Source organism: Streptomyces sp. NPDC051173 (assembly GCF_040689515.1).
Classification (GTDB): Bacteria; Actinomycetota; Actinomycetes; order Streptomycetales; family Streptomycetaceae; genus Streptomyces.
In genome coordinates this window covers 56472-112382 of the sequence record NZ_JBFBBD010000001.1, presented here as the reverse complement: position 1 = coordinate 112382, position 55911 = coordinate 56472, and the positions used below count along the sequence as shown (strand labels likewise).

The window sequence follows — 55911 nt, the reverse complement described above, 5'->3', positions numbered from 1 at the left end:
CGGCGGAGTTCGGGGAGTCCCAGACCTCGAGCTTGTACTCCAGGTTCAGCGGGACGTCGCCGAACGCGCGGCCCTCGAGGCGGACGTAGGCCCACTTGCGGTCGTCCAGCCAGGCCACGTAGTCGGACGGGCCGATGTGGACGTTGTCCTCGCCCAGCTCGCGGTCGCGGATCTGGGAGGTGACGGCCTGCGTCTTGGAGATCTTCTTGGACTCCAGGCGCTCGCGCTCGAGCATGTTCTTGAAGTCCATGTTGCCGCCGACGTTCAGCTGCATCGTGCGGTCCAGGATGACGCCCCGGTCCTCGAAGAGCTTCGCCATCACGCGGTGCGTGATCGTGGCGCCGACCTGCGACTTGATGTCGTCACCGACGATCGGGACGCCCGCCTCGGTGAACTTATCCGCCCACTCCTTGGTGCCGGCGATGAAGACCGGCAGGGCGTTGACGAAGGCGACCTTGGCGTCGATGGCGCACTGCGCGTAGAATTTCGCGGCGACCTCGGAGCCCACCGGGAGGTAGCAGACGAGGACGTCGACCTGCTTGTCCTTGAGGGTCTGGACGATGTCGACCGGGGCCTCGGCGGACTCCTCGATGGTCTGGCGGTAGTACTTGCCCAGGCCGTCGTGGGTGTGGCCACGCTGGACGGCGATGCCGGTGGCCGGCACGTCGCAGATCTTGATGGTGTTGTTCTCGCTGGCGCCGATGGCGTCGGCGAGGTCGAGGCCGACCTTCTTCGCGTCGACGTCGAAAGCGGCCACGAACTCCACATCACGCACGTGGTAGTCGCCGAACTGCACGTGCATCAGACCCGGCACGCGGCCGTTCGGGTCGGCGTCCTTGTAGTACTCGACGCCCTGCACCAGCGAGGCGGCGCAGTTGCCCACGCCGACGATGGCTACGCGAACCGAACCCATTCCGGTTGCTCCCTGTTTGTACTCGACAAAGCCCTGCGGAGTGCAGAGCTCACTTGGCAGTGGGATCGGACGGATCGGTCCGGGAACTCCCCCGGTCCCGGTGCGTGCCGCCCGTATCTCCTGATGTGTCCTGCGGAGTGCCGCCCCGGCGCATGTCGCGCCCGGACCGCTCGCTCTCGATCAGCTCGTTCAGCCAGCGGACCTCGCGCTCCACCGACTCCATGCCGTGCCGCTGGAGCTCGAGGGTGTAGTCGTCCAGCCGCTCGCGGGTACGGGCCAGGGAGGCGCGCATCTTCTCCAGGCGCTCCTCCAGCCGGCTGCGGCGGCCTTCCAGCACCCGCATCCGTACGTCCCGCGAGGTCTGCCCGAAGAACGCGAAGCGGGCGGCGAAGTGCTCGTCCTCCCAGGCGTCCGGGCCGGTGTGGGCGAGCAGCTCCTCGAAGTGCTCCTTGCCCTCGGCCGTCAGCCGGTAGACGATCTTCGCCCGCCGCCCGGCGAGGGACGCCGCGCGGGCGTCCTCCGGGGCGCTGCCCGGTTCCTCGATCAACCAACCGTTGGCGACGAGAGTCTTCAGGCAGGGGTAGAGGCTGCCATAGCTGAACGCCCTGAACACCCCGAGTGAGGTGTTGAGGCGTTTCCGCAGTTCATAGCCGTGCATCGGGGACTCGCGGAGCAGGCCGAGGATGGCGAACTCGAGGATGCCGGAGCGTCTGCTCATATGTCGCCTCCTTGGTCCCTTAGGTCCCTTATGCCGAGCTGATGTATCGACTCGATACATCCAGACGATAGAACGAGCATCCTGATGCGACAAGAGGGGGCGCGGTGAACGAGGTCACATCACCGATTCGTGGGACACAACCTGCCTGAATTGGAGTGAACATCCGCAGTGGGAGCGATTTGACCGTGCGTAGTCTGTGCGCCATGCAGACCACCGGGAACCGAGTGACTTCGTCAGGCGTCCTCGTCCCGGATGCAGTGCGCCCGGTTGCGCAGGGGGGCTACCGGACAGCGCATCGGGGGGAAAGCAAGCCACCTGCCGCTTCCAGGCGATCGTGCCTGCCCGAGGAGTAGTCGTTCGATGAGCGAGCACCGCCGCAAGCCGCCGCAGCCTCAGGGCGGCGGACGAGCCGCGGCCAGGCGCGCGGCCCAGCCGACGTCCGGCCGCCGTGCCGCACCACCAAGCAGTTCCGCCGCGCCGGGTACCGGTCGCGGTGAAGGCTCCCAGTACGGCAGCCGTGCCGAGGCCCGCCGCGCGAACCAGCGCGGTGGCGGAGGCGGCGGTGGAGGCGGGGGCGGGGGCGGCGGGCGCAGACGCCCGGGAGCCCCGGGCCCCGCGGGCGGCGGCCGAGGCCGCAGGGACGGCGGCCGGCCGGGGAAGAAGCGCTTCATCGACTATCCCCGGGCGGGCAAGACGGGCGTGCGGCGCTGGCTGCCGTCCTGGAAGCTGGTCCTGGGCGCGTGCTTCACCTTCGTCGCGCTCATCCTCGGCACCGTGGGCATCGCGCTCGCGGTGGTGCAGGTGCCGAGCGAGCAGAAGGCGGCGGCCGTCCAGAAGAACGTCTATTACTGGGCGGACGGCAAGCAGATGGTCGTCGCGGGCGGTGGTGCCCTCAACCGCCAGATCGTGCCGATCTCCAAGATCCCCAAGTCCATGCAGGACGCGGTGATCTCCGCCGAGAACGCCAGTTTCCGCAAGGACTGGGGCGTCGACCCGATGGGCATCCTGCGCGCGGTCGTCAAGATGGCGCAGGGCGGTGAGGTCCAGAGTGGCTCCACGATCACCCAGCAGTTCGTGAAGAACACCTATCTCAGCCAGGAGCAGACGCTCAAGCGCAAGGCCACCGAGCTGCTGATCTCCATAAAGGTCGGAGCCACCAAGGACAAGGACTCGATCCTCGCGGGCTATCTCAACACCGCTTATTACGGGCGTGGTGCCTATGGCATCCAGGCCGCGGCGCGGGCGTATTTCGACACGGACTGCACCCAGCTCACGCCCAGCCAGAGCGCCTATCTCGCGGCGACGCTGAACGGCCCGAACCTCTACGACCCTTATGGCGGTCAAGGCCCGGCGGCGACGCCCGAGAAGAACCTCAAGAGGGCCTCGGACCGGTGGAAGTGGACCCTGGACCGTGAGGTCCAGGTCGGCCACATGGAGGCCGCCGAGCGCGATGACTGGGTGAAGAAGGGCTTCCCGAAGCCGCAGCCGCCCAAGCCCGCGACCAACCGGGCCGGCCAGATCGGCTATCTCACCGATCTCGCCGACAACTACATCGTCGCCCACTCCGGGATCAGCAAGAGCCAGCTGGACCGCGGTGGATATCAGATCCACACGACCTTCGACCGCGACAAGGTCGCCTATCTCTCCAAGGCCGTCGAGGACGTCCGCAAGGCCAATATCAAGCCCGATGTGCGGGACGTCGACAAATACGTCCAGTTCGGCGGGGCCTCCGTGGACCCGAAGACCGGCAAGATCGTCGCCATTTACGGTGGCGAGAACGCGCTGGAGCACTACACCAACAACGCCGACTACACCGGTGTGCAGGTCGGTTCGACCTTCAAGCCGTTCGTGCTCGCGGCCGCGATGACGCACGGCAAGCGGGACCCTTCGCTGGGCCCGACACAGGACGACAGTCAGCGCACTCTCGTCTCGCCGGAGAGCGTCTACAACGGCAACAACAAGCTGACGCTCAGGACGTACGACGGCAAGATCTGGCACGACGACACCGACGGCAGCGAATGGCACCAGCCGAACGACGGTGACGAGGACAAGGGACCCATCTCCCTCCGCACCGCCATGCAGTTCTCGGTGAACACGCCGTACATCCAGCTCGGTATGGACGTCGGCACCGACCTGGTCAAGGAAGCGGCCCTGAAGGCGGGCCTGGACAAGGACCAGCTCGCCTCGACGACCCCGACCTTCTCCCTGGGCACCTCGGCGCCGAGCGCCATCCGCCTCGCGGGCGCCTACGCGACCTTCGCGGCCAGTGGAAAGCAGATCGATCCGTATTCGGTCGAGAAGGTCGAGAAGGACGGAAAGCCGGTCTTCGCGCACGAGGTGTCCAGCAAGCTGGCCTTCGATCCGAATGTCGCCAACAACGTCACCGATGTGCTGAAGACCGTCGTCGAGGCGGGTACCGGTACGTCGGCGCAGCTCGGCGACCGTCCGGTGGCGGGCAAGACGGGTACGACCGACGGCAACCGCTCGGCGTGGTTCGCGGGTTACACCCCGCAGCTGTCCACCTCGATCGGTATGTACCGCGTCGACCCCAATGCCAAGAAGCAGGAATTTCTTTCCATGCGTGGCGTGGGCGGCAAGGAGACCATTCACGGTGCGTCGTTCCCGGCGGACATCTGGGCCGACTACATGGGCAAGGCGCTGAAGGGCCAGCCCGTCGAGCAGTTCGATCCGGCGAAGCCGATCGGTCAGAAGGTCTTCGGGGACGGTGCGATGCCCTCGCCCAGCGCGGTCCCGTCCACGACCCCCTCGGCGACCCCGTCGCAGACCCCGTCGGCGACCCCGTCGAAGCCCGCCTCGCCCAGCCCGTCGGCCAGCAAGCCCTGCTCGCCGTTCGACCGCCACTGCCCGCCCGGGGGCCACAACGGCGGGACCGACGGCGGTCCGGGTGGTGGACCGGGCGGCATCGGCGGGCCCGGTGGCTACCCCGGTGAGTCGCCGTCCGCGGAGCCCAGCTACGGGCGACCTGGTGGGCTGTTCGCCGGAATGCGTGGCTGACCAGCTCAAACACAAGGCCGAGAGACTCGGCTGAGCCATCCGACCCGAGGGCCGTCCCGCGTTCGCGTGAGGCGGCCCTCGAGGTTATCCACAGGCTCCGACGGCGACTGGCGCCGTACGGCAGGATGGTCACATGAGGAGCGAGCGGGACGATCAGCTTGTACGGCCCACTGTCGAGGACGAGGTGGCCGCAGCCGGCAGCGAGCTCATCGGCGGTCCGGTGGGGCGCCGGGCGCTGATCGGCGTGAGCTGGTGGACGCCTGTCCGGGTGATCGCGCTCGTGGCGATCGGGATGTTCGCCCTGGGTATGGTGCAGAAGATGCCGTGCTACAACTACGGCTGGTTCTTCGGCGCCACCACCCAGTACACCCACGCCTGTTACTCCGACATCCCGCACCTGTACAGCGGGCGCGGCTTCGACACCGGGCTGATCCCGTACTTCGACCGCATTCCCCAGGCCGTCTCCGGCGGGATGGACTATCTGGAATACCCGGTCCTCACCGGCCTGTTCATGCAGGTCGCCGCCTGGCTCACGCCCGGCGGCGGCACTCTCCAGCATCGCGAGCAGCTCAACTGGTTCGTCAACGCGGGCATGCTGATGGCCTGCACCGCGGTCATCGCGGTCTGCTCGGCGCGCACCCACCGGCGCAGGCCCTGGGACGCCCTGCTCATCGCCCTCGCACCCGCCTTCGCCCTGACGGCCACCGTCAACTGGGACCTTTTCGCGGTCGCGCTCACCGCGGCCGCCATGCTGATGTGGTCACGCGGCCGGACGGCTCTGGCGGGCGTGCTGATCGGGCTCGCGGCCGCCGCCAAGCTGTATCCCCTGCTGCTCCTGGGCCCGCTGTTCGTCCTGTGCTGGCGGGCGGGCCGGCTGCGGGCCTTCCGTACGGCGGCGCTGTCCGCGGCCGCGGCCTGGCTGGTGGTGAACCTGCCGGTCATGATCACGCACGACGGGAGCGGGTTCCACATCCGCGAGGGCTGGGCGAAGTTCTACACCTTCAGCCAGGAGCGCCCGATCGACTTCGGCTCGATCTGGCTCCTGATCTCCCAGCGCACGGGCGACCCGCTGAGCAACGCCAACACCTACGTGACGCTGCTGATGATCCTGGGCTCGCTGGGCGTCGGTGCCCTGGCGCTCTTCGCCCCCAGGCGCCCGCGCTTCGCGCAGCTGGCCTTCCTGCTGGTGGCGCTCTTCATCCTCACCAACAAGGTCTATTCGCCGCAGTACGTGCTGTGGCTCGTCCCGCTCGCGGTGCTGGCGCGCCCCAAGTGGCGCGACTTCCTCGTCTGGCAGGCGTGCGAGGTGCTCTACTTCCTCGGCATCTGGATGTATCTCGCCTACACGGGCAGCGGCGACAAGCACCAGGGGCTGCCCACCGAGGGCTATCAACTGGCCATCGCCGTCCACCTGCTGGGGACGCTGTATCTCTGCGCGATCGTCGTGCGCGACATCCTGCTGCCGGAGCGGGACGTCGTCCGCAGGGACGGCTCGGACGACCCCTCGGGCGGGGTGCTGGACGGGGCGCCCGACATATTCGTCCTCGGCTCCGCGCGCCGGTCCCGGCCCACGGAGCACGCCCACGGCACGTATGTCCAATGGGGGACGGAGAGCCGCCCGCGGTAGGGCGGCTCCGGGCCCCGTACCCAGGGGGTGGGTCAGTGGTCGAGAAGACGGTCGAACTGGGTGGTGGTGTTCCGCAGGTGGGCCACCAACTCGTCGCCCACCTGCGGCGGGGCGACGTCGCCCGGCACGAAGAGGATCGAGACCTGCATGTGCGGGGGCTCCGCGAACCAGCGCTGCTTGCCCGCCCAGACGAACGGCGAGAGGTTGCGGTTCATGGTCGCGAGGCCCGCGCGGGCGACGCCCTTGGCGCGCGGCATCATGCCGTGCAGCGCCTTCGGCGCCTCCAGGCCGACGCCGTGCGAGGTGCCGCCCGCCACCACCACGAGGTAGCCGTCGCCCGCGGTCTTCTGCTGGCGGTAGCCGAAGCGGTCGCCCTTGGCCACCGGCGTGACGTCCAGGACCGCGCCGCAGTACTGCGTGGCGTCGTGGTCGCCGAGCCACAGGCGGGTGCCGATGCGGGCGCGGAAGCGGGTCTGCGGGAACTGCTGCTGGAGCCGCCCGAGTTCATCGGCCTTCAGGTGGCTGACGAACATGGTGTGCAGCGGCAGCCGGGCGTTGCGCAGCCGCTCCATCCAGGCGCTGACCTCCTGGACCGCGTCGGAGCCGTCCGTGCGGTCCAGCGGGAGGTGGATCGCGAAGCCCTCCAGGCGCACGTCCTCGATGGCGGCGTGCAGCTTGGGGAGGTCCTCCTCGCTGATGCCGTGCCGCTTCATGCTGCTCATGACCTCGATGACGACCCGGGCGCCGACCAGGCCGCGCACCCCCTCGACCGAGGAGACGGACCGTATGGCCCGGTCGGGCAGCGGGACCGGCTCCTCACCCAGCCGGAAGGGGGTGAGCACCAGCAGGTCGCCGCTGAAGAAGTCCTTGATCCGGGCCGCTTCGTAGGTCGTGCCCACGGCGAGGATGTCCGAGCCGAAGCGCGTCGCCTCGTCGGACAGCCGCTCGTGGCCGAAGCCGTAGCCGTTGCCCTTGCAGACCGGGACGATGCCCGGGAACTGCTGGAGGATGGACTGCTGGTGTGCCCGCCAACGCGCGGTGTCGACGTAGAGCGTGAGCGCCATGGCCGGTCCCGGAGCCTTTCCCTGTGCCTGCTGGATGACGTGTTCGTGTGCCTGACGGCGGTACTGCGGGGTGGAACGGAGGGGTCAGCGGCGCGACATATACATGTCGAGGGCCTTGTGGAGCAGCTTGTTGAGCGGGAAGTCCCACTCGCCGAGGTACTCCGCGGCCTGGCCGCCGGTGCCCACCTTGAACTGGATGAGGCCGAAGAGGTGGTCGCTCTCGTCGAGGGAGTCGCCGATGCCGCGCAGGTCGTAGACGCTCGCCCCGAGGGCGTAGGCGTCGCGCAGCATGCGCCACTGCATCGCGTTCGACGGACGGACCTCGCGCTTGTGGTTGGCGGAGGCGCCGTAGGAGTACCAGACGTGTCCGCCGACGATCAGCATCGTGGCGGCGGCGACGGCCTCGCCCTCGTGCACCGCGAAGTACAGCCGCATGCGGTTGGGGTCCTCGGTGTTGAGGGCCGACCACATGCGCTGGAAGTAACTGAGCGGGCGCGGGCGGAACTTGTCGCGCTCGGCCGTGATCTCGTAGAGGTGCTGCCAGGTGGGCAGGTCCTCGTAGCCGCCCTGGACGACCTCGACGCCGGCCTTCTCGGCCTTCTTGATGTTGCGCCGCCACAGCTGGTTGAAGCCCTTGTGGACGTCCTCGAGGGAGCGGTTCGACAGCGGCACCTGGAAGACGTAGCGCGGCTGGACGTCACCGAAGCCGGCGCCGCCGTCCTCGCCCTGCTGCCAGCCCATACGGCGCAGCTGGTCGGCGACCTCGAAGGCGCGGGGCTCGATGTGGGTGGCCTCGACGTCCCGGAGCCGCTTGACGTCGGGGTCGGCGATGCCGGACTTGATGGCGTTCGAGTCCCAGCGCCGGATGACGACCGGCGGGCCCATCTTCACGGAGAAGGCGCCCTGCTGCTTGAGGTGGGCGAGCATCGGGCGCAGCCAGTCCTCGAGGTTCGGGGAGAACCAGTTGATGACCGGGCCCTCGGGGAGGTAGGCCAGATAGCGCTTGATCTTGGGGAGCTGGCGGTAGAGCACCAGGCCCGCGCCGACGAGCTGGCCGTTCTTGTCGAACCAGCCCAGATTCTCCGAGCGCCACTCGGCCTTCACATCGGCCCACGCCGGCACCTGCATGTGACTCGCCGCGGGCAGGCTCTGGATGTAAGCCAGATGCTGCTCTCGGCTGATTGTCCTCAGGGTCAGGCTCATGCGGGGCGCTCCTCGGCAGGTGTGTCCCCAGGGTCGGGGCTCCGGCTCTCGCGCCGAAGCCTACTGCGACCAAGGAGCGCCTCGTCTGGGCGTCCCCGCCGCTACCCGATCACACCCCCGAAGAGTCCGCCGTGCGCCATGCCCAGGAAGAAGCCCACGGCGGCGGCCCCGAGCCCGATGATCAGCAGGAAGCGCTCGCCGGTCGTCGCCGATATGAACTGGCCGTACGCCCCCGTGAGGATGCCCACGAGGCCGCTCCAGGAGCTGAGCAGGTGGAGGTTGGTGAATGCCGAGCTGATGAAGGCCAGGGCGCCGAGCGCGATGGTCACCGCGGCGAAGGTGTTCTCGAGCGGATGGGGCTTGCCGTCGCTGTTGAGAGCCGAGTTGATCAGCGCCCGGGGGCCGCGGGGCTGGCGAGCTGCCTGTGTCATGGGGCTACCTCCTGAAGGCAGGCGGCGCACTGTAGCGCCGGTCACACCCGATGCGTCCAGATTGCGGTGCGGGACCGCTCGATTTCAACCGGAAGCCCGAGTGCGGGTACTGTGTACGGTCTGCACCGGTGTCTGCCCAGACCCAGCTTCGGTCCCAGGGGCGACCCAGGGACTCTCCGCTGAATGTCAGTGTCGGCCGATACCGTTGCTTACGCATCACGACCCTCCTGCCACGGAACGACCGTGGCCGCTGAGTCCAAAGGAGGTGGGTTCCACATGCGTCACTACGAGGTGATGGTCATCCTCGACCCCGATCTCGAGGAGCGCGCTGTCTCCCCGCTGATCGAGAACTTCCTCTCCGTCGTCCGTGAGGGCAACGGAAAGGTCGAGAAGGTCGACACCTGGGGCCGTCGTCGTCTCTCGTACGAGATCAAGAAGAAGCCCGAGGGCATCTACTCGGTCATCGACCTGCAGGCCACGCCTGCGGTCGTCAAGGAGCTCGACCGCCAGATGAACCTGAACGAGTCGGTCCTCCGGACCAAGGTCCTCCGTCCCGAGACCCACTGAACCCCAGCGGTTCAGAGGTAATCGGGCTGCATCGCAACGAGTAGCAAGCAGCCAGCAGCACACCCGCCGAGAGGTTCATCCATGGCAGGCGAGACCGTCATCACGGTCGTCGGCAATCTCGTCGACGACCCCGAGCTGCGCTTCACCCCGTCCGGTGCGGCGGTCGCGAAGTTCCGCGTCGCGTCCACTCCCCGCACCTTCGACCGCCAGACCAACGAGTGGAAGGACGGCGAGAGCCTCTTCCTCACGTGCTCGGTGTGGCGGCAGGCGGCGGAGAACGTCGCCGAGTCGCTCCAGCGAGGCATGCGCGTCATCGTGCAGGGCCGGCTGAAGCAGCGGTCCTACGAGGACCGCGAGGGCGTCAAGCGCACGGTCTACGAGCTCGACGTCGAAGAGGTCGGCGCCAGCCTGAAGAACGCCACGGCGAAGGTCACCAAGACCTCGGGTCGCGGTGGCCAGGGTGGTGGCTTTGGTGGCGGCGGTGGCGGCCAGCAGGGCGGCGGCTGGGGCAACGGCCCCGGCGGCGGCCAGCAGCAGGGCGGCGGCGGGGCTCCCGCCGACGACCCGTGGGCGACCAGCGCTCCGTCCGGCGGCCAGCAGGGCGGCGGCGGAGGCGGCTGGGGCGGCGGCTCCGGCAACTCCGGCGGCGGCTACTCGGACGAGCCGCCCTTCTAGGCCCTTCGTGGGCCCGGGTCCTCGCGGACCCGAGGGCGAAGCACCACAACTTCTTGATCACACAGGAGAGAGACAATGGCGAAGCCGCCTCCGCGCAAGCCTAAGAAGAAGGTCTGCGCGTTCTGCAAGGACAAGACCGCTTACGTGGACTACAAGGACACGAACATGCTGCGGAAGTTCATTTCCGACCGCGGAAAGATCCGTGCCCGTCGCGTGACCGGCAACTGCACCCAGCACCAGCGCGACGTCGCCACGGCCGTGAAGAACAGCCGTGAGATGGCGCTGCTGCCCTACACGTCGTCCGCGCGATAAGGGAAGGGTGACCGAAAAATGAAGATCATCCTCACCCACGAGGTCTCCGGCCTCGGCACCGCCGGCGACGTCGTGGACGTCAAGGACGGCTATGCCCGCAACTACCTGGTCCCGCGCGGTTTCGCGATCCGTTGGACCAAGGGTGGCGAGCAGGACGTGGCGCAGATCCGTCGCGGTCGCAAGATCCGCGAGATCGCCACGATCGAGCAGGCCAACGAGGTCAAGGGTCAGCTCGAGGGCACCAAGGTGCGCCTGGCGACCCGTGCCGGCGACGCCGGCCGCCTGTTCGGCTCCGTGACCCCCGCCGACATCGCCGCGGCGATCGAGGCTTCCGGTGGTCCGAAGGTCGACAAGCGCCGTGTCGAGGTGGGCTCGCCCATCAAGACGCTGGGCTCGCACCAGATCTCCGTGCGTCTGCACGCCGACGTCGTTGCCAAGCTCGGCATCGAGGTCATCGCTGCCTGATCGCCTCGCGATCGGCAGTGTGAGAAGGGCCGCACCCCTCGGGGTGCGGCCCTTCCGCCGTTCCGGGGCCGGCCCGGGGACCGCCGTCAGGCCCGTACGGCCCCGGTGACGATCCAGCGGCCGGAGCGGGCGCGGAGCCACAGGCTCAGCATGCGCACGGCCATCATCAGCGTCATCGCCCACCACAGGGCCGTGAGGCCGCCGCCGAGGGTGGGCACGAGCAGCGCGACGGGTGCGAAGACCGCGAGGACGGCCAGCATCGCCCAGGCGAGGTACGGCCCGTCCCCGGCGCCCATCAGCACGCCGTCCAGGATGAAGACGACGCCCGAGACGGGCTGGCTGAGGGCGACGATCAGGAGCGTGGGCAGCAGGGCGTCCCGTACGGCGGCGTCGGAGGTGAACAGGGGGATGAAGAGCGGCCGCGCGGCCACCACGAGCACCCCCAGCACCACCCCTGACACGATCCCCCACTGCACCATGCGGCGGCAGGCCGCGCGGGCCCCGGCGGCGTCCCCGGCGCCGAGGTAGCGCCCGATGATCGCCTGACCGGCGATGGCGATGGCGTCCAGGGCGAAGGCGAGCAGGCTCCACAGGGTCAGCACGATCTGGTGGGCGGCTATGTCCGTGTCACCGAGCCGGGCCGCGACCGCCGTGGCGATCATGAGGACGGCGCGCAGCGAGAGCGTACGCACCAGGAGGGGCACCCCGGCCTGGGCGCATGCCCGGATGCCCGCGGCGTCGGGGCGGAGCGAGGCGCCGTGCCGCCGCGCGCCCCGGACGACGACGGCGAGATAGGCGGCGGCCATGCCGCACTGGGCGATGACCGTGCCCCAGGCGGAGCCCGCGATGCCGAGCCCGGCGCCGTAGACGAGGCCCAGATTGAGGGCGGCGTTGGCGGCGAAGCCGCCGATGGCGACGTACAGCGGCGTGCGGGTGTCCTGGAGGCCGCGGAGCACGCCCGTGGCGGCGAGCACGATGAGCATGGCGGGTATCCCGAGCGCGCTGATCCGCAGATACGTGGTCGCGTACGGGGCGGCGGTCGGTGAGGCGCCGAAAAGCTCGACGACCGGCCGCGCGGCGGGGAGGGTGACGGCTATGACGGCGACGCCGATGAGGAGGGCGAGCCAGATGCCGTCCATGCCCTGGCGGATCGCGGCCTGGAGGTCACCGGCGCCGACGCGGCGGGCGACGGCGGCGGTGGTGGCGTAGGCGAGGAAGACGAAGACGCTGACGGCGGTGGTGAGCAGGGCCGCCGCGACCCCGAGCCCGGCGAGCTGGGGGGTGCCGAGGTGGCCGACGATGGCGCTGTCGGCCATGAGGAAGAGGGGTTCCGCGACGAGTGCGCCGAAGGCGGGGACGGCCAGCGAGAGGATCTCGCGGTCGTGTCTGCGGGCGCTGTGCGGTCCTCGCGCGGTGGCCTTGGTCATACGCTCAACCTAATCTTCCACAGGTAATTACTGCAAGCGTCGAGAGACCCTTACATTCGGCCCGTCGTGGCGATCTTCTCTGTGCCGTTTGTCGCGATCTTGCGCCGAGCGGGAAAGTTTTTCTCCTCAACAGCCGGTGGATGGGGAAACCGCAGGTCAGATGGGTGAGGAGCGAGTGATTGTGTGTTTGTCCACAGCGCTTTCCCCCGTGCCGTACACAGGTTCCGCGGGGTTCTCCACAGGATGGGGCCCTTCATCCACATGCCCTGTGGATAACCAGATTGGCTGACGGTGCCCGCGGGCCTACCGTGGACCGGCGCCCGCCGCCTGTTCCGGCCTCGAAGACCTTACGAGATCGACACGAACTCGACGCACGCCGACCGGAGTCGGGCGGGGCTATTTGTCAGAGCCGTGCCGTAAGAAAGAACAGCACGGCGAGGTCCGCACCGCGGACGGGAGGAGGTGGCGGGGTGAGCATCCCCGAACCGCCCATGGACGACCCCTGGGCCGAGGCCGGCCCTGGCGACCGGCTCCCCGTCTCCCGCCCCCGCCGAGGCGACGGCCAGGCCCGCGGTGAGCGGCACGACCGCGGTGGCGACGACGGCGGCTCCTGGGACCGCGGCTCCTCCTCGCAGGGGGCGCAGGGCTTCGAGCGCGTCCCCCCGCAGGACCTCGACGCGGAGCAGTCCGTCCTCGGCGGCATGCTGCTCTCCAAGGACGCCATCGCCGACGTGGTCGAGGTGCTCAAGGGCATCGACTTCTACCGCCCGGCGCACGAGACGATCTTCCAGGCCGTTCTCGACCTCTACGCCAAGGGCGAGCCCGCCGACCCCATCACCGTGGCCGCGGAGCTCACCAAGCGCGGCGAGATCACCCGCGTCGGCGGCGCCGCGTATCTCCACACGCTGGTGCAGTCCGTCCCCACCGCGGCCAACGCGGAGTACTACGCCGAGATCGTCCACGAGCGCGCGGTACTGCGCCGGCTGGTCGAGGCGGGCACGCGCATCACGCAGATGGGATACGCGGCCGACGGCGACGTCGACGACATCGTCAACAACGCCCAGGCCGAGATCTACGCCGTCACCGAGCAGCGCACCAGCGAGGACTATCTCCCGCTCGGCGACATCATGGAGGGCGCGCTCGACGAGATCGAGGCCATCGGCTCGCGCAGCGGCCAGATGTCCGGGGTGCCCACCGGCTTCACCGACCTCGACGCGCTGACCAACGGCCTGCACCCCGGCCAGATGATCGTCATCGCCGCCCGTCCGGCCATGGGTAAGTCGACCCTCGCGCTGGACTTCGCCCGTGCCTGCTCGATCAAGCACAACATGCCGAGCGTGATCTTCTCGCTCGAAATGGGCCGCAACGAGATCGCGATGCGCCTGCTGTCCGCCGAGGCGCGGGTGGCGCTGCACCACATGCGCTCCGGCTCGATGACGGACGAGGACTGGACGCGCCTCGCCCGCCGGATGCCCGACGTCTCGGCCGCGCCGCTCTACATCGACGACTCGCCGAACCTGTCGATGATGGAGATCCGCGCCAAGTGCCGCCGCCTCAAGCAGCGCGCGGACATCAAGCTCGTGATCATCGACTATCTCCAGCTGATGCAGTCCGGCGGCGCCAAGCGCGCCGAGAGCCGCCAGCAGGAGGTCTCGGACATGTCCCGAAACCTCAAGCTGCTGGCCAAGGAGCTCGAACTGCCGGTCATCGCGCTGTCCCAGCTGAACCGTGGCCCCGAGCAGCGCACGGACAAGAAGCCGATGGTCTCCGACCTCCGTGAGTCCGGCTCCATCGAGCAGGACGCCGACATGGTCATCCTGCTCCACCGTGAGGACGCCTACGAGAAGGAGTCGCCCCGCGCGGGCGAGGCGGACATCATCGTCGGCAAGCACCGAAACGGCCCGACGGCCACGATCACGGTGGCCTTCCAGGGCCACTACTCCCGCTTTGTCGACATGGCTCAGACGTAGGCGTCACCGCCGCTCGTCGGATGTGGAAAACCCCGAACCCGCCCTCGCCGTCCCGGATCTGCACGCGGTGATGTGCCGTGCGGTGTGCACTGTTACCTGTACGCGGTGCTGAGCTGCACTGTTCGTGGGGAGTCGAACCCCAGCGTTGCTCTTCACGCGCCAGGAGTGGGCCGGAAAACCGCCGGTCCTCGGTGTGTGCACGCCTCCGGAGCGGTTACCTGCTCCACAACCTCCGAGCCTGCCGGACCTGTTCAGTCCAGCAGGTCGATCTCCCAGTTCGCGCGCTGGATCCGCACGTCGATCTCACGGATCTCCCGCGCGAGCACGTCCGTCCGGGCGCGCAGCTCGGCGACCGGGAGCGCGGAGAGCACCATCAGCTCGGAGCGCAGCTGGCGGCCGTAGCCCCGGTCGCCCGTGCCCGCCGCCGCGTCGGCCGCAGCGGTGAGCACCGAGTGGCGCAGCCGCAGCACGTCCCGGCGCGCGAGGGCGTCGGTGAGGGTACCGTCCTGGCCCATCCGTGCCGAGGAGTTGGTCCGGTTGATCCGGCGGATCAGCGTTTCGAGGGTGTCCAGCACCTCGTCGGTCTCGGCCAGCAGCTGGGCCGCGTCCTCCGCGGGCGTCTCGCCTTCCTGGTAGCGCGCGCTGCTGACGACGCGCGCTCGCAGCTGTTCCACGCGACGCGTCGCTTCCGCACGTTCCGCCAGTGCCTCAGCAAGCTTCACTGTCTCCACCTCCCGTCCGTCGTGATGTCGTTCGTCGTGAATGTCATTCGTCACGAATGTCGTTCGTTGCGAATCTCGCACAAGTATCGAATGCTAACGGGTTTACCCGCACCTGGATTTATTCGGATGAACCGTCGCACCAGGTGAGGTGGACTCATTCCGGTGCGATCCACGGGAGTTCGGAGGCGAGGTCCTGGCGGAGGCGCCGCAGGGGACGGGCGCCGACCAAGGAGCGCACCGGGGTTCCGGCGCGGAAGAGCAGGAGGGTCGGCATGGAGAGGACGCCGTACGCCGCCTGTGTCCGCGGGTTGTTGTCCACATCGAGTTGAACGATCTTGAGGCGGCCGGCCTCCTGCCGGGCCAGCTCGGCCAGCACGGGCGTGATCATGCGGCAGGGCGCGCACCAGGCAGCCGTGAAGTCGACGAGTACGGGCAGCTCCGAGGCGAGGACCTCGGTGGCGAAAGTGTCGTCGGTGACGGACGGGACCGACGTGGCGGCTGTGTGACCTGCGGTGGTCGTCATGGCGTGCTGAGTTCCTCTTCGGGGCCGGACGGGGTGAGGGCGCAGAGCGGGGGCGGGCCGCCGGGGACCTCCGCGGCGGCCTTGAGCGCGGCGGTCTCCCGTTCGGCGCGGGCGAGTTGGGCGCCGACCTCCGCGCGTACGCGCTGGAGGTGGCCGATGCAGTCGTCGAGCTCCGCCAGCTTGCGGCGGTAGACCTCCAGCGAGGCCGGGCAGGAGTCGCCCGCCGGATGGCCCGCGCGCAGGCAGTCCACGAACGGCCGGGTCTCCTCCAGCCCGAACCCGAAGTCCTGGAGGACGCGGATCTGCTGGAGGAGGCGCAGGTCGTCCTCGTCGTACGTGCGGTAGCCGTTGCCGGCGCGGCGGGCCGGCAGGAGGCCCAGCGACTCGTAGTGCCGAAGGGTGCGGGTGGTGGTGCCCGCCCGCTGGGCCAGTTCCCCGATACGCATGGACACGACCGTAGACGTTGACGTGGACGTCAAGGCCAGGGCCGGGGCGCGGTGCGGTTGGTTAGGGTGCGGACATGACCGCATCGTACGAAGTATCCATGGATGGCCCCCCGTTCACCGAGTTGCTCCCTGGTACCCAGCGGGCCCTTCTGCATCGCATCGCCACCGCGCAGTCGGAAGGCCGCACGCCCTCATTGGTGGGCGCGGTGATGCGAGAGGGGCGGATGGTGTGGTCAGCCGGCCGGGGCGAGGTCGCCGGGCGGACGCCCGGAGCCGATACGCAGTACCGCATCGGATCGATCACCAAGTGCCTGGTCGCGGTCCTGGTCCTGCGGCTCTGCGAGGAGGGGCTCCTGGATCTGGACGCCCCGCTCGCCGCCTATCTCGACACCCCGGAGGCCGGCGAGGCCACCGTCGCCCAGCTGCTCGCCCACACCTCGGGTCTTGCCGCCGAGGCGCGCGGCCCGTGGTGGGAGCGCACGGACGGCGCCCTGCGCCCCGAGCTCGCGGACATCTTCGGCGAGCGCCCCCAGCGGCACCCGGCCGGCCGGACGTACCACTACTCCAACCCCGGTTACGCGCTGCTCGGCGCGCTCGTGGAGCGGCTGCGCGGGGAGCCCTGGGGGGAGGTGCTGCGCCGGGAGGTGCTGATGCCGCTCGGCATGGACCGTACGACGCTCCTGCCGGAGGCGCCGCACGCGGAGGGCTGGGCCGTGCACCCGTGGGCGGACGCGCTGCTTCCGGAACCGGCTGTGGACACCGGGCGGATGGCGCCCGCGGGGCAGGTCTGGTCCACGGCGGCGGACTTGTGCAGATTCGCCGCGTTCCTGCTGGACGGTGACGAGCGCGTGCTCGGCCGGGAGGCGGTCGCGAGGATGCGGGTGCCGGAGTCGGGCCCGCAGGATCCGGGCTGGAAATTCGGCTATGGCCTCGGCGTGCAGCTCACCCGCCGGAACGGCCGCACGCTGATCGGTCACACGGGATCGCTGCCGGGCTTCGTGGCGATCCTGTGGGCGAGCCCGGACGAGGCACTGGCCGGGGTCGTCCTGGCGAACCGGACCTCCTGCCCGGGGGCAGACGCGACGGCCGCCGAGCTGGTGGAGACGGTCGCGCGCGACGAGCCGCGGATCCCCGGGACCTGGCGACCGCTCGGCGAGGTGGACAGCACGCTCCTGGAGCTGACCGGGCCCTGGTACTGGGGCGCCGCGCCCTTCGCCCTGCGCCTGCGCGCGGACCGGGGCCTGGAGCTGACCCCGCTCTCCGGCACGGGCCGCGCCTCGCGCTTCCGCGCGGAGGACGACGGCACCTGGACCGGCCTCGACGCGTACTACGCGGGGGAGACGCTGACGGTCGTGCGGACCGCGGAGGGCGCGGTGAGCCACCTCGACGTCGGCACCTTCGTGCTCACCCGCGAACCGTACGAGCAGGGTGACGCGGTGCCCGGCGGGGTCGGGAAGGCCGGCTGGCGGTAGGGTCCGCCGGGCACCGGCGCGTGCGAAGGTCCGGCGGACCGCACTGGGCAGGAGCGGCCCGCGCGGCGCGGACGTAGGGTCGGGGAGAGATTGGCGGGCGCCCGTACGCGGCGCGATACCACCCTGGAAGGCCACCGTGACTGCGAACACCGCACCGGTCCTGCTCGACCTCGCGCCGCTCGACGCGGCGCACTTCGCGCGCATCGAGGACAAGGTCGCCGCACTGATGCGCACGCGCGAGAGCGTCGTCGCGATGCAGGGCGAGGCGCTGCTGCCCCTGGAGGCGTGCATCCGCTCCGCCGTGCGCCCCGGCAGCACCGCGCTGAACATCATCACGGGCCCGTACGGGGAGACGTTCGGCGGCTGGCTGCGCTCCTGCGGCGCCGAGGTGGTCACGGTGGCGGCGCCGTTCAGCGGCGCGGCCGACGCGCGGCAGGTGGCCGAGGCGCTGCGCGCGCACCCGGAGATCGACTTCGTGAGCCTGGTGCACGCCGAGGCGGCGACCGGCAACACCAACCCGGTCGCGGAGATCGGGGCCGTCGTCCGGGAGCACGGCGCCTTGCTGATGCTGGACGCCGTGGCGTCCGTGGCCGCCGAGCCGCTCCTCACGGACGAGTGGGGCGTCGACCTGTGCGTCATCGGCGGGCAGAAGGCGATGGCGGGTCCGGCGGGTGTGTCGGCCGTGTCGGTCAGCGCCCGCGCGTGGGAGCGGATCGCGGCCAACGAGCAGGCCCCGCGCGGCTCGTACCTCTCCCTCCTGGACTGGAAGGAGCGCTGGATCGACGGGGGGCGTAAGGCGCTGCCGCACGCCCCCGCCCAGCTGGAGATGCTCGCCCTGGAGCAGGCGGTGGACCGGATCGAGGAGACCGGCCTGGACGCCGTGATCCTCCGCCACCGGGCCGCCGCCGCGGCCACCCGCGCGGGCGCGCGCGTGCTGGGCGCCCTCTCCCCGTACGTCACGCGGGACACGGACGCGGCGCCCGCGGCGACCACCCTGCGCGCCCCCGACGGCGTCGACGCCCGGGAGATCGTCGCGGCCGCCCTGGCCGCCGACCGCGCCGTGCCCGTGCAGGCGGCCGGCGGGGCGCTGGCCAAGGAGATGATCCGCGTGAACCACTACGGGCTCGCCGCGGACCGCGCCGTCGTCCTGGACTCCCTCTCGGCGCTCGGCGCCGCGCTGCGGGCGCTGGACGTCGAGGCCGGCGGTACGGACGAGGCCCGGGACGCCGCGGCAGTGGCCTGGGACGCGGTGACCGGGAGCTGACGCCCCCGCGGCTCTTCCTTCTCAAGGCAGCTCTCAAGGCAGCTCTCAAGGCAGCGTGAGCCGCTGTCGGTGCGTTATGCGCCGACAGCGGCTTTTTGTGTTATTTCGCCCCGTTATGTTCGCTGCCGTACCTCGCTCATCTGCCCGGATAGAATCGGAACGCCCAGCCCGTTTCGCCAGATCGCCCTCCGGAGGGTCCCCGCATGGTGCGCCGCAGGAACACGACGGCGTCGACGGCCGCTTCGGCGGCCCTCCGCGCGGACGCCCGGCGCAACAGGGCGCTCATCCTCGACGCGGCGCGATCGGCCTTCGAGGAACGGGGGTTGGGGGTGCCGCTGGGGGAGATCGCGCGCCGCGCGGGCGTCGGCACGGGAACGGTCCATCGCCATTTTCCTTCCAAGGAAGCGCTGTTCAGGGCGACGGTCGTGGACCGGATAAGGCTTTTCACGGACACCGCACGGGAGTTGGCGGACGCGGAGGAGCCGGGGACGGTGTTCTTCCGCTACCTGGCGGCGGTGGTGCGGCTCTCGGCGCGGAACAGAGCGCTCCTGGACGCGCTGGACGCGAGCGCCGAGGGCCTCTTCGAGCCGACCCCGGGGGTGGAGAGGGGCTTCCAGGAGGCCCTGGGGGTGCTGCTGACGCGTGCTCAAAAGGCGGGCGCGGTAAGGAAGGACGTCGAGGTCGAGGACGTCGTCACGCTGCTCTTCGGCTGTCTGTCCATGGAGCGGCGACGGGGTGCGGCGGGAGCGCAGGGGCGGATGACGGCGCTGATGTGCGACAGCCTCCGACCGAGTCGTCACGTTACGAAACTGCCCACGATCCCGGTTGCGCGTGACGAAACGGCCTGCGCGGAGTGCGGCGGGCCGGTGGCGGTGGCGCGTACGGGCCGGCGGGCGCGGTACTGCGGTGGGGCGTGTCGGCAGAGGGCACACCGGTCGCGTCAGCGGTAGGGCACGCGCCCGGCCCGTCCGCGGCGGCACGAAAGCGCTTGAGGGCAGCCGAAGGGCCTGAGGCAGCCAAAGCGCCTGAGTACGACCCAAGCACCTGAGGGCAGCCAAAGCGTCTGAGAGCGCCCGGCCCGCCCGCGACGGACGCGAAAAGCGCCTGAGGGCAGTCAAAGAGCCTGAGGGCAGCCGGCGCCGGTGCCCGGCCCGGCTGCCCTCGGGAAGATGCCGCTAAGCCACCGGTGCCAGCGACTCCACCGCCGCCACCAGCGGCGCCAGTTCCGCCCGCTTCGACGCCTCGTCCAGCGCTTCCCGCAGCGCCGTGTCGTTCGTGGGCCGGGCCTCCGCGAGGAGTGCCAGTCCCGCCTCCGTCACGTCCGTGTAGATGCCCCGGCGGTCGGTGAGGCAGAGGTAGCGCGTCAGCAGGCCGCGGTCCTCCAGGCGGTTGACCAGGCGGGTCGTCGCGCTCTGGCTGAGGACGACGGAGTCGGCGACCTGGTTCATGCGCAGGTGGCCGCCCTCGCCGCTGTGCTGGCGGCTGAGCACGTCGAGGACGCTGAACTCGCGCACGCTCAGGTCGTGCCCGGCCTGGAGGGCGCGCTCGATGTGGGCCTCGATCCGGCCGTGGAGCGCGGAGAGCGCGCACCAGCCCTGTGCCAGTCCGAGCAGAGCGGGATCCGGGGTGCGGGACATGGGGCGGGTCCTCCTTCGCGTGCGGAGTCTTCGTGGCGGGCGTGCGTACGGGGCGTACGCGCCGGGGCGTCCGTGGCCACGCGCGGGGCGCGCGGTCCGTGGGTGTTGCCTACCGGCCCGTACGGACAGGATAGCCCTCCGCCGCAATAGCCCGCGCTTGCAAATAACCCGCGTTTGCAATTATTGTCGACGCTCGTAAGGTTCGCCTGCAATCACGCGCTGCCTTCTCCCGGCCCCTCCCCTTTGCTGAAGGACCCCTGTCATGCCCCTTGCACTGCTGGCGCTCGCCATCGGCGCCTTCGGTATCGGCACCACCGAATTCGTGACCTCCGGGCTCCTCCCCGAGATCGCGGAGGAGTTCGGCGTCTCCATCCCCACCGCCGGCTACCTGACCACCGGCTACGCGCTCGGCGTGGTCGTGGGCGCCCCGATCCTCGCGATCATCGGCAGCCGAGTGCCGCGCAAGCGGATGCTGATGTCCCTGATGGGGCTGTTCGTCGCGGGCAACGTGCTCTCCGCCGTCGCCCCCGTCTTCGCCCTGATGCTGGCCGGGCGGATCGTCGCCTCGCTCGCGCACGGCGCGTTCTTCGGCATCGGCGCGATCGTCGCCGCCGGGCTCGTCGCCCCGCAGAAGAAGGCGGGCGCGATCGCGATGATGTTCACGGGCCTGACCGTGGCCAATGTGGTCGGTGTGCCGCTGGGGACCGTGGTCGGCCAGAACGCGGGCTGGCGCCTCACCTTCTTCCTCATCGCCGGGCTCGGTGTGCTCGCGGTCCTCGGCATCGCCGCGCTCGTGCCCCGGCTGCCCGAGGAGCCGCGTGCCGGACGGACGCCTGTCAGCGGCGAACTCGCCGCCTTCCGCAACCCGCAGGTCCTCCTCGCGATGGGGATGACGGTGCTCGGCTTCGGCGGCGTCTTCACGATGAACACCTACCTCGCGCCGATGATGACCGACGTCACGGGCTTCGCGCCGTCCTCCGTGACCTGGCTGCTCGTGCTCTTCGGCGTCGGCATGGTCATCGGCAACCTCGTCGGCGGGCGGTACGCGGACCGGGCGCTCATGCCCCTGCTGTACGTCTCGCTGAGCGCGCTCGCGATCGTCCTCGCGCTGATGCCGTTCGCCGCCCACAGCAAGATCGTGGCCGCCGTCGCCGTCCCCCTGATCGGGGCCTTCGGCTTCGCGTCCGTACCCCCGCTGCAGAAGCGCGTCCTCGACCAGACCTCCGACGCGCCGACCCTCGCCTCCGCCGTGAACATCGGCGCCTTCAACCTGGGCAACGCCATCGCCGCCTGGCTCGGCGGGCTCGTCATCGCGGCCGGCTTCGACTACGCGGCCCCCACCTGGGTCGGCGCCGCGATGGCCGCCTCCGCGGTCGCCCTGGCCGTGCTGTCCGCCGCCCTGGAGCGGCGTGCGGGCGGGAGCGGCGGCCGGATCGCGGCACGGTCCGCCGCTGCCGCCTCGCCGACCCCTCAGACCCCCCAGGCCACCGGAACACCGTACGCATCCCGCTAGGAGCACCACCTCATGACCGACACCACCTCCACCACCGTCCGCCCGCTCACCACGGACGAAGCGGACGCCCTCGTCACCGCCGCCCGCCGGGCCGCCGACGAGCAGGGCGTACGGATCGCCGTCACCGTCCTGGACGCGGGCGGCCACCTGCTGGCCTTCCGCCGGGACGACCGGGCCGTGCTGATCGCGGGGGAGACGAGCACGCGCAAGGCGTTCACCGCGGCGCAGCTGGACGCGCCGACCGCCGACCTGGTCGAGGCGGTGCAGCCGGGCGGGCTCTTCCACACGCTGCCGACCGCCCTGGACCGGCCGCTGCTCTTCATCGCGGGCGGGGTTCCCCTGCGGCGTGACGGCCGGCTGATCGGCGCGATCGGTGTGGGCGGCGGCGCGCCGGACCAGGACCACGGCATCGCGGCCGCCGCGATCGCGGCGGTGCCGGTCGGCTGACCGCCCGCCGGGGCCCCGCGTCGGGGCCCCGGCACCCCTCCGACCGGCCCACGTGAGATAGACCTCGGTAAAGGTTGCGCGATCACGCAACCTTTTCCCTCGTCGCGACCCTCCTTGAGTGAAGGAGAAGTGCGCTTCCCCGTCGCAAAGGCGGGGACGTCAGAGCCGAGGGAGACAGGATGAGCGCTGGTGGAAGGGCCACGGCCCGCACGGCGCGCAGCCGGAACGCGGAGTTGCTGCTGCTCGGCGGGGCAGTGCTGCTGACGCTTTTCGGCTATGCCTCGGTGGGGCTGGCCACGGCCGGTGAGCTGCCGGGCGAGCTGTTCGGCTACGCCCTCGGTCTGGTGGCCGCCGCCGCGCTGGCGCATTTCGCGGTACGCCGCTTCGCCCCGCACGCCGATCCGCTGATCCTGCCGCTCGCCTTCGCGCTGAGCGGCCTGGGCCTGGTGCTGATCCACCGGCTCGACATCTCGTACGCGATTCGCTACCACTCCCCGCCGGCCGCCTCGAACCAGGTGATGTGGAGCGCCATCGGGCTGGCCGTCCTGCTGGCCGTCCTGGTCTTCCTCAAGGATCACCGCCACCTTCAGCGGTACGCGTACGTCACCGTCTTCGCGGCCCTCGTGCTGCTGATGGCACCGGCCTTCTTCCCCGGTGACTCCTACGGCGCCAAGCGGTGGATCCGGCTCGGGGCGCTGTCGTTCCAGCCCGGTGAGTTCGTCAGGATCGCCATCGCGGTGTTCTTCGCGGGCTATCTCACCATGCACAAGGACGCGCTGGCGCTGGCCAGCAGGCGGGTGCTGGGCTTCTATCTGCCGCGCGGGCGGCAGTTCGGGCCGATCGCCGCGGTGTGGGTGCTGAGCCTGCTCGTGCTGATCTTCGAGCGGGACCTCGGCACGTCGCTGATCTTCTTCGGGCTGTTCGTCATCATGCTCTACGCCGCGACCGAGCGGCCCAGCTGGGTGGTGTCCGGCCTGGGCATGTTCGCCGTCGGGGCGTTCGTCGTGGGCTCCATGGAGCCGCATGTGCACGGCCGGATCGTCGCCTGGCTGCACCCCATGGACTACTACCTTCCGCACCCGCCGGCCGGTCTGACCTCGCCGCAGGCGGCGGAGGCGCTGTTCAGCTTCGGCAGCGGCGGCGTCCTCGGCACCGGCCTCGGACGCGGCCATTCCGATCTCATCGGCTTCGCGGGGCGCAGCGACTTCATCCTCACCACGGTCGGCGAGGAACTGGGGCTCGCGGGCATGATGGCCGTGTTCCTGCTGTACGCGCTGCTGATCGAGCGCGGTCTGCGGACGGCGCTGGACGCCCGGGACTCCTTCGGCAAGCTCCTGGCGACCGGCCTCGCCGGCGCGCTGGCCCTCCAGGTCTTCGTGGTCGCGGGAGGCGTCACCGGGCTGCTGCCGCTGACCGGCAAGGCCCTGCCGTTCCTGGCCGCGGGAGGCTCCTCCCAGGTGGCGAACTGGGTGCTGATCGCGGTGCTCCTGAAGATCAGCGACTCGGCGCGCAAGCCCCCGCCCGAGCCCTCGGGCGACCTCGACGAGCAGGCGACCCAGATGATCAGGCGCTGAGTCCGCGGGCGGTGCGCCTACCCTCGGACACTGTGACCAGACTGCACGTTTTCGATATGGACGGGACCCTGATACGCGGGTCCGCGGCGGCCGTCGAGATATCCCGGCAACTCGGCCTGGAACGCGAGATCGCCGAACTGGAGCGGGCGTTCGTCGCCCGGGAGCTGACCCCGCCCCGCTTCGCCGCCCTGGCGTGCGAGCTGTGGAGCGGGCTCACCGAGGAACACGTCGCCGCCGCCTTCGAGGACGCGCCCTGGATGGAGGGCATCCGGGAGGTGTGGGCGGACATCCGCGCCCGCGGCGAGCGGTGCGCGGTGATCTCGCTGTCCCCGGACTTCTTCGTGGACCGCCTGCTGACCTGGGGCGCGGACGCCACCCACGGCTCCGGCTGGCCGGCCGTCCCCTTCCGCGACCCCGTCGACCCGACGGCGATCCTCGACGCGGCCGCCAAGGTGCGGATCACGGACGAACTCTGCGCGCGGTACGGGCTGAGCCGGGCGGACTGCGTGGCGTACGGGGACTCGATGTCGGACACGGAGCTCTTCGCGGCCGTGCGGGTGTCGGTGGCGGTCAACGCCGATCACCACGTGCGGGACGCGGCGGCGCACGCGTACGCGGGCACGGACCTCAGGGCGGCCTACGAGCTGGTGCGCTGACCTGCCCGCCGGCGCTCACCCGCCTGCCGGCCGGACGGACGGACGGAACCTCCCGGGGCCGGAAGCGGGCCAGCCTAGCCTCAACGACCGTGTGATTACCCGGAGTTCTCACTATTTCCCCGGGGCCCCACAGGAAATGACATGCTGCGCGGACGGCACCTTCCGGCCCGGCCGGAAGGGGGAGGACCGACCGAGACATGTTCGAGGCGAGACGATGAGGGACGCTCCGACCACCACGACGGGTGACGGCGGCAGCGACGCCGGCCGGGGTGACCGGGGCTGGTTCACCCGGCCCACCACTCCGGGGCAGCGGGCGGGCGGCAGCCCTCCGGACGAGCGGGACGCAGGCCCGGCCGACGATCCGCCGGGCGGCACGCCGGAGCGCCGCGCCGTACGCGCCGCGAAGTGGGTGCCCGTGCGGGCGGTGGCCCCCGACCGCCCCGCGGACCGGCCCCCGGCGGACCCCGTACGCCGCCACTACGCGAACCCGCCGGACGGCCACTCCGTGCGGCAGGAGCAGCGGCAGGAACAGCGACAGGAGCCGCGGCGGGAACACCCGGCCGCGCCGCCCGAACACCCGCCGGGCCTCCCGCACCGCCCGGACGAGCCCCCTCCGCTCCTTCCCCTTCAGCTCCGTCAACCGGCCCCCGAACCACCGTGGTTCGCGCCCGGCCCCCAGGCTGAGCACCAGCGCCCGGCCGACGGCCCGCCGGACCGTCCCACCCGTCCCGCGCCGCCTCCCGCGGCCGGGCGCTCGCCCTCTCCCGACGCCCTGGCGATCAGACGGACGCTGGCCGGGATCGAGCCCGTCGCCGACAAGGTGACCTCGTACTTCTACGCGTTGCTCTTCGTACGCCACCCCGATCTGCGCGCCCTCTTCCCCGCCGCGATGGATCTCCAGCGCGACCGGCTGTTCAAGGCGCTGCTGACCGCCGCACGCCATGCCGACGACGTCCCCACGCTCACCGCCTACCTCTCCGGACTCGGGCGCGGCCACCGCAAGTACGGGGCGCTGCCCACGCATTACCCCGCCGTCGGCGAGTGCCTGATCGCCGCGCTCGCCCGTTACGCGGGGGACTCCTGGGACGAGGCGACCGAGGCCGCCTGGGTGCGGGTCTACACCGCGATCTCACAGATCATGATCGACGCGGCCGCCGAGGACGAGGCGCGCTCCCCCGCCTGGTGGCAGGCCGAGATCATCGGTCATGAACTGCGCACGCCGGACGTCGCCGTCGTGACCGTACGGCCCGATCAGCCCTATCCCTTCGTCGCCGGGCAGTACACCAGCCTGGAGACCCCCTGGTGGCCGCGCGTGTGGCGGCACTACTCCTTCTCCGCCGCGCCCCGCCAGGACGGGCTGCTCTCCTTCCACGTCAAGGCCGTTCCCGCCGGGTGGGTGTCCGGTGCGCTCGTCCATCGCGCCCGCCCGGGCGACGTCCTGCGACTCGGTCCTCCCACCGGTTCCATGATTGTGGACCACACCACTGACAACGGCCTGCTGTGCCTGGGCGGTGGCACCGGCATCGCGCCCATCAAGGCGCTGGTCGAGGACGTCGCGGAGCACGGCAGGCGCCGCCCCGTCGAGGTCTTCTACGGGGCCCGCCACGACGACGACCTCTACGACATCGACACCATGCTGCGGTTGCAGCGCTCGCACCCCTGGCTGTCCGTCCGCCCCGTCGTCGCCGAGGGCCCGACCCGCGCTCTCGTCGGGCAACTGCCGCACATCGTCCGGCAGTACGGCCCGTGGAACGCCTACGACGCGTATCTCTCCGGGCCCCCGGGGATGATCCGCAGCGGTGTGGACACCCTCAGACGCATCGGCGTTCCCTCGGACCGGATCAGACACGACTCGCTCGACGAGCCGGGCGCGGTGCCGGGCTGACGCGTCAGCCGAGGTCTTCCGCGAGGAGTGCCCGTACGCCCTCGATGTTCGCGTCGAGGTAGGCGCGCAGGGACGGTGGCACCAGCTCGACGGAGGCGATCCCCGCGCGGCTGAAGGGGATGCGCACCACCTCGTACGTCCCGGACGGCTCGTCCACCTCGGGGCCGTGGCGCAGCGAGTAGTCCATGGAGGCGAGGCGGCAGACGAAGAAGTGCTGCACCTTGACGCCGTGGGCGGCATGGTTCGCGGAGTGCGGGACGGTGTCGACGAAGGCCGGGACGATGTCGACGACCTTGGCGCCGAGCTCCTCGTCGACCTCACGGTGGAGGGCGGCGACGACGCTGGAGTCCTCGGGCTCCATGCCGCCGCCGGGAGTGATCCAGTACGGGGCCTCGCCGGGCTTGGTCCGCTTGATGAGGATCATTTCGAGATCGGAGTCGCCGGTGGACCCTGGTGCGGTGCTGTCGAGCAGGATGGCACGGGCGGTGCGCTTGACCACTGGACGTTCGGTCATAGGGGACATCTGCCGCGTGACCGCCCCGGTGAAACCCTTCCGTGCGGGACTTTCTCACCAGGAGACGGCAGCGCGCAGGAGCCACTCGTGTGCGCGGGCGAGGTGCGGGTGGGCCAGGCTGCCGGTGCGGACGACCAGGAAATAGGTGCGCAGCGGCGGGACCGGCGGGTCGAGCAGGGCCACGATCTCACCGGTGTCGAGCGCGTCGGAGCACAGATAGCGGGGCAGCACGCCGAGCCCGGCCCCCGCGGCCACGCAGGTGAGGACGGCGCGCAGGTCGGGGGCGATGACGCTGCCGTCGGTGACGGGCTTGGTGTCGAAGACGGCCGTCCAGTAGCGGGTGACGAGCGGCAGGCTCTCGTGGACCTCGACGACGGGCAGGTGCTCCAGGGCCGGGGCGCCCTTGTCGCGGAGTACGGCCGCGCCGCCGAGGCGGGCGGCCCAGCGCGGCGCGGCGACCAGCACGTGTTCCTCGTCGCAGAGCGGGGTGGCGGTCAGCAGGCGCCCACGGGGGCGCGAAGTGGTGATCGCGAGCTCGTGATGGCCCGCCGCGAGCCCCTCGAAGAGCTCCTCCGCCGTCCCGTGCGCGGCGCGGACGGCCAGGCCCTCGGTGATGAGCGGGGTGAGCGCGGGCAGGGCGCGCAGGGCGAGGAATTCGGGCGGGCCGGCGAGATGCAGCGTGGCGGTGGCGGACGGGTCGTCCAGCCCGCCGGCCTCGGCGATCTCCAGGAGCGCGTCGACGTGCGGCGCGACCTTGTGGGCGAGTTCGTCGCCGATGCCGGTGGGGGTGACGCCGCGCGCCTGCCGGAGGAAGAGGGGGCGCCCCAACTGCTTCTCCAGTGCGCGTATCTGGCTGGTGACGGCCGGCTGGGAGAGCCCGAGGAGCGCGGCGGCCCGGGTGAAGGACCCGGCCCGGTGCACGGTGACGAAAGTGCGTAACAGGGTCAGATCCATGCTGTCTCCCCTGGGCCGGACACCCCCTGGTACGGGAACTATAAATAAGTCGATAGGGCTGTGTCTCCCGCGTGATTGGACACTGACGCAGAGTCAACTAGCCTTGGTCGCGCGGCGCGTCGTGTGTTGTCCGGCCGGCCGTGGCGGCTCAAGCCAAGAGGGGGAGGCTTGAGCCGTCTTCTTGGGCGGGGCCAACGTGCTTCCGGAAGCGCTCGGTTCAGGAGACCGGATCGCCGTGGTGCGGAGCGGATCGGTCCAGCGCGGATCGGTCCGGTGCGGCCCGGTCGAGCGCGGTCAACACGTCGTTGACGAGGTCCTCGGTGTCCTCCACCCCTGTGGAGAAGCGGATGAAACCTTCCGGCACCGCGTCGCCGCCCCAGCGGCCGCGGCGTTCGGCCGTGGACCGGACGCCGCCGAAGCTCGTGGCTTCGTCGACAAGTCGCAGAGCGCTGAGGAAACGTTCCGCGTGCTCGCGGTCCGGGAGGGTGAAGGAGACGACGCAGCCGAAGCGTCCGCCATGCATCTGGCGCGCGGCGAGCTCGTGCGCGGGGTCCGTGGGCAGGCCGGGGTGGCGCAGGCCTGTCACCTCGGGGCGGTCGCGCAGGGCCTCGGCCAGGGCGAGCGCGCTCGCGGCCTGCCGGTCGACCCGCAACTGGAGGGTGGCCAGCGAACGGTGGGCCAGCCATGCCTCCATGGGGCCGGGGATCGCCCCGGTGACCTTGCGCCAGGCCCGTACGCCCGCCGCGAGCCCGGGGTCGAGCGTGGCGACGTAGCCCAGCAGGACGTCGCCGTGGCCGGTGAGCGCCTTGGTGCCACTGGCGACGGAGAAGTCGGCGCCCAGCTCCAGGGGACGCTGGGCGAGCGGGGTGGCGAGGGTGTTGTCGACGGCGACGAGCGCGCCCTCGCGGTGCGCGGCCTCGGCGAGACGGCGGATGTCGCACACGTCGAGACCCGGGTTGGACGGCGTCTCGATCCACAGCAGCCGCGCGCCCTCCAGCGCGGTCAGTTGGGCGTCGCCGCCGGTCGGCGCGGTCCGTACGGCGATGCCGAAGCTCTCCAGCCGCTCCCGCAGCGCGGGCAGCAGCTGATAGCCGTCGCCGGGGAGCACGGCGGTGTCGCCGGGGCGCAGCCGGGACAGCAGCACGGCCGAGATCGCGGCCATGCCGGACGGGAAGACCACGGCCTCGGCCCCGCCGTCGGGGGCCTCCAGCACACCGAGGGCGTCTTCCAGCGCGGTCCAGGTGGGATTGGCCTCGCGGCCGTAGGTGTACGGGCCGCCCACCTCGCCCGGCAGGTGGAAGTGGGCGGCGAAGGCGGGCCCGGGGAGCGCCGGTTCGTTCGGCCGCGGTTCCGGAAGACCCGCCCGTACGACCCGGGTGCCGTCGCCCGTCATGTGTGCTCCCTCAGGTGGTGTCTCGCGCGTGCCGCGCCCGTTCCGTCGGAGGTGCGGTGCCCGCGGCACCTCGGGCCCCGGGTCCTCGGGCCTCAGTCCTTCTCGTCCGGCAGGATCATGTGCATCGCCCAGGCCACGATCGAGATGATCACGCCGCCGACCAAGGCGCTCCAGAAGCCTGTCACATGGAAGGCCAGCCCGAGCTTGCCCGCCAGCCAGGACGTCAGCAGCAGCATCAACGCGTTGATCACGAGCGTGATGAGCCCGAGGGTCAGGATGAAGAGCGGGAAGGACAGCAGCTTCACGACCGGCTTGACGATGAAGTTGACCACGCCGAAGACGAGCGCGACGAGAATGAGCGTGAGCACCTTGCGCACGGTGTTCTCACCGGACAGCGTGATGCCCTTGAGCAGCCAGATGGCGACCGCCAGGGCCGCCGCGTTGGCGATCGTCTTGACTACGAAATTCTTCATGGTGAGATCGTTGCAGACGGGATCGGCTGCCGAGGTCCCGAGCTGTGACGCACAGCGAAGTGACAGCGAGGGACGGTAACGAGGTGGTCGAGAGATGAAGGCGTTCCGGCTGGACGAGCTCGAGGCGGAGCGGGCCGCCAACGAGGGGGCCTATCTGCAGTTCCTGCGCGAGCGGAACATGTCGGTCGGCCTCTACGCGCTGGACGCGGGGGACACCGACCCGCAGACCCCGCACACGCAGGACGAGGTCTACATGGTCATGAGCGGCCGCGGGGCGATCACGGTGGGCGACGAGACGACCGACGTGGCGCGGGGGAGCGTGGTGTACGTGCCCGCCGGAGTCCCGCACCGGTTCCACCACATCAGCGAGGATCTGAGGGTTCTGGTGGTCTTCTCTCCGCCTGAGAGCTGAGGGGGGACCCCGGGATCCCGTAGGGGGTCGCTCAGGGACGGACGGGGGCCACGGGGCCCCCGCGGGCCCACCGGGCCGTCCTAGCATCGAGAGCGAGGCCGGAGCAGTTCCGCTCCGGCTCCATCGAAGAGCTCCACGAAGCGGAAAGCAGGGACGACGACATGGGTGAGAAGGGGATTTTCGCAGGACTCCCGTGGTGGGTGAAGTGGATCGCCGTGCCGGTCCTCGTCCTGATGGTGTTCGGCGGCCTGATCATGACCGCGCTCGGTTTCGTCATCGCGCTGCTCTTCAAGGCGCTGCTGCTGGTGGCGCTCGTCGGTGGCCTGATCTTCGTCGTCAGGAAGTTCACGTCGTCCTCGTCGTCCAAGGGCGACTGGTAAGGCGTCCCATCGGTGTGCGGGAGACAGGAGTACGTCACCCGCACCGGCCCCCGGCACCGCCTTCCGACTGTCGCCCGCGGTCGGTGTTGACGGCTGTGGCGAATTCTGCGCCGTTAAACGCCCGGAACGACTCCGCCCCGTAGTCGAGTCGCTACGCTCCAGAGTCATAGAGCTCGTAAGCTCACTCTCGATCTCTATCGGTATCTGAAATATCACTCCCTGTGATCCATGGATGCCGTCGGATGACGGAGTCTATGGCCATAAGGAGCCAATCCCGGCCAAAACGACGAATCGGGGCATTGGGCGATGCGTGAAACGGTTCAGGCAGAAGTAATCATGACGTTCCTCGTCTCCGAGGAGCTGTCCTTCCGGATTCCGGTCGGGCTGGTCTACGACAGCAGTGACCCTTATGCGGTGAAATTCACCTTTCACCTGCCCGGGGACGCCCCGGTGACCTGGGCGTTCGCCCGGGAGCTGCTGCTCGACGGACTCAGCCAGCCGTCCGGCGAGGGCGATGTGCACATCGCCCCCGCCTCCACCGAGCACCTCTCGGACGTCTTCATCCGGCTGCAAGTGGGCTGCGAAGGGGCCCTGTTCCGGGCCGGGGCGGCGCCTCTCGTGGCGTTCCTCGACCGGACCGACCGCATCGCACCCCTCGGCGAGGAGCGCTCGGTCGCGGACTTCGAGTACGACCTCGCGGCCGCTCTCGACAACATCCTCGCCGGCAACCCCGAGGGACAGAACGCTGGTTAGCGGCCCGGAATGCCTCCCTCGTCCTTCTGGACCGGCACCCGCTCCGGGCGGGGCGCCGCGCCCTGCGGCGCGGCCGCGGACCCCGGGCCCGCCGGGCTCCCCGTAGTGCCGTTGCCGTTGCCACCGGCGCCGTTCGCCGCCGGGCCGCCGAGGCCGTCCGCCCCCGGGCCCTGTGCCGTGCCCATGCTCGCGAGCAGCTGCCGCGCCAGGCCCAGGCCCGTGCCGCCCATCGTCAGGGCCTTCGCGAAGAGGTCGGACATGCCGTCCGCCCCGTTCAACAGCACCATATGATCGACGTTTCCGAAGGCCGCCGCCCCGGCCCGCACGATCTCCGGCCAGTTCTCGGCCAGTTGCTGGGCGACCACCGCCTCCTGGTTCTCCGCGAGGGCAGCCGCCCTGGCCTTGATCGCCTCCGCCTCGGCCAGACCCTGCGCCCTCGCCGCCTCGGCCGCCGCCAGACCCTTGGCCTGCGCGGCCGCGGCCTCGGCCTCACCGGTCGCCCTCGTCGCCGCGGCGGCCGCGGTACCGCGCGCCTCGGTGGCCTCCGCCTCCGCGCCCGCCGCCGTCTTCACCCGCGTCGCCTCGGCGGCCGCCGCCAGCTCCGTCTCCCGGGCCTTCGCCTGCGCCGCGGAGATCCGGGCGTCACGCTCCGCCTCGGCCAGCGTCCGCTTCTCGTACGCCGCCGCGTCCGCCGGCTTGCGGACGTCCGCCTGGAGCTGCTGCTCCTTGCGCTGCGCCGCGAGCTCGGCGACCCGCGTCTCCTGGACCACGACCTCCTGCTGCGCCGCGGCCTCCGCCAGCGGACCCGCCTGCCGGGCCTTGGCCGCCGCGCTGTCCCGCTCGGCCTGATAGCCGGCCCGGAGGATCTCGCTGTCCCGGGTCGCCTCCGACATCCGGGCCGCGGCCTGCTGCTCCGCCTCCGTGGCCAGCCGGTCCGCCTCGGCCTGGGCGATCCGGGCGTCCCGGTGGACCGCCGCCGCGTGCGGCGCGGAGAGGTTCTTGATGTAGCCCGTGGGGTCCTGGATCTCGTGGATCTGCAGGGAGTCGATGATCAGGCCCAGCTTCTCCATCTCGGAGCCCGAGGCGGCCCGGGTCTCACCGGTCAGCCGCTCGCGGTCGCGGATCATGTTCTCGACCGTCAACCCGCCGACGATCGAGCGCAGGTGACCCGCGAAGACGTTGTGCACCCGGTCGCCCATGTGCTTCTGCTGGTCCAGGAAGCGGCGGGCCGCGTTCGCGATCGACACGAAGTCGTCGCCCACCTTGAATATCACCACGCCGTGCACCTTGAGCGGGATGCCCTGCTGGGTGACGCAATCCACGTTCAGCTCGGCCTCGTTGAGATCCAGCGACAGCTTCCGCACCACCTGCACCCCGGGCAGCACGAGCGTGCCGCGCCCGGTGACGATCCGGAAGCCCATGCCTTCCTCGAGGCCCTCGGTGCGGTGCTTGGAACCGGAGATGACCAGCGCCTCATTGGGCTCGGCCACCCGCCACATCAACTTGAACAGCCCGATCACGACGGCGACGCCGATGACGACGACCCCCGCCACGATGCCGATGAGCATCGCTCATCCCCCCTTTGACGGCTCCTGGGTGCGGAGCCCTGTGATCGAAAGTGTGCTCCTGCGCAGGCCAGTGGTGAAGAGGCCCGGGCGTCTTGGCGCTTTCTTGACGCCTGGTGCCCCGCGAACCCCCGCTCACACCGGGCGAATCAGCCGTAGGCGGCCGCCACATAGACCGTGCGCGGCGGCTGATACTCCACGATCACCACCACCGTGCCCCGCTCCAGGCGCTCGCCCGCCTCCACCGCGTACGCCAGGAACGCCTCGGCACCGCCCCTGACCCGCACGATCACCTCGCCGACCAGCCCCGGGCCGACCGTCCCCGTCACCCTGCCCTGCTCCCCGATCACCGGCTCCCCCTCCCGCGATCACTTCGCCCGGCGGCGCTTCCCGCCCCGGGACGCCCCCCGCGCCCTCGGGCCGCTCCTCGCCCGCGTCTTCGTATTGTGCCGGTCGGCACTGACAACGAGCGCCGCCAGCGCGGTCGTCACCGGCACCGAGGCCACCAACCCGATGCTGCCGACCAGCGTGCGCACGATCTCCTCCGCGACGATCTCGCTCGTCGCGACCCGCCCGATCCCGCTGTCCGCGATCGAGAACAGCAGCATCAGCGGCAGGGACGCGCCCGCGTACGCCATCACCAGCGTATTGACCACCGACGCGATGTGGTCCCGTCCGATGCGCATCCCCGAGCCGTAGAGCTTGCGCCAACTCGCGCTCGGATCAGCCTCCTTCAGCTCCCACACCGCCGACGTCTGCGTCACCGTGACGTCGTCGAGCACACCCAGGGAGCCGATGATGATCCCGGCGAGCAGCAGGCCGCGGATCTCGATCTCCGGATAGAGGCCGTGCACCAGGCCGGTCTGGTCGTCGGTGTCGCCCGTCAGGTGCGCCCACTGCGTGAACAGCGCGCCGAGCAGCCCGATGAGCATCAGGGACGTGAGCGTGCCGACGACCGCCACGGACGTCCGCGCGTTGAGGCCGTGACACATGTACAGCGCGATCAGCATGATCGCGCTGCCGCCGACCACGGCCACCAGCAGCGGGTCGGAACCGTGCAGGATCGCCGGGAGGATGAACATCGTCAGCACGCCGAAGCTGACCACCAGCGCGACCAGCGCGAAGACCCCGCGCAGCCGGCCGACCACCACGACGGCCAGCGCGAACAGTCCGGCGAGCAGCGCCATGGGCAGCGTCCGGTCCACGTCGGTGACCGCGTACTGGAGGTTCTCGGGTGCCTTCGGCGCGTACGCCAGGAGGACCTCCTGGCCCACCGTGTAGTGGCGCGAGGCGCTCGGCTGCACGAGCTCGGTGAAGGTGCGGCCCTTGTCCGGGCCCGAGGTGACCTCGATCTCCGACTTCTCGCACGGCCCCTGCGCCGCCGGCGGGCCGCCGCCCGGCTGCGGGGACTGCTGCTGCGGCGTGGCACCCGCCTTGGCGCAGTCGATCTCCTCGATCTTCACCACCCGCCCCGACCGCGTCTGCTGGTCGAGGCCGAGGCCGGAGTGCTTGTGGGGAGGCGCGCCGCCCGGCCACATCACGATCAGCCCCGCGAGCACCGCGACGGCGAAGGGGATGAGCACGGCCGCGATCACCTTGCGCAGGTGCGCGGAGACGGGCGTGGGCGGTCCGTGGCTGTGCGAGTGGCCGTGGGAGTGCCCATGGGCATGCCCGTGGGATCTCGGGCGGGGGACGTCGGCGGGGGCTTGCGGTTCCGTGGGGGTCACGCCCCGCATCATCGCAACCCCCTCTGGTCCTCCGGACGGGGGAAGCGCTAGCGTGGTGGCACCTTTGCAATCGCGGGAGCTCGGAGCACCGGGCTGAGAGGGCGCTGACCTCCGTACGGCTGGCACGTACGGGAATCGCTGCGTCGACCGCCGAACCTGTTACCGGGTAATGCCGGCGTAGGGAGTTCTGGTCTCATGACCTCGCAGGATGCACGCACGTCCGAAACCGGTCCCATCGGCTGGCACAAGGACTACGTGACCGGCTCGCGGCCGGACCTCAGGGTTCCGGTGCGGCGGGTGCATCTCACCAACGGGCAGGACGTACGGCTGTACGACACCTCCGGCCCGTACACCGACCCGGCCGTCGAGACGGACGTCCGCCGTGGCCTCCTGCCGCTGCGGGAGAGCTGGATCATCGGCCGCGGCGACACCGAGGAGTACGCGGGGCGCCCGATGCGCCCCGAGGACGACGGCCTCAAGCACACCTCTCCGCGCGGGGGGCTGAAGAACCTCGACGCGGTCTTCCCCGGCCGCCCGCGCCAGCCCCGCCGGGGCCGGTCCGGCGCCGCGGTGACCCAGCTCGCGTACGCCCGGCGGGGTGAGATCACCGAGGAGATGGAGTACGTGGCCCTCCGGGAGAACGTCTCCCCGGAGACCGTCCGCGAGGAGATCGCGGCCGGCCGGGCCGTGCTCCCCGCCAATGTGAACCACCCGGAGATCGAGCCGATGATCATCGGCAAGAAGTTCCTGGTCAAGGTGAACGCCAACATCGGCAATTCCGCCGTCACCTCCTCGATCGAGGAGGAGGTCGAGAAGATGACCTGGGCGACCCGCTGGGGCGCCGACACGGTCATGGACCTCTCGACCGGCCGCAACATCCACACCACCCGCGAGTGGGTGCTGCGCAACTCCCCCGTGCCGATCGGCACCGTGCCGCTCTACCAGGCCCTGGAGAAGGTCGACGGCAAGGCCGAGGAGCTCACCTGGGAGATCTACAAGGACACGGTCATCGAGCAGGCCGAGCAGGGCGTGGACTACATGACCGTCCACGCGGGCGTGCTGCTGCGCTACGTCCCGCTGACGGCGCGCCGCAAGACCGGCATCGTCTCGCGCGGCGGCTCGATCATGGCCGCCTGGTGCCTGGCGCACCACAAGGAGTCGTTCCTCTACGAGAACTTCGAGGAGCTCTGCGAGATCCTCGCCTCGTACGACGTGACGTACTCCCTCGGCGACGGCCTGCGCCCCGGTTCCATCGCGGACGCCAACGACGAGGCGCAGTTCGCCGAGCTGAGGACGCTGGGCGAGCTCAACACGATCGCCAAGCGGCACAACGTGCAGACGATGATCGAGGGCCCGGGCCATGTCCCGATGCACAAGATCAAGGAGAACATCGACCTCCAGCAGGAGATCTGCGAGGAGGCGCCGTTCTACACGCTCGGCCCGCTGACGACCGACGTCGCGCCCGCGTACGACCACATCACCTCGGGCATCGGCGCGGCGATGATCGCCTGGTGGGGTACGGCGATGCTCTGCTACGTCACGCCCAAGGAGCACCTGGGCCTGCCGGACCGCGATGACGTCAAGACCGGTGTGATCACGTACAAGATCGCGGCCCACGCGGCGGACCTCGCCAAGGGGCACCCGGGCGCGCAGGAGTGGGACGACGCGCTGTCCGACGCCCGCTTCGAGTTCCGCTGGGAGGACCAGTTCAACCTGGCGCTCGACCCGGACACGGCACGCGCCTTCCACGACGAGACGCTGCCGGCGGAGCCCGCGAAGACGGCGCACTTCTGCTCGATGTGCGGGCCCAAGTTCTGCTCCATGAAAATTAGCAGAAGCATCACAGAGCAGTTCGCTCCTGACCTGGCAGGTCCGGCCAGTGACAAGGAGATCGAGGCGGGGATGCTGGAGAAGTCCAAGGAGTTCGCGGCGGCGGGGAACCGGGTCTACCTGCCGTTGGCGGAGTAGGTTCGACAACCTGGCGGAGGGGGCTCCGTCGTTGGGCCCCCTCCGTAGATGCGATCTTCCTGGCTTGTGCTGATCACGCCCAAGTGGGCGTGCGCTGACCTCGGGTGCGCTTGCGTTGTCGGCTGTGCTGCCGTCCCGCTGTCCGCTACGCGGGAACGCCGTGTTCGAGGTACTGAGTTTGGGCCTGTCCGCGGGCCTTGATCGCCTGCTTCACGCGACGTGCCAGCCTCGGGATCAAGAGCTCGTCGAGGGCGTCCACAGGGTGGTACTCGGCACCCAGTAGCTCGGCCAGGTCAAGCCTGATCGCGTCGTGCTCGTCCTGCTGGAGTTGCCCGCCGTCGAAGATGTAGAGGATCTTGTCGCCCTCGTTCTCGCTGGGCGCCCAGTCCACCACGAGCAGGGAGCCGATGGGCGGCGTGATGCCCAGCTCCTCCAGGACCTCGCGCCTGCACGCCGCAAGCGGAGACTCGCCCGTCTCGATGTAGCCGCCGGGGATCTCCCACTTGGGCTTGTACGAGGGACGGACCAGCAGCACGTGCCCTTGGTCGTTGAAGAACAATGCCCCTGCTGCCATGCGAGGGCGGGCCATGCGCTGTTCCTGCTCGGTCTCCGTCATGTGGCGAGCCTACTGAGTCAACTTCCTGGCCCTGTGGCTACTCCGTTCTCTCCCCTGGCGTCGCGCAGCGTGTGAGACTCGACCTGGCGTAGTAACGGGAGGGCGACGATGCGCGGCATGACCGATCACCGGGCGTTCGGCGAGCGCGTGAAGTTTTACCGGGAGCGGCGGGGGCTGCACCAGTGGCAGCTCGCGGAGCTGCTGAACCGGTCCGAGGACTGGGTCTACCGCGTCGAAGCCGGCCGCATCCCGGTGAACAACGTCAAGATGCTCATGGATTTAGCCGACGCGCTGCTTCCCGCGGAGCGCTGAGGCGTTCAGCCGCACGGTCCGAGAGGCCCCGGCCGGTGCCGGGGCCTCTCGCGTGTGCCGTGCGGCGGTCCGGCGGTCACCCCGGACGGTTGTCCGGGCCGCCGTAGTCCGGGCTGGTGAAGTCGGGGCTGGTGTAGCGCGGGCGGACGTGCGGGGAGGCCTCGCTGTCGGGGCTGGTGAAGCCCGGGCGCGAGTACCCCAGGGTGGGGGTCCGGCTGTGGCCCTCGTGCTGCCTCGGGACGTACGAAGGCGGCGTGTTGACCGGGGCGTTGGCCAGGGCTTCGCGGAGGAAGGGCAGTATGCCGCGGTGGAGCAGCGCCTGCCGCCATGCCTCACCGGCCCGGTCGGCCTCGTCGCTCAGCCCGGCGCCCCGGGCGTCCGTCCCCTCGCCGACGCCGTTGCGCAGGGCGGTCACCACCATGCCGATCATGGCGACGAACGCACCGGCGGCGGTGAGCCCGGCGAACCACCAGCCGATGGTGATCATCGGCTCGCCGACGGAGGGGTTGGAGCCGACCGTCCGCAGGACGTAGCCGACGAGGAGGAAGATCAGCGCGGCTATCCCGGCGAGCACCGGGGCCAGCACGGCGACGACCGCACCGGCGCCCGCGCCGGAGGACTCCACGATCTCGCTGTCCGCGAGGCCGAAACCATCGGGGGCGCTTTCATCGCCGTGCGCGCCCCCGGCGCTCACATTTTGGGGGTGCACGCTCGCGGAGAGCGCGCGCAGAGCGTCGCGCGCCCTTACGTAGTTCTGGTATTCGGTGGTCGCGCACGCCGAGATGGCGGTCATGGCATTGAGCGCCATGGTGCGCAACTGCTCGGCATTGAGCCGCTGTCCTATCGCGGCGGCCAGTTCCGGGTCATGGTCGGCGGTACGCAACGCCTGGTCGAGAACCCGCTCGAATTCCGGGCGGTCCTCGGCCAGCAGGTGCGGAGCGCTGTTCATGTGCATCCCCCGATGCTCCGTAGGGCCTTCTTGCCGGCTTGCACCGGGCAGTGGGCGGAAACGGAGGAGAGCCTGCTACGGATAAGCCGATGGTAGAGCGGTACCGGCGCACGGTGACAGTGTGTTTCGTGAATTGCCCCGGGCCGGTGGAACTCCCTACCTGCCCGTGGACCTACCCCCTGAACCCTCATCCACCCAGGGGAAGTTGCACCACCAGCAGTTTTCCGGCCATCGTGACCCCTCCGTCCATCGCCAGCGCGAGTCCGTCCGCGTAGAGATGCGGACCGTCGACGGCGGGCGAGCCGCCCTCCTCGCCGTCCGCGTCCTCCGCGCCGACCTCGCCCAGAAGATACGGAATCGGACTGTGGCCGTGCACCAGACGGCGGCCGCCGTAGGTGTCCAGCAGCTCCCGTACGGCCATCGGGTCGTCGCGGAAGGCGAACCGCTTGGTGAACTTCCGGAAGAGGTCCCAGCACTCGTCGGCGTCGTTGCGCTGGAGCGCCTCGGTGACGGCGTCGTTGACGGCCTCGATGGAGTCGCCGTAGTCGAGGTAGGCGGTGGTGTCGGAGTGCACCAGCAGGTGTCCGTCCTCCTCCGCCATGGCGTCGAGCCGCGACATCCACTGGAGGTGGTGGTCCTCCAGGCGCTCCATGTCGGTGCGCTGGCCGCCGTTGAGGAGCCACGCCGCCTGGAAGGAGGCTGTTCCCGCACCGGAGTTGACCGGCGTGTCGGAGAACCGCTTGGCGCCGATGATCAGTAGCTCGTGGTTGCCCATGAGGGCCTTGCAGTAGCCGCCGGCGGCCGCGGCCTCCGCGGACAGCCGCATCACCAGGTCGATCACGCCGACGCCGTCCGGGCCGCGGTCGGTGAAGTCGCCGAGGAACCACAGGCGCGCGTTGCCCGCGCACCAGCTGCCGTTCGCGTCGATGAGGCCCTGCGCCTCCAGCGCGGCGTGCAGCTGGTCGAGATAGCCGTGGACGTCGCCCACGACGAAGAGCGGGCCGAGGCCGGGCCGCGGGGCCGCGTGCTGCTCGGGGAGGGGCGTCAGGGCGACGGTCGGCACGTCGTCGGGGACGGCCTGGCCGATCACGGGCAGGTCGCGCTCGGTGGGGGTGTAGCCCTCCGGCGCGGCCGGCGGCGGCTGCACGGGCGGGGCCGCGTGGTCGTACGGCGGCATGGGGGCATGCGGAGGGGGCGCGGCATACCCGGGGAAGGGCGGCATCGCCGCCGTGGTCCGTGCCGCGGGTCCCTGACCGGCCCCCTGAGTCATCGACCCCTCCACCATCGCGCCGCCGTGCACCTTGTGGACCTTGCCTGGTCGACGGCGGTCCGTGGTGTCGTGCGCCCATCATAGGAATGACCGTCGCGCCTTGTGACGCACCAGGGGCCGTCAATCGGGGCGGGAGGGTGCGCGCGCCGGTCATTTCTCCCCAATTGAGTCATTCGCCCCCGGGTCTCCGCGCCCCGTGCGCCCTCCTCACGGCTTTGGCAAAGGTGTGGCGGCCCGGAAACGGCGCGTTGACCCCGAGGGGCCCACGCGGCGTCCCGCAGCGTTCCTTAATCCGAGGCGGGGCCGCGTGGCGGGCTGACCGTGGTGCGCGGCCGGCGGCGCTGGGAGGACGTCCGGACGATCAGTTCGGTCGGTATCACCTGCTCGACCGGTTGCCCGCTGCCGAGCCCCTCGATGGCGTCGATGAGGAGCTGGACGACCGCGGTGCCGATGCGCCGGGGCTTGAGGGACAGCGTGGTGACGGGCGGCTCGGTGGCGGCGTAGACGGTGGACTCGCTGCAGCAGACCAGCAGGAGGTCGTCCGGGACGCGCAGGCCGTAGCGGCGGGCGGCGGCGAGCAGGTCCGTGCCGTTGGGGTCGAACAGGCCGTAGACGGCGTCCGGCCGGTCGGGCCGGGCGAGCAGCCGGTCGGCCGCCACGGCACCGGCGCAGGGGTCGTGTGCGGGGTACTTCTCGTAGACCGGGTCCTGGCCCACCCGTTCGCACCAGTGGAGGTAGGCATGGGTGGACAGCCGGGTGTACGTGTCGGTGGTGGTGCCCGTCAGCAGGCCGATCCGGCGGGCGCCGGCCGCCGCGAGGTGGTCGAGGATGCCGAGGACGGCTGCCTCGTGGTCGTTGTCGACCCACGCGGTGACCGGGAGGGAGCCCGCGGGCCGGCCGTCGGAGACCACCGGGATGCCCTGGCGGACCAGTTCGGAGACGACCGGGTCGTGGTCGGAGGGGTCGACGACGACGGTGCCGTCGAGGGCGACGTTGGACCACACGTCGTGGCGCGAGGTGGCGGGGAGGATCACCAGGGCGTAGCCGCGGGCCAGCGCGGCGGAGGTGGCGGCCCTGGCCATCTCGGCGAAGTACGCGAACTCGGTGAAGGTGAAAGGTTCATCCCCGTACGTGGTCACGGTCAGGCCGATGAGCCCGGACTTGCCCGTGCGGAGGGTGCGGGCCGCGGCGGAGGGGCGATAGCCCAGCCGGTCGGCGACCTCGCGGACATGGCGGCGGGTCGCGTCCGGTAGCCGGCCCTTGCCGTTGAGCGCGTCGGAGACGGTCGTGATCGAGACACCGGCGGCGGCGGCCACGTCCCGGATGCCCGCCCGTCCGTGCCGGCCGCCCCTGCGGGATGGTTCGGCCCGGCTCACCTGATGCTTCCCTGCTGCTGTCATGGCGAGCCGATAGTAGGGCTCGGGTCGCGCGTTGGCGCGGCGCTCCATTTGGCTGTTGACAGGCACGTTTCTGCAAGCACAATTCCACCCAATGACCATGGAAATACAGAGAGTTGTCCGGGTGGATGGTGAACCATTGGCCTCTGGCATATCCGCCTCCGGTTATCACCCCAGGTCTCGAAGAGGTCTCAACTCACCTTCATGGGTGATGCGCGCCACGGCGTCCGCCACCGGCGCGCAGAAGTTTCGGGAGCGCTCCCCCTGCTCTGGACGCTGCCCCGGTGAATCCTCTTAAGGTGTGCAGTATTCATGTCCGCTATTCGTGTGCGGCCTGCCCGTGCGGGTGCGAGCGCACGGGATGTCGAGGAGGACCCGCGGTGACCGAGAAGACCCCGAGGCTGCGCCCCGCCCTGGACGGCGTGCCGACCTACAAGCCGGGCCGGCCCGCCGCGGCGGGTGGCCCCGTCGCGTACAAGCTGTCCTCCAACGAGAACCCCTATCCGCCGCTGCCCGGCGTGCTGGAGAAGGCGGTCGACGCGGCGGGCACCATCAACCGCTACCCCGACATGGCCTGCACGGGCCTGATGGCCGAACTCGCGGACCGCTTCTCCGTGCCGGTGACGCACCTGGCCACCGGCACCGGCTCGGTGGGCGTCGCCCAGCAGCTGGTGCAGGCCACCTCGGGGCCGGGCGACGAGGTGATCTACGCCTGGCGGTCGTTCGAGGCGTACCCGATCATCACCCAGGTCTCCGGCGCCACTCCGGTGCAGGTCCCGCTGACGGACGACGAGGTCCACGACCTCGACGCGATGCTGGCGGCGATCACCGACCGGACCCGGCTGATCTTCGTCTGCAACCCCAACAACCCCACCGGCACCGTGGTGCGCAGGGCCGAGCTGGAGTCCTTCCTGGACCGCGTGCCGGCCGACGTGCTGGTCGTGCTCGACGAGGCGTACATCGAGTTCGTCCGTGACGCGGACGTCCCCGACGGCCTCGACCTCTACCGCGACCGCCCGAACGTCTGCGTGCTGCGCACCTTCTCCAAGGCGTACGGCCTGGCCGGGCTGCGGATCGGCTTCGCCGTCGCGCACGAGCCCGTCGCGGCGGCGCTGCGCAAGACCGCCGTCCCGTTCGGCGTGAGCCACATCGCGCAGGAGGCGGCGATCGCCTCGCTGCGGAGCGAGGACGCGCTGCGGGAGCGGGTGCAGGCGCTGGTGGAGGAGCGCGCCCGGGTCGTCGACGCGCTGACCGGGCAGGGCTGGACCGTGCCGGAGACGCAGGCCAACTTCGTCTGGCTGCGGCTGGGGGAGCGCACGGCGGAGTTCGCGGCGGCCTGCGAGCGGGCGGGCGTGGTCGTACGGCCGTTCCCGGGCGAGGGCGTCCGCGCGACGATCGGCGAGACGGCGGCGAACGACCTCTTCCTCGAAGTGGCGGGGGCGTTCCGCAAGGAGCTGTAGAAGGCGGGGCCTTCGGGGCGGGCCGGGGTGCGCGGGGAGACCGCGTACCCCGGCCCGTCGGCGTTGTGGGCCCGCCGCCCGGGCCGCCGACAGCCGGGCCGACAACCGGTCCGCCGGTCGAAGCCGGCGTTCCGGATTTGGCCGAAGCGCACCGGGTCCACGGCTGGGGGGACCCCCTTGTCGGGCACGAAAACCTGTGCGTCATAATTGCTTGTGAATGTGAACGCGTTCACAAGCATGCCCTTTACCTCCCGCTTTCGTTGGGGCGAAAGGGGCATATCGCCGATGCGTGAGGCGTCGGTGACGCAAGAGGCAAGGAGAGACCGCGTGAACCTCGCTTTGGCGCCGGAGACGCTGGCGCGCTGGCAATTCGGCATCACCACCGTCTACCACTTTCTCTTCGTCCCGCTCACGATCAGTCTCGCGGCGATCACCGCCGGTCTTGAGACGGCCTGGGTCCGTACCGGCAAGGACAAGTACTTCCACGCGACGAAGTTCTGGGGAAAGCTCTTCCTGATCAACATCGCGATGGGTGTCGTCACCGGCATCGTGCAGGAGTTCCAGTTCGGCATGAACTGGTCCGACTACTCACGCTTCGTCGGCGATGTCTTCGGCGCGCCGCTCGCGATGGAGGCCCTGCTGGCCTTCTTCTTCGAGTCCACCTTCATCGGCCTGTGGATCTTCGGCTGGGACAAGCTGCCCAAGAAGATCCACTGCGCGTGCATCTGGATCGTCGCCGTCGGCACGGTGCTCTCCTCGTACTTCATCCTGGCGGCCAACTCCTGGATGCAGCACCCGGTCGGCTACGCCATCGACAAGGCGACCGGGAAGGCGCGGCTCACCGACATCTGGGCCGTGCTCACCCAGAACACCACCATGGTCGTCGTCTTCCACACGCTCACCGCGGCGTTCCTCACCGGTGGCGCCTTCATCGTCGGCATCGCCTCCTTCCACCTGTGGCGCGCCAAGCGCAGGCAGCTGCGGGGCGAGGAGCTCGGGGAGAAGCAGCGGGCGCAGGTCGGCGCCATGCGGGCCTCGCTGCGCGTCGGCCTGGTGGTCGCGGTCATCGCCGGTCTGGGCACCGCCCTCAGCGGTGACAGCCTCGGCAAGGTGATGTTCGAACAGCAGCCGATGAAGATGGCCGCGGCCGAGGCGCTGTGGGACACCCAGGCGCCTGCGCCCTTCTCGGTCTTCGCGGTCGGCGACGTCACCAAGGGCCACAACAGCGTGGAGATAGAGGTCCCGGGCGTCCTCTCCTTCCTCGCCCACAGCAACTTCTCCGAGGCCGTCCCCGGCATCAACGACGTCGCCGCGCAGGAGGCCGCGCGGTACGGCGGCAAGCCGGACGACTACATCCCCAGCATCTTCATGACCTTCTGGGGCTTCCGGCTGATGATCGGCTTCGGGATGACCTCCTTCGTCGCCGCGCTCATCGGCCTGTGGACCACCCGCAAGAAATTCTGGCTCGACCCGCAGTTCCGCACGGGCGATGACGAGGTGCCGCGGCTGATGCTCACGCGCACCCGCGAGATGAGCCCCTTCTTCACCGCCTGGTCCTGGCGCATCGGCCTGCTCACCATGGGCTTCCCGCTCATCGCCAACTCCTTCGGCTGGATCTTCACCGAGATGGGCCGCCAGCCGTGGGCGGTCTACGGGCTGATGAAGACCGGGCACGCCGTCTCCCCCGGCGTCAGCCAGGCCGAGGTCCTCACCTCCATGGGCGTCTTCACCCTGCTGTACGGCGTGCTGGCGGTGGTCGAGGTCAAGCTGCTCGTGAAGTACGCCAAGGCCGGGCCCGACACGGACGAGAAGCCGCCCGCGAAGGACCCGAGGCTGCGCCTGCCGTCCGGGGGAGCCGGGGCGGAGCGGTCAGAGGACGCCGACAAGCCGATGACCTTCGCGTACTGACGCGGCGGCGGAACGGAGACAACGAACCATGCACCTCCACGACTTCTGGTTCCTCGTGATCGCCGTCCTGTGGACCGGCTACTTCTTCCTCGAAGGGTTCGACTTCGGCATCGGCGTCCTGACCAAGGTCCTGGCCAAGGACCGCACCGAGCGCCGGGTGCTGATCAACACCATCGGGCCCGTCTGGGACGGCAACGAGGTCTGGCTGATCACCGCGGCCGGCGCGACCTTCGCCGCCTTCCCCGACTGGTACGCCACCCTGTTCAGCGGCTTCTACCTGCCCTTCCTCGCGATCCTGGTCTGCCTGATCGTGCGTGGCGTGGCCTTCGAGTACCGCCACAAGCGGACCGGTGAGCGCTGGCAGCGCAACTGGGAGCACGCGATCTTCTGGTGCTCGCTGCTGCCCGCCTTCCTGTGGGGGCTCACCTTCGCCAACATCGTCCGCGGGGTGCCGATCGGCTCGGACAAGAACTTCAGCGGCACGGTCCTCGACCTCTTCGGCCCGTACGCCCTGCTGGGCGGCCTCCTCACCCTCGTGCTCTTCACCTTCCACGGCGCGGTCTTCGCGGCCCTGAAGACGGCGGGCGCCATCCGCCACCGGGCCAGGTCCTACGCCACCGTGTTCGGCATGACCGCGGGCGTGCTCGCCGTGGCCTTCCTCGGCTGGACCCAGGCCGAGTCGGGCAACGGGCGCAGCCTGGCCGCCCTGATCGTCGCCGTGGCCGCCCTCGGCGCGGCGCTGGTGATGAACCACGCGGGGCGCGAGGGCTGGGCGTTCGGCTTCTCCGGGGTGACGGTCGCGGCGGCCTTCGCCCTGGTCTTCCTCGCCCTCTTCCCCGACGTCATGCCGTCCTCGGTCAACCCGGCGTGGAGCCTCACCGCGGCCGACGCCGCCTCCAGCCCCTACACCCTGAAGATCATGACGTGGGTCGCGGTCCCCATGACGCCCCTGATCATGGGCTACCAGGCGTGGACCTACTGGGTCTTCCGCAAGCGGATCGGCACCCAGCACATCCCGGCACCGGCCGGCCACTAGGTCGTGGCCGGTGGATCGTTGTCAGTCGTCTGCGGGCCGTCTGCTGCCTGCGGCGGGGACGCCCTTGGGGGTCCCCCCGGACGAAGTCTGGGGGAGTGTCCTCAATCTCCCCCAGCTAACTCCCCCAGACTCCGTCCGGGGGTGCCCCCAGAGGTGCCCCCAACGGGCTGAGTTCTGCGCACTCGCATCAGCCAACTCAAGCCTGTCCGGCGCTTGAGGACACCACCCGCAGAACCGACCACATGACCGACAGGACGGAACGCCCATGAAGCCCGTCGACCCCCGACTGCTCAGGTACGCCTCCGCGACCCGCCGTTTTCTGGTCGCCTCCGTCGTGCTCGGGCTGGCGGGGGCCGGCCTGGTCATCGCCCAGGCGATGCTGATCGCCGACGTGGTGACCGGAGCCTTCCGGCACGGCCGGTCCACCGGCGACCTGGCCGCGCAGCTGGCGCTGCTGGCCGCCGTGGCCCTGGGCCGGGCGGCCGTCGCCTGGCTCACCGAGCTGACCGCGCACCGCGCGAGCGCGGCCGTGAAGTCCGAGCTGCGCATGCGGCTGCTGACACGGGCCACCGCGCTCGGGCCGGACCGGCTCGCCGCCGGGCGGACCGGTGAGCTGGCCACCCTCGCCACGCGCGGAATCGACGCGCTGGACGACTACTTCGCCCGCTATCTGCCCCAGCTCGGCCTCGCGGTCGTCGTGCCGGTGGCCGTGCTCGCGCGTATCGTCACGGCGGACTGGCTCTCCGCGCTGGTCATCGTCGTCACGCTGCCGCTCATCCCTCTCTTCATGATCCTCATCGGCTGGGCGACGCAGTCCCGGATGGACAAGCAGTGGCGGCTGCTGTCCCGGCTGTCCGGCCACTTCCTCGACGTCGTCGCCGGGCTGCCCACCCTCAAGGTCTTCGGCCGTGCCAAGGCGCAGGCGGAGTCGATCCGCGCGATCACCGCCGACTACCGGCGCGCCACGCTGCGGACGCTGCGCATCGCCTTCCTCTCCTCCTTCGCGCTGGAGCTGCTGGCCACGCTCTCGGTGGCCCTGGTCGCGGTGGGCATCGGCATGCGGCTCGTGCACGGCGAACTCGACCTGGAGACCGGCCTGATGGTGCTGGTCCTGGCGCCCGAGGCGTATCTCCCGCTGCGGCAGGTCGGCGCGCAGTACCACGCGGCGGCGGAGGGGCTGGCGGCCGCCGACCGGGTCTTCGCGGTGCTGGAGACCGAGCCCGGACCGGCCGGCACCCGGCCCGCTCCCGACGCCAGGACCGCGACCCTGACGGTCGACCGGCTGGTGGTGCGGCACGAGGGACGGGCCGAACCCTCCCTGCCCGAGACGTCGTTCGAGGTGCGGCCGGGGGAGACGGTCGCGCTCGTGGGCCCCAGCGGCGCCGGGAAGTCGACGCTGCTGGACGTCCTGCTCGGATTCGCGCGCCCGGCGGCCGGGCGGGTGCTCGTAGGCGGTACGGACCTGTCATCGCTCTCCCCCGGAAGCTGGCGGGACCAGGTGGCCTGGGTCCCGCAACGACCCCATCTCTTCGCCGGGACGGTCGCCGAGAACGTACGACTGGCACGGCCCGAGGCCACGGACGCGCAGGTGCGTGAAGCACTGCGCGCGGCCGGTGCGCTCGACTTCGTCTCCATGCTGCACCACGGCACTGACACCCGCCTCGGCGAGGACGGCGCCGGGCTCTCCGCCGGGCAGCGCCAACGGATCGCGCTGGCACGGGCGTTCCTCGCCGACCGTCCCGTCCTGCTCCTCGACGAGCCCACCGCCAACCTCGACGGCGAGACCGAGGCCGCCGTGGTCGAGGCCGTGCGCCGGCTCGCCGAGGGCCGGACCGTCCTGCTGGTCGTGCACCGCCCCGCGCTGCTCGCGGTCGCGGACCGCGTCGTCCGCGTCGACGCCCGGCCCCCGGAGCGGCGGGCCGCGGCCCCCGCCGCCCCGCCCGCGCGCCCCGGGCAGCCGGGCGCGGTGGCGGATGCCACCGCCTCCGCCGCCGCGTACGACGTGCCGGGCGCGCCCCTGCCCGTACGCGGCGCCGGAGTGCTGGCCCGGGTGCGGGCCACCGGGAAGCCGCTCCGGGCGCGGTTCGCGCTCTCGCTGCTGCTGGGCGCCCTGGCCCTCGGCAGCGCCGTCGGCCTGATGGGCGTCTCCGGCTGGCTCATCTCGCGGGCCTCCCAACAGCCGCCTGTGCTCTATCTGATGGTGGCCGTCACCGCGACCCGTGCGTTCGGGATCGGGCGCGCCGTCTTCCGCTACGCCGAGCGCCTCGTCTCCCACGACGCCGCGCTGCGCGCCCTCGCGTGGCTGCGGGTGGAGGTCTACCGGCGGCTGGAGCGCCTCGCGCCCGCCGGACTCCGGGAGACCCGCCGGGGCGACCTGCTCTCCCGGCTCGTCGCGGACGTGGACGCCCTCCAGGACTACTTCCTGCGCTGGCTGCTGCCCGTGGGCTCGGCCGTCGCCGTGGGCACCGCCTCGGTCGCCTTCACCGCGTGCCTGCTGCCGGAGGCCGGTCTGCTGCTGGCGCTCGGGCTGCTGGCCGCCGGAGTGGCCGTGCCCGCGCTGTCCGGCGCGTTCGCCCGCCGCGCGGAACGGCAACTGGCACCTGCCCGCGGCGCGTTGTCGACCCAGGTCGTCGACGTCCTGGCGGGCACCGCGGAACTCACGGTCGCGGGCGCCCTGCCCGCCCGGCTGACGCGGCTGCGCGAGGCCGACGGGGTGCTCACCGGCATCGCCCGCCGCGCCTCCGCCGCCACCGCGCTCGGCTCCGGGCTCTCCGCCCTCGCCTGCGGCCTGACCGTGGCGGCCGCCGCCTGGGCGGGCGTGGGCGCGGTGCACGACGGCCGCCTGGGCGGCGTGTGGCTCGCGGTGGTGGTCCTCATGCCGCTGGCCGTGTTCGAGGCGGTGGCCGGACTGCCGCTCGCCGTGCAGTACCGGCAGCGCGTACGGCGGTCCGCGGAGCGGGTGTACGAGGTGCTGGACGCGCCCGTGCCCGTACGGGAAGGGGCGGACGAGGCCCCCGGATCCCCGTTCCCGCTGCGGGTGTCGGGGCTGGGCGCACGGTATCCGGGGCAGTCCGCGCCGGCCCTGGAGGGCTTCGGCATGGAGCTCGTACCGGGCCGCCGGGTCGCGGTCGTGGGCCGCTCCGGCGCGGGCAAGACGACGCTCGCCCAGGTGCTGCTGCGCTTCCTGGACGCGGAGTCCGGGACGTACACCCTGGCGGGACAGGACACCGGCCCCATGGCGGGGGACGCGGTGCGGCGGCTGGTGGGTCTGTGCGCGCAGGACGCGCACCTCTTCGACAGCTCGGTGCGCGAGAACCTGCGGCTCGCGCGGCCGGGGGCGGACGATGCCGAACTGCGTGCCGCCCTGCGGTCCGCACGGCTGCTGGAGTGGGTCGACAGCCTGCCCGAGGGGCTCGACACACTGGTCGGCGAGCACGGGGCGCGGATGTCCGGCGGGCAGCGGCAGCGGCTCGCGCTGGCCCGCGCGCTGCTCGCCGACTTCCCCGTGATCGTGCTGGACGAGCCGGCCGAGCATCTCGACCTGGTGACGGCCGACGCGCTCACGGCAGATCTCCTGGCGGCCACCGAGGGCCGTACGACCGTGCTGATCACCCACCGGCTGGCCGGGCTGGAGGCGGTCGACGAGGTGATCGTGCTGGAGCGCGGGCGGACCGTGCAGCGGGGCGGCTACGAGGAGCTGGTGGCGGCGGACGGGCCGTTCCGGCGGATGCTGGAGCGCGAGCGTGTGGCGGACGCCTGGGGGACGGCCGGGGCGTCCGGGGTATCCGGGGTATCCGGGGTGTCGGGGTCGGAGGGCGCGGAGGCGGTGGCGGGGGCGCTCTCCGGCCGGTGAGCGCCGACGCGGACGGGTTTCCGGTCGTGGCCACTTTCCCTGACAAATAGTGCTTATTAGGCTCTGCGGTATGGCAGCCACGGCAGAACCCTCCGGCCCGCAGGACTCCTCCGGCCCGGCCGGCGCGCGGGCGCCGCAGGACGTGCAGGGTCTGATGGACCCGCTGGCCATCGCCACCGAGGCCACCCGCAGCCTCCAGGGGATGTCCACCGAGCTGACCGCGCGCGTACCGCAGCTGCTGGAGGCCATGCGGTCGGTGGGCACCGGCCCGGAGCTGCACTCCACGCTCGACCGGATCGCCGAGACCGCCGCAGAGCTGGCCGACGCCCGCTACGCCGCCATCGGGGTCATCGACGCCAGCGGGGAGGGGCTGTCCGACTTCATCACCCATGGCGTCACCGAGGAACAGCGCGAGCGCATCGGGGCGCTGCCCGACGGCCATCGCGGGCTGCTGGGCGCGCTGATCCACCAGCCGGCGCCGGTGATGCTCTCCGACCTGGCCTCCGACCCCCGCTCCGCCGGCTTCCCGCCGGAACACCCGCCGATGCGCAACTTCCTGGGAGTGCCCATCCAGGTGGAGGGGGAGATCTTCGGCAACCTCTACCTCACCGAGAAGCGCGGTGGCGGGGAGTTCAGCCTCGCGGACCTCAACATGGTGAAGATCCTCGCGACCGAGGCGGGCATCGCCATCGGCAACGCGCGGGTGTACGACGAGGGCCGCCAGCGGATGCGCTGGATCGACGGTTCCGTGGCGGTGACCACGGCCCTGCTGTCCGCCAGCGACGCCGAGGACGCGCTGTCCGTCGTCGCCGAACAGGCGCGCAGGCTCGCGGACTCGGCGGCGGGCATCGTGCTCCTGCCGGACGGCGAGGGCGGTCTGGAGATGGTCGCCGTCTCCGCCGACGACCCCACCGGGCTGCTGGGCACGGTGATGCCGCCGCACAGCCCCGTGGTGTCCCATCTGCTCGCGGGCGAGCCGGTGTTCATCGACGACTCCGCCACCGACCCGCGCATGATCACCGGCGTGGCCCCGCGCTTCGGCCCGAGCATGCTGCTGCCGCTCAAGAGCGGCGACCGCGTCCTCGGCACGCTCGCGACACCGCGCGCGCGTGGCGCACGGGGATTCACCGCGACGGAACGCACACTGGCCGCCCAGTTCGCCGCGCAGGCCGCCCTCGCGCTCGTCCTGGCCGAGGCACAGCGCGACCGGGAACGGCTCGCCGTCTACGAGGACCGTGACCGGATCGCCAGGGACCTGCACGACCTGGTGATCCAGCGGCTGTTCGCCACCGGGCTGATGCTGGAGAGCGCGCAGCGCAACGCCGAGGTGCCCGACGTCCGGACCAAGGTCGGCCAGGCCGTCGACCAGCTGGATGTGACCATCCAGGAGATCCGTACGGCCATCTTCGCGCTCCAGCAGGGGCCCGCGGAGGCGCCCGCGGGGCTGCGGACGCGGGTGCTGAGGGAGCTCGGCACGGCCGCCGTCCCGCTCGGCTTCCAGCCCTCCGCGAGCTTCGTCGGAGCGGTCGACGCGAAGGTCGGCGAACTCACCGGCAAGAACCTCGTCGCCGCGCTGCGCGAAGCGCTCTCCAACGCCTTCCGGCACGCGCGGGCCTCCCGCATCGAGGTCGTCGTCGACGCCACCGCGTCCCTGCCGGACGGCCGGGACGCCGTGCGGCTCACGGTCGCCGACGACGGCGTCGGCATCCCCGAGGGCGGCAGGCGCAGCGGCCTGCGGAACCTCGCCAAGCGGGCCGAGTCGCTGGGCGGCTCCAGCTCGTACGGGCCGGGGCTGGGGCCGGACGGGGGCGGCACGCGGGTGCTGTGGGAAGCGCCCTTGTAGCGGGCGCCCCGGAGCCCTCCCGGCGCTCGTCCCGTGGTGCTCCCCGTCCTCCGATCGGACCCGCACGGGGCGCGCGCGGCCACGGCGCGGGACACGATCGCGTTCATGGGACGCCTGTACCGCCTGCTTCGTATATCGCGCGGACCGTCGATAACCCGTGACCGCGTGCTCTGTGTGCTGTGCGCACTGTGCGCGGTCGTATGGCCGCCGTTCGGCTCCGGCCTCCCGGCGGCCGGCGGGACCCCGCACAGGATCACCCGGGTCACCTCCGAGGTGTTCCGGCTGACGGAGGAGGCGGGGGAGGTGAAGCAGCGGTTCGAGCGGACGCGGCGCGCGGCCGGGGAGCAGAAGGCGCGGGCCGAGGAACTCGACCGGATGCTGCGGGGCCGCGAGATCGTCAAGGCGGCCCTGCGCGACGACGCCGGGGCGGCCGCCCGCGCGCAGTACCGCACCGGCGGATTCACCGTCGAGGCCGGTGCCGAGGACGTCGAGGACCCGGTCGAGCTCCTGGAGCTCCAGGAGCCCGCGGTGCGCCGCAGGGCGGCGCTGGGGCGGCTGCTGGACGAGGACGGCCGCCTGGCCGGGAAGCTCGCGGCCGAGAGACAGTCCCTGGCGGCCTCCCGGCCCCTGCTGGAGCAGGACACCGCACGGCTGAAGGCCGCGCAGCACTCCCTCACGACGCGTCTCGCGGCCGCGCGCGACCAGCTGAACGCCGCGTCCCAGACGTCGGTCGCGAGCGGCCGCTGCGAGCCGCTGGACGTGGAGGACGTGGGGGTCGGCGACACCGCCGAACGCGCGGCGGGGGACGAGCACGAGGAGTGGACCCGGCCCGTGCTGTCGTACGAGCTCTCGGCGGGTTTCGGTGGCGCCGGCGCGAACTGGGCGAACGGCCACACAGGACAGGACTTCGCCGTACCGGTCGGCACACCGGTGCGCGCGGTCGGCGCGGGGACGGTGGTCTCCACCGGGTGCGGCGGCGCTTTCGGCATGAGCCTGGTGATCCAGCACGAAGGCGGCTGGTATTCGCAGTACGCCCACCTGTCGGCGGCGCTCGTCGCGCCGGGCGGGCAGGTGCGCGCGGGCCAGTGGATCGGGCTGGCGGGGACGACGGGCAACTCCACCGGCCCGCACCTGCACTTCGAGATCCGCACGACTCCCGAGTTCGGGTCGGCGGTCGACCCGGTGGAGTGGCTGAACGCGCACGGCGTGCGGGTGTAGGCCGTGTCCGCGTCTTTCCTCCTCTGGCCGACTCCCCCGGACTCCAGCGGTGGTGCGCGGACGGCATCACCCGCGGAACGGCCTCAAGGACCGCCGGAGCACGGTGTGCGGCCGCCGCCGGGGCTCACCGGCCGGGGGACTCCAGGATCCGCTCGATGACCGCGGCGACACCGTCCTCGGTGTTGGCCGCAGTGTGCCGCGCGGTGGCGGCGAGGACGTCGGGGTGGGCGTTGGCCATCGCGTACGCGGTGCCGGCCCAGTCGAGCATCTCCAGGTCGTTGGGCATGTCGCCGAACGCCACGACCTCCTCGGGCGCGATGCCGCGCTCGGCACAACACCGGGCGAGCGTACTGGCCTTGCTGATCCCGAGGCCGCTTATCTCCAGCAGGGCGGTCGGGCTGGACCGGGTGAACTCACCGTGCGCGGCGCCCGCTTCGCGGGCGACGGACAGGAACGCGTCGGGTTCGAGGTCGGGGTGGTGGGCGAGCAGCTTGAGGATGGTGTCGGTGTAGCCGGAGTCCTCGGCCAGCAGCTTCTCGGCGGGGGCGAAGACGGCCTCCGGGTCGAGGAAGAAGGGCGGGTAGGCGGGCTCGTAGTGGGTGCTCCCGGTGCGCTCCACGGCGAACGAGGTGCCCGGAGCGGCGGCGCGCAGCGCGTGCACGACGGCGAGGGCCGCGGTGCGCTCCAGCGGCCGGACCTCGACGCAGCGGCCGCCGTCGTGGAGATCGACGACGGCGGCGCCGTTGGCGCAGATCGCCAGCCCGTGGCCGTGCACGTGGTCCCGGACGACGTCCATCCACCGGGCCGGCCGTCCCGTGACGAAGAAGACCTCGATGCCCGCCGCCTCGGCCGCGGCGAGCGCCGCGACGGTGCGCTCGGAGACCGTCTTGTCGTCGCGCAGGAGGGTGCCGTCGAGGTCGGTGGCGATCAGCCGGGGGAAGGCGGCGGGGCGGTGGACCGCCGGGGTCTCGGGCTGCTCGGTAGCTGAAGTCACGGCTCCATTCTCGTCCACGGACGGCAGGTGTCGCACAGGCGTGCGCAGGGGTGTGCGGCCGGCCTGGCCGGGAATCCGCGGCCGCCGCGTACGCCGGGATCCCGTGCCTGAGGCATGGGCTTTTGTCATACCCAGCGCTTAGGCTCGGTCCCATGCGACTGAGCACCGTGATCCTTCCCGAGCGCCGCTGGTCCGAGGGCGGCCGCGAGACGTGGCAGCGAGCCGAGGAGCTGGGCTTCCACGCGGCCTACACCTACGACCACCTGTCCTGGCGCACCTTCCGGGACGGTCCGTGGTTCGGCGCGATACCGACCCTGACGGCCGCCGCGACCGTGACCTCGCGGATGCGGCTGGGCACGCTCGTCACCTCAGTCAAGGCTTTTTCGCCCATCGCGGGCCGACCAGGGAAGATGCGGCTCTGAACTGCCCGGACCGCGTGACGGGGTACGCCACTGCCCAGTGATCAGCGCAGCTGCGACAGCGCCTCGGTCGCGATCTTCTCGAAGACGGCCTGGTCGGTGGCGAAGTCCGAGTCCGGGATCGGCGCGTGCACGACGATCTCGGTGAAGCCGAGCTCCTGGTGCCGGCCCGCGAAGTTCACGAAGGCATCGAGGGACTCCAGCGGCTGGTTGCGGTCCGGCGTGAAGCCGGTCAGCAGGACCTTGTCCAGTTCGGCCGCGTCCCTGCCGATGTCCGCGCACGCCTTGTCGAGCTTCTCGATCTGCCCCCTGATCGCCTCGCGGGACTGCTCGGGCGTGCCCGTCTCGAAGAGCTTCGGGTCACCCGTGGTCACCCACGCCTGCCCGTGCCGGGCCGCGAGCTTCAGACCGCGCGGGCCGGTGGCCGCCACGGCGAAGGGCAGCCGCGGGCGCTGCACGCATCCCGGGATGTTGCGTGCCTCGGTCGCGGAGTAGAAGGTCCCCTCGTACGTCACTGAGTCCTCGGTGAGGAGCCGGTCGAGCAGCGGCACGAACTCCCCGAAGCGGTCGGCGCGCTCACGCGGCGTCCACGGCTCCTCGCCCTCCTTGAGCAGCGTCGTAGCGTCGAAGCCGTTGCCGCCCGCGCCGATGCCGAGCGTGATCCGGCCCCCGGAGATGTCATCGAGCGAGATGAGTTCCTTGGCGAGCGTCACCGGGTGCCGGAAGTTGGGTGACGTTACGAGCGTTCCCAAACGCAGCCGCTCGGTGGCCGTCGCGGCGGCGGTCAGCGTCGGCACCGCCCCGAACCACGGCCCATCACGGAAGGTGCGCCAGGACAGGTGGTCGTATGTGTACGCGGTGTGGAAGCCGAGCTTCTCGGCGCGCTGCCACTGGTCACGGCCACCCTCCTGCCAGCGACGGAGGGGAAGGATCACGGTGCTCAGGCGCAGGCTCATGCCTCAGAGCCTACGACGATGCCCAAGGGCCCCGGCTGCCGCGGGTGAGCCTGCAGCAAGCCGGGCCGCCGATGTACACATCCTCGCCTCACAACGTCCCCGGTCAGCCCCGACAGCCGAGGTGACGCGGGGCGGCGGTCCGGTCAGAGCCCGATCATCCGGACCTTGTTGCCGCACAGTCGGGTCAAGTCGTCGACGTCCGACGTGAGGATGGCGACCGGGCCAGGCTGGCGCAGGGCCGCTTCCACGACGGTGGCATCGATCGCGTACTTGTGGCCGTGCGGACCGGCGGCCTTGAGCAGCTGCGCCGCGGCCTTGGCTGCTTCCTCCGTGACCGGCTCGACCTTGACCCGAGAGAGCGCCCATCGCAGCCGGGGCAGGTTCACCCGGGAGTGGCTCACCTCCACGATGGTGTTGGCGCTGACGACGAGGTCTGTGCCCATGTCGTGGAACACCTGGAACATCGCCAGGGCCTTCCGGTCCTGGGCGACCCAGGCTGACAGTCCTTCGCTGTCCAGCACCACGGTTTCGATGTGATTGCTCACGCGGCGCTCGTGTCGCGTGCGGCCTGCGTCGTACCGAAGATCCGCGCTCGGGCCTCGGCCAGCTCCTCCTCGCTGAAGGCTCCGCACTCGTCTGTGTAGCTCCGCAGGTCGGCCCCGAGAAGCTGGTGCCGGATCTGTCGGGCCACCGCCTCGGCCACATAGCCGGAGACGTTGTCCGTGAGCTTCTTCAGCTCCGCCACCTGCTCGGTGGGGAGCGTCACCGTGATGCGAGTGGTCTCAGCCATGGGCATAAGCATACTCCGGTATGCAGATCGCGCGTCTGCTGCTCTCTGCGGTCGATCCTCATGGGGCTGCCCCGTCAGCTGGACGTTGCACCAGATGAGTTCAACGGGCCCAGTGGCGGTATGCCTCGATCCACTGTGAGCCCTCTGGGGCGGACGCCGGCAGCGGCAGGTCCAGAATCCCGATGCTCTGCCGAGCCGATCCCCGAACGCAGCGGGCGACCACGC

The 55911-nt window shown here is 71.0% G+C and carries 52 protein-coding genes, 1 pseudogene and 1 riboswitch (2 of these 54 running past the window's edge); of the genes and pseudogenes, 27 read left to right on the top strand and 26 right to left on the bottom strand.

Going from position 1 to position 55911, the window contains the following annotated elements:
- On the bottom strand, window positions 1-913 hold the 5' portion of the coding sequence (locus AB0435_RS00520; protein WP_366425841.1) for an inositol-3-phosphate synthase. The gene continues 170 nt to the left of window position 1, outside the view; the window shows 913 of its 1083 coding nt (coding positions 1-913); the start codon lies at window positions 911-913; its stop codon lies beyond the left edge, outside the window.
- Between the two features lie 49 nt (window positions 914-962).
- A complete protein-coding gene (locus tag AB0435_RS00515) occupies window positions 963-1631 on the bottom strand; it encodes a helix-turn-helix transcriptional regulator (RefSeq protein WP_366002161.1) in 669 nt (222 codons plus the stop codon).
- Window positions 1632-1991: 360 nt separating this feature from the next.
- Between AB0435_RS00515 and AB0435_RS00510 the strand changes: the two genes are divergently transcribed.
- Together AB0435_RS00510 and AB0435_RS00505 are read left to right on the top strand one after the other, a co-directional pair.
- The gene (locus AB0435_RS00510; protein WP_366425840.1) at window positions 1992-4646 is read left to right on the top strand and encodes a transglycosylase domain-containing protein; all 2655 of its coding nucleotides are present in this window, start codon (window positions 1992-1994) and stop codon (window positions 4644-4646) included.
- 133 nt (window positions 4647-4779) lie between these two features.
- Window positions 4780-6273 (top strand): glycosyltransferase 87 family protein, encoded by a 1494-nt coding sequence (locus tag AB0435_RS00505; protein WP_366002163.1) that lies wholly within the window; start codon window positions 4780-4782, stop codon window positions 6271-6273.
- Between the two features lie 32 nt (window positions 6274-6305).
- Here AB0435_RS00505 and AB0435_RS00500 read toward each other — a convergent pair whose 3' ends face one another.
- The 3 genes from AB0435_RS00500 to AB0435_RS00490 all read right to left on the bottom strand — a co-directional run bounded on the left by AB0435_RS00500 (window position 6306) and on the right by AB0435_RS00490 (window position 8971).
- Window positions 6306-7337 (bottom strand): alanine racemase, encoded by a 1032-nt coding sequence (locus tag AB0435_RS00500; protein WP_366425839.1) that lies wholly within the window; start codon window positions 7335-7337, stop codon window positions 6306-6308.
- A gap of 84 nt (window positions 7338-7421) precedes the next feature.
- Entirely contained in the window at window positions 7422-8540 is a 1119-nt protein-coding gene (locus AB0435_RS00495) for a peptidoglycan bridge formation glycyltransferase FemA/FemB family protein (RefSeq protein WP_301894099.1), read from the bottom strand.
- Between the two features lie 101 nt (window positions 8541-8641).
- Entirely contained in the window at window positions 8642-8971 is a 330-nt protein-coding gene (locus tag AB0435_RS00490) for a hypothetical protein (RefSeq protein ID WP_366425838.1), read from the bottom strand.
- 276 nt (window positions 8972-9247) lie between these two features.
- On the opposite strand from AB0435_RS00490, the gene rpsF reads away from it, so the two are divergent.
- The 4 genes from rpsF to rplI all read left to right on the top strand — a co-directional run bounded on the left by rpsF (window position 9248) and on the right by rplI (window position 10990).
- Window positions 9248-9538, top strand: a complete 291-nt coding sequence (gene rpsF / locus AB0435_RS00485; protein WP_058045341.1) for a 30S ribosomal protein S6 — start codon at window positions 9248-9250, stop codon at window positions 9536-9538.
- An 81-nt stretch (window positions 9539-9619) separates the two neighbouring features.
- On the top strand, window positions 9620-10213 hold the full coding sequence (locus AB0435_RS00480) for a single-stranded DNA-binding protein (RefSeq protein WP_366002166.1): 594 nt from the start codon (window positions 9620-9622) through the stop codon (window positions 10211-10213).
- Window positions 10214-10288: 75 nt separating this feature from the next.
- Window positions 10289-10525, top strand: a complete 237-nt coding sequence (gene rpsR / locus AB0435_RS00475; RefSeq protein ID WP_004950692.1) for a 30S ribosomal protein S18 — start codon at window positions 10289-10291, stop codon at window positions 10523-10525.
- An 18-nt stretch (window positions 10526-10543) separates the two neighbouring features.
- Complete coding sequence (gene rplI, locus AB0435_RS00470) at window positions 10544-10990, top strand: 50S ribosomal protein L9 (RefSeq protein WP_366002167.1); 447 nt, start codon at window positions 10544-10546, stop codon at window positions 10988-10990.
- An 86-nt stretch (window positions 10991-11076) separates the two neighbouring features.
- On the opposite strand, the gene AB0435_RS00465 is transcribed toward rplI, so the two are convergent.
- Window positions 11077-12417: an MATE family efflux transporter gene (locus AB0435_RS00465; protein ID WP_366002168.1), complete on the bottom strand. Its 1341-nt coding sequence runs from the start codon at window positions 12415-12417 to the stop codon at window positions 11077-11079.
- Between the two features lie 491 nt (window positions 12418-12908).
- Here AB0435_RS00465 and dnaB point away from each other — a divergent pair, with 491 nt between their 5' ends.
- A complete protein-coding gene (gene dnaB, locus AB0435_RS00460; RefSeq protein ID WP_366002192.1) occupies window positions 12909-14387 on the top strand; it encodes a replicative DNA helicase in 1479 nt (492 codons plus the stop codon).
- Window positions 14388-14638: 251 nt separating this feature from the next.
- Here dnaB and AB0435_RS00455 read toward each other — a convergent pair whose 3' ends face one another.
- The 3 genes from AB0435_RS00455 to AB0435_RS00445 form a co-directional block, all read right to left on the bottom strand.
- Window positions 14639-15109, bottom strand: coding sequence for a DIP1984 family protein (locus AB0435_RS00455; RefSeq protein WP_366002169.1), 471 nt, complete (start codon window positions 15107-15109; stop codon window positions 14639-14641).
- A gap of 154 nt (window positions 15110-15263) precedes the next feature.
- Window positions 15264-15632, bottom strand: coding sequence for a thioredoxin (gene trxA, locus AB0435_RS00450; protein WP_366002170.1), 369 nt, complete (start codon window positions 15630-15632; stop codon window positions 15264-15266).
- Window positions 15629-16078 carry a MerR family transcriptional regulator gene (locus AB0435_RS00445; RefSeq protein ID WP_366002171.1) on the bottom strand — a complete coding sequence of 150 codons (450 nt, stop codon included), beginning with the start codon at window positions 16076-16078 and terminating at the stop codon, window positions 15629-15631. Before AB0435_RS00445 ends, trxA begins: the two co-directional genes overlap by 4 nt.
- 98 nt (window positions 16079-16176) lie before the next feature.
- Between AB0435_RS00445 and AB0435_RS00440 the strand changes: the two genes are divergently transcribed.
- From AB0435_RS00440 to AB0435_RS00430, 3 genes are all read left to right on the top strand, one after another.
- Entirely contained in the window at window positions 16177-17550 is a 1374-nt protein-coding gene (locus AB0435_RS00440) for a serine hydrolase domain-containing protein (protein ID WP_366425837.1), read from the top strand.
- A 136-nt stretch (window positions 17551-17686) separates the two neighbouring features.
- The gene (locus AB0435_RS00435) at window positions 17687-18814 is read left to right on the top strand and encodes an aminotransferase class V-fold PLP-dependent enzyme (RefSeq protein ID WP_366002173.1); all 1128 of its coding nucleotides are present in this window, start codon (window positions 17687-17689) and stop codon (window positions 18812-18814) included.
- 203 nt (window positions 18815-19017) lie between these two features.
- A complete protein-coding gene (locus tag AB0435_RS00430) occupies window positions 19018-19764 on the top strand; it encodes a helix-turn-helix domain-containing protein (protein WP_366425836.1) in 747 nt (248 codons plus the stop codon).
- 225 nt (window positions 19765-19989) lie between these two features.
- On the opposite strand, the gene AB0435_RS00425 is transcribed toward AB0435_RS00430, so the two are convergent.
- A complete protein-coding gene (locus AB0435_RS00425; protein WP_366004550.1) occupies window positions 19990-20451 on the bottom strand; it encodes a MarR family transcriptional regulator in 462 nt (153 codons plus the stop codon).
- A 262-nt stretch (window positions 20452-20713) separates the two neighbouring features.
- Here AB0435_RS00425 and AB0435_RS00420 point away from each other — a divergent pair, with 262 nt between their 5' ends.
- The 5 genes from AB0435_RS00420 (at window position 20714) to AB0435_RS00400 (ending at window position 26526) form a co-directional block, all read left to right on the top strand.
- Window positions 20714-21964, top strand: coding sequence for an MFS transporter (locus tag AB0435_RS00420; protein WP_366425835.1), 1251 nt, complete (start codon window positions 20714-20716; stop codon window positions 21962-21964).
- A 12-nt stretch (window positions 21965-21976) separates the two neighbouring features.
- A complete protein-coding gene (locus tag AB0435_RS00415) occupies window positions 21977-22411 on the top strand; it encodes a heme-binding protein (RefSeq protein ID WP_366004553.1) in 435 nt (144 codons plus the stop codon).
- A gap of 179 nt (window positions 22412-22590) precedes the next feature.
- Window positions 22591-23985, top strand: a complete 1395-nt coding sequence (locus AB0435_RS00410) for an FtsW/RodA/SpoVE family cell cycle protein (RefSeq protein WP_366004554.1) — start codon at window positions 22591-22593, stop codon at window positions 23983-23985.
- Between the two features lie 32 nt (window positions 23986-24017).
- A complete protein-coding gene (locus tag AB0435_RS00405) occupies window positions 24018-24641 on the top strand; it encodes a haloacid dehalogenase-like hydrolase (RefSeq protein ID WP_366425834.1) in 624 nt (207 codons plus the stop codon).
- Window positions 24642-24855: 214 nt separating this feature from the next.
- Window positions 24856-26526 carry a globin domain-containing protein gene (locus AB0435_RS00400; RefSeq protein ID WP_366004556.1) on the top strand — a complete coding sequence of 557 codons (1671 nt, stop codon included), beginning with the start codon at window positions 24856-24858 and terminating at the stop codon, window positions 26524-26526.
- A 4-nt stretch (window positions 26527-26530) separates the two neighbouring features.
- On the opposite strand, the gene AB0435_RS00395 is transcribed toward AB0435_RS00400, so the two are convergent.
- The 4 genes from AB0435_RS00395 to AB0435_RS00380 all read right to left on the bottom strand — a co-directional run bounded on the left by AB0435_RS00395 (window position 26531) and on the right by AB0435_RS00380 (window position 29860).
- Window positions 26531-27040: an NUDIX domain-containing protein gene (locus AB0435_RS00395; RefSeq protein WP_366004557.1), complete on the bottom strand. Its 510-nt coding sequence runs from the start codon at window positions 27038-27040 to the stop codon at window positions 26531-26533.
- A 54-nt stretch (window positions 27041-27094) separates the two neighbouring features.
- Window positions 27095-27994: a LysR family transcriptional regulator gene (locus tag AB0435_RS00390; RefSeq protein WP_366004558.1), complete on the bottom strand. Its 900-nt coding sequence runs from the start codon at window positions 27992-27994 to the stop codon at window positions 27095-27097.
- A gap of 217 nt (window positions 27995-28211) precedes the next feature.
- On the bottom strand, window positions 28212-29387 hold the full coding sequence (locus AB0435_RS00385) for a cystathionine gamma-lyase (RefSeq protein ID WP_366004559.1): 1176 nt from the start codon (window positions 29385-29387) through the stop codon (window positions 28212-28214).
- 92 nt (window positions 29388-29479) lie between these two features.
- Window positions 29480-29860: a phage holin family protein gene (locus AB0435_RS00380; RefSeq protein WP_366004560.1), complete on the bottom strand. Its 381-nt coding sequence runs from the start codon at window positions 29858-29860 to the stop codon at window positions 29480-29482.
- Window positions 29861-29954: 94 nt separating this feature from the next.
- Here AB0435_RS00380 and AB0435_RS00375 point away from each other — a divergent pair, with 94 nt between their 5' ends.
- From AB0435_RS00375 to AB0435_RS00365, 3 genes are all read left to right on the top strand, one after another.
- Complete coding sequence (locus AB0435_RS00375) at window positions 29955-30272, top strand: cupin domain-containing protein (protein WP_366004561.1); 318 nt, start codon at window positions 29955-29957, stop codon at window positions 30270-30272.
- Window positions 30273-30433: 161 nt separating this feature from the next.
- Window positions 30434-30652, top strand: coding sequence for a DUF5326 family protein (locus AB0435_RS00370; protein WP_366004562.1), 219 nt, complete (start codon window positions 30434-30436; stop codon window positions 30650-30652).
- A gap of 306 nt (window positions 30653-30958) precedes the next feature.
- Complete coding sequence (locus tag AB0435_RS00365) at window positions 30959-31405, top strand: SsgA family sporulation/cell division regulator (RefSeq protein WP_361519345.1); 447 nt, start codon at window positions 30959-30961, stop codon at window positions 31403-31405.
- On the opposite strand, the gene AB0435_RS00360 is transcribed toward AB0435_RS00365, so the two are convergent.
- From AB0435_RS00360 to AB0435_RS00350, 3 genes are all read right to left on the bottom strand, one after another.
- On the bottom strand, window positions 31402-32973 hold the full coding sequence (locus tag AB0435_RS00360) for an SPFH domain-containing protein (RefSeq protein WP_366004563.1): 1572 nt from the start codon (window positions 32971-32973) through the stop codon (window positions 31402-31404). The genes AB0435_RS00365 and AB0435_RS00360 overlap by 4 nt on opposite strands.
- A 146-nt stretch (window positions 32974-33119) precedes the next feature.
- Window positions 33120-33320, bottom strand: a complete 201-nt coding sequence (locus tag AB0435_RS00355; protein ID WP_361519339.1) for a hypothetical protein — start codon at window positions 33318-33320, stop codon at window positions 33120-33122.
- A gap of 18 nt (window positions 33321-33338) precedes the next feature.
- A complete protein-coding gene (locus AB0435_RS00350) occupies window positions 33339-34697 on the bottom strand; it encodes a YibE/F family protein (RefSeq protein ID WP_366004564.1) in 1359 nt (452 codons plus the stop codon).
- 62 nt (window positions 34698-34759) lie between these two features.
- Window positions 34760-34899: riboswitch (TPP riboswitch) on the top strand.
- Here AB0435_RS00350 and thiC point away from each other — a divergent pair.
- Window positions 34893-36665, top strand: coding sequence for a phosphomethylpyrimidine synthase ThiC (thiC, locus tag AB0435_RS00345; protein WP_366004565.1), 1773 nt, complete (start codon window positions 34893-34895; stop codon window positions 36663-36665). (Overlaps the previous riboswitch by 7 nt.)
- Before the next feature lie 145 nt (window positions 36666-36810).
- On the opposite strand, the gene AB0435_RS00340 is transcribed toward thiC, so the two are convergent.
- Complete coding sequence (locus AB0435_RS00340) at window positions 36811-37281, bottom strand: NUDIX hydrolase (RefSeq protein WP_366425833.1); 471 nt, start codon at window positions 37279-37281, stop codon at window positions 36811-36813.
- A 108-nt stretch (window positions 37282-37389) separates the two neighbouring features.
- On the opposite strand from AB0435_RS00340, the gene AB0435_RS00335 reads away from it, so the two are divergent.
- Window positions 37390-37593 carry a helix-turn-helix transcriptional regulator gene (locus AB0435_RS00335; RefSeq protein ID WP_366425832.1) on the top strand — a complete coding sequence of 68 codons (204 nt, stop codon included), beginning with the start codon at window positions 37390-37392 and terminating at the stop codon, window positions 37591-37593.
- Window positions 37594-37669: 76 nt separating this feature from the next.
- Here AB0435_RS00335 and AB0435_RS00330 read toward each other — a convergent pair whose 3' ends face one another.
- The 3 genes from AB0435_RS00330 to AB0435_RS00320 all read right to left on the bottom strand — a co-directional run bounded on the left by AB0435_RS00330 (window position 37670) and on the right by AB0435_RS00320 (window position 41212).
- Window positions 37670-38548, bottom strand: a complete 879-nt coding sequence (locus AB0435_RS00330; protein ID WP_366425831.1) for a hypothetical protein — start codon at window positions 38546-38548, stop codon at window positions 37670-37672.
- Between the two features lie 181 nt (window positions 38549-38729).
- Entirely contained in the window at window positions 38730-39827 is a 1098-nt protein-coding gene (locus AB0435_RS00325; RefSeq protein ID WP_366004610.1) for a metallophosphoesterase, read from the bottom strand.
- A 272-nt stretch (window positions 39828-40099) separates the two neighbouring features.
- Complete coding sequence (locus AB0435_RS00320) at window positions 40100-41212, bottom strand: LacI family DNA-binding transcriptional regulator (protein ID WP_366004569.1); 1113 nt, start codon at window positions 41210-41212, stop codon at window positions 40100-40102.
- A 377-nt stretch (window positions 41213-41589) separates the two neighbouring features.
- Here AB0435_RS00320 and hisC point away from each other — a divergent pair, with 377 nt between their 5' ends.
- The 6 genes from hisC (at window position 41590) to AB0435_RS00290 (ending at window position 52527) form a co-directional block, all read left to right on the top strand.
- Window positions 41590-42669 (top strand): histidinol-phosphate transaminase, encoded by a 1080-nt coding sequence (gene hisC, locus AB0435_RS00315; protein WP_366004570.1) that lies wholly within the window; start codon window positions 41590-41592, stop codon window positions 42667-42669.
- A gap of 327 nt (window positions 42670-42996) precedes the next feature.
- The gene (locus tag AB0435_RS00310; protein ID WP_366425830.1) at window positions 42997-44577 is read left to right on the top strand and encodes a cytochrome ubiquinol oxidase subunit I; all 1581 of its coding nucleotides are present in this window, start codon (window positions 42997-42999) and stop codon (window positions 44575-44577) included.
- A 28-nt stretch (window positions 44578-44605) separates the two neighbouring features.
- On the top strand, window positions 44606-45613 hold the full coding sequence (cydB, locus tag AB0435_RS00305; protein WP_366004572.1) for a cytochrome d ubiquinol oxidase subunit II: 1008 nt from the start codon (window positions 44606-44608) through the stop codon (window positions 45611-45613).
- A gap of 265 nt (window positions 45614-45878) precedes the next feature.
- Window positions 45879-49466: a thiol reductant ABC exporter subunit CydD gene (cydD, locus tag AB0435_RS00300; protein ID WP_366425829.1), complete on the top strand. Its 3588-nt coding sequence runs from the start codon at window positions 45879-45881 to the stop codon at window positions 49464-49466.
- Between the two features lie 154 nt (window positions 49467-49620).
- Window positions 49621-51309 carry a GAF domain-containing protein gene (locus AB0435_RS00295; protein WP_366004611.1) on the top strand — a complete coding sequence of 563 codons (1689 nt, stop codon included), beginning with the start codon at window positions 49621-49623 and terminating at the stop codon, window positions 51307-51309.
- Between the two features lie 105 nt (window positions 51310-51414).
- Entirely contained in the window at window positions 51415-52527 is a 1113-nt protein-coding gene (locus AB0435_RS00290; RefSeq protein ID WP_366425828.1) for a M23 family metallopeptidase, read from the top strand.
- Between the two features lie 124 nt (window positions 52528-52651).
- On the opposite strand, the gene AB0435_RS00285 is transcribed toward AB0435_RS00290, so the two are convergent.
- Window positions 52652-53521: a Cof-type HAD-IIB family hydrolase gene (locus AB0435_RS00285; RefSeq protein ID WP_366004575.1), complete on the bottom strand. Its 870-nt coding sequence runs from the start codon at window positions 53519-53521 to the stop codon at window positions 52652-52654.
- Window positions 53522-53673: 152 nt separating this feature from the next.
- On the opposite strand from AB0435_RS00285, the pseudogene AB0435_RS00280 reads away from it, so the two are divergent.
- Window positions 53674-53892 (top strand): annotated as a pseudogene (locus tag AB0435_RS00280) (LLM class flavin-dependent oxidoreductase); the annotation flags it as partial.
- A gap of 92 nt (window positions 53893-53984) precedes the next feature.
- Here AB0435_RS00280 and AB0435_RS00275 read toward each other — a convergent pair.
- From AB0435_RS00275 to AB0435_RS00260, 4 genes are all read right to left on the bottom strand, one after another.
- Complete coding sequence (locus tag AB0435_RS00275) at window positions 53985-54896, bottom strand: LLM class flavin-dependent oxidoreductase (RefSeq protein ID WP_366004576.1); 912 nt, start codon at window positions 54894-54896, stop codon at window positions 53985-53987.
- A gap of 143 nt (window positions 54897-55039) precedes the next feature.
- Window positions 55040-55441: a PIN domain-containing protein gene (locus AB0435_RS00270; protein ID WP_366004577.1), complete on the bottom strand. Its 402-nt coding sequence runs from the start codon at window positions 55439-55441 to the stop codon at window positions 55040-55042.
- A complete protein-coding gene (locus tag AB0435_RS00265; RefSeq protein ID WP_366425827.1) occupies window positions 55438-55686 on the bottom strand; it encodes a hypothetical protein in 249 nt (82 codons plus the stop codon). The genes AB0435_RS00270 and AB0435_RS00265 overlap by 4 nt, the downstream gene beginning before the upstream one ends.
- A gap of 100 nt (window positions 55687-55786) precedes the next feature.
- A protein-coding gene (locus tag AB0435_RS00260) for a hypothetical protein (RefSeq protein ID WP_366004579.1) crosses the window boundary here: on the bottom strand, window positions 55787-55911 show its end. Its footprint extends 187 nt past the window's final position; only the last 125 of its 312 coding nucleotides appear in the window; its start codon lies off the right edge, out of view — the gene reads right to left on this strand; it ends in the stop codon at window positions 55787-55789.

Bases quoted from the DNA above. Each gene is read 5' to 3' on its own strand.
- AB0435_RS00515 (WP_366002161.1), bottom strand. From the start codon at position 1,631: ATGAGCAGACGCTCCGGCATCCTCGAGTTCGCCATCCTCGGCCTGCTC.
- AB0435_RS00510 (WP_366425840.1), top strand. From the start codon at position 1,992: ATGAGCGAGCACCGCCGCAAGCCGCCGCAGCCTCAGGGCGGCGGACGA.
- AB0435_RS00505 (WP_366002163.1), top strand. From the start codon at position 4,780: ATGAGGAGCGAGCGGGACGATCAGCTTGTACGGCCCACTGTCGAGGAC.
- AB0435_RS00500 (WP_366425839.1), bottom strand. From the start codon at position 7,337: ATGGCGCTCACGCTCTACGTCGACACCGCGCGTTGGCGGGCACACCAG.
- AB0435_RS00495 (WP_301894099.1), bottom strand. From the start codon at position 8,540: ATGAGCCTGACCCTGAGGACAATCAGCCGAGAGCAGCATCTGGCTTAC.
- AB0435_RS00490 (WP_366425838.1), bottom strand. From the start codon at position 8,971: ATGACACAGGCAGCTCGCCAGCCCCGCGGCCCCCGGGCGCTGATCAAC.
- rpsF (WP_058045341.1), top strand. From the start codon at position 9,248: ATGCGTCACTACGAGGTGATGGTCATCCTCGACCCCGATCTCGAGGAG.
- AB0435_RS00480 (WP_366002166.1), top strand. From the start codon at position 9,620: ATGGCAGGCGAGACCGTCATCACGGTCGTCGGCAATCTCGTCGACGAC.
- rpsR (WP_004950692.1), top strand. From the start codon at position 10,289: ATGGCGAAGCCGCCTCCGCGCAAGCCTAAGAAGAAGGTCTGCGCGTTC.
- rplI (WP_366002167.1), top strand. From the start codon at position 10,544: ATGAAGATCATCCTCACCCACGAGGTCTCCGGCCTCGGCACCGCCGGC.
- AB0435_RS00465 (WP_366002168.1), bottom strand. From the start codon at position 12,417: ATGACCAAGGCCACCGCGCGAGGACCGCACAGCGCCCGCAGACACGAC.
- dnaB (WP_366002192.1), top strand. From the start codon at position 12,909: ATGGACGACCCCTGGGCCGAGGCCGGCCCTGGCGACCGGCTCCCCGTC.
- trxA (WP_366002170.1), bottom strand. From the start codon at position 15,632: ATGACGACCACCGCAGGTCACACAGCCGCCACGTCGGTCCCGTCCGTC.
- AB0435_RS00445 (WP_366002171.1), bottom strand. From the start codon at position 16,078: ATGCGTATCGGGGAACTGGCCCAGCGGGCGGGCACCACCACCCGCACC.
- AB0435_RS00440 (WP_366425837.1), top strand. From the start codon at position 16,177: ATGGATGGCCCCCCGTTCACCGAGTTGCTCCCTGGTACCCAGCGGGCC.
- AB0435_RS00430 (WP_366425836.1), top strand. From the start codon at position 19,018: ATGGTGCGCCGCAGGAACACGACGGCGTCGACGGCCGCTTCGGCGGCC.
- AB0435_RS00425 (WP_366004550.1), bottom strand. From the start codon at position 20,451: ATGTCCCGCACCCCGGATCCCGCTCTGCTCGGACTGGCACAGGGCTGG.
- AB0435_RS00420 (WP_366425835.1), top strand. From the start codon at position 20,714: ATGCCCCTTGCACTGCTGGCGCTCGCCATCGGCGCCTTCGGTATCGGC.
- AB0435_RS00415 (WP_366004553.1), top strand. From the start codon at position 21,977: ATGACCGACACCACCTCCACCACCGTCCGCCCGCTCACCACGGACGAA.
- AB0435_RS00410 (WP_366004554.1), top strand. From the start codon at position 22,591: ATGAGCGCTGGTGGAAGGGCCACGGCCCGCACGGCGCGCAGCCGGAAC.
- AB0435_RS00400 (WP_366004556.1), top strand. From the start codon at position 24,856: ATGAGGGACGCTCCGACCACCACGACGGGTGACGGCGGCAGCGACGCC.
- AB0435_RS00395 (WP_366004557.1), bottom strand. From the start codon at position 27,040: ATGACCGAACGTCCAGTGGTCAAGCGCACCGCCCGTGCCATCCTGCTC.
- AB0435_RS00390 (WP_366004558.1), bottom strand. From the start codon at position 27,994: ATGGATCTGACCCTGTTACGCACTTTCGTCACCGTGCACCGGGCCGGG.
- AB0435_RS00385 (WP_366004559.1), bottom strand. From the start codon at position 29,387: ATGACGGGCGACGGCACCCGGGTCGTACGGGCGGGTCTTCCGGAACCG.
- AB0435_RS00380 (WP_366004560.1), bottom strand. From the start codon at position 29,860: ATGAAGAATTTCGTAGTCAAGACGATCGCCAACGCGGCGGCCCTGGCG.
- AB0435_RS00375 (WP_366004561.1), top strand. From the start codon at position 29,955: ATGAAGGCGTTCCGGCTGGACGAGCTCGAGGCGGAGCGGGCCGCCAAC.
- AB0435_RS00370 (WP_366004562.1), top strand. From the start codon at position 30,434: ATGGGTGAGAAGGGGATTTTCGCAGGACTCCCGTGGTGGGTGAAGTGG.
- AB0435_RS00365 (WP_361519345.1), top strand. From the start codon at position 30,959: ATGCGTGAAACGGTTCAGGCAGAAGTAATCATGACGTTCCTCGTCTCC.
- AB0435_RS00360 (WP_366004563.1), bottom strand. From the start codon at position 32,973: ATGCTCATCGGCATCGTGGCGGGGGTCGTCGTCATCGGCGTCGCCGTC.
- thiC (WP_366004565.1), top strand. From the start codon at position 34,893: ATGACCTCGCAGGATGCACGCACGTCCGAAACCGGTCCCATCGGCTGG.
- AB0435_RS00340 (WP_366425833.1), bottom strand. From the start codon at position 37,281: ATGACGGAGACCGAGCAGGAACAGCGCATGGCCCGCCCTCGCATGGCA.
- AB0435_RS00335 (WP_366425832.1), top strand. From the start codon at position 37,390: ATGCGCGGCATGACCGATCACCGGGCGTTCGGCGAGCGCGTGAAGTTT.
- AB0435_RS00330 (WP_366425831.1), bottom strand. From the start codon at position 38,548: ATGCACATGAACAGCGCTCCGCACCTGCTGGCCGAGGACCGCCCGGAA.
- AB0435_RS00325 (WP_366004610.1), bottom strand. From the start codon at position 39,827: ATGGTGGAGGGGTCGATGACTCAGGGGGCCGGTCAGGGACCCGCGGCA.
- AB0435_RS00320 (WP_366004569.1), bottom strand. From the start codon at position 41,212: ATGACAGCAGCAGGGAAGCATCAGGTGAGCCGGGCCGAACCATCCCGC.
- cydB (WP_366004572.1), top strand. From the start codon at position 44,606: ATGCACCTCCACGACTTCTGGTTCCTCGTGATCGCCGTCCTGTGGACC.
- cydD (WP_366425829.1), top strand. From the start codon at position 45,879: ATGAAGCCCGTCGACCCCCGACTGCTCAGGTACGCCTCCGCGACCCGC.
- AB0435_RS00295 (WP_366004611.1), top strand. From the start codon at position 49,621: ATGGACCCGCTGGCCATCGCCACCGAGGCCACCCGCAGCCTCCAGGGG.
- AB0435_RS00290 (WP_366425828.1), top strand. From the start codon at position 51,415: ATGGGACGCCTGTACCGCCTGCTTCGTATATCGCGCGGACCGTCGATA.
- AB0435_RS00275 (WP_366004576.1), bottom strand. From the start codon at position 54,896: ATGAGCCTGCGCCTGAGCACCGTGATCCTTCCCCTCCGTCGCTGGCAG.
- AB0435_RS00265 (WP_366425827.1), bottom strand. From the start codon at position 55,686: ATGGCTGAGACCACTCGCATCACGGTGACGCTCCCCACCGAGCAGGTG.